This is a genomic window from Pedobacter sp., assembly GCF_045627485.1.
In the GTDB taxonomy this organism is placed as follows: Bacteria; Bacteroidota; Bacteroidia; order Sphingobacteriales; family Sphingobacteriaceae; genus Pedobacter.
Genome location: NZ_JAZQNU010000125.1, coordinates 1 through 42,061 on the forward strand (window position 1 = coordinate 1; position 42,061 = coordinate 42,061).

Annotated in this window: 35 protein-coding genes, 2 tRNA genes and 1 pseudogene; 15 read left to right on the forward strand and 23 right to left on the reverse strand. The window is 41.1% G+C overall.

Translation table 11 applies throughout. From position 1 onward, the window contains the following. Positions 1-751: pseudogene (locus tag ACR2F3_RS09505) on the reverse strand (excinuclease ABC subunit UvrA); the annotation flags it as partial. 120 nt (positions 752-871) lie between these two features. Beyond that, positions 872-1,588: a lytic transglycosylase domain-containing protein gene (locus ACR2F3_RS09510; RefSeq protein WP_432709744.1), complete on the reverse strand. Its 717-nt coding sequence runs from the start codon at positions 1,586-1,588 to the stop codon at positions 872-874. A 270-nt stretch (positions 1,589-1,858) separates the two neighbouring features. Here ACR2F3_RS09510 and ACR2F3_RS09515 point away from each other — a divergent pair, with 270 nt between their 5' ends. Beyond that, positions 1,859-3,193 carry a pseudouridine synthase gene (locus tag ACR2F3_RS09515; protein WP_432709745.1) on the forward strand — a complete coding sequence of 445 codons (1,335 nt, stop codon included), beginning with the start codon at positions 1,859-1,861 and terminating at the stop codon, positions 3,191-3,193. 12 nt (positions 3,194-3,205) lie between these two features. Next, positions 3,206-4,324, forward strand: coding sequence for a lactonase family protein (locus ACR2F3_RS09520; RefSeq protein WP_432709746.1), 1,119 nt, complete (start codon positions 3,206-3,208; stop codon positions 4,322-4,324). A 52-nt stretch (positions 4,325-4,376) separates the two neighbouring features. Here ACR2F3_RS09520 and bshA read toward each other — a convergent pair whose 3' ends face one another. The 3 genes from bshA to tilS all read right to left on the reverse strand — a co-directional run bounded on the left by bshA (position 4,377) and on the right by tilS (position 7,481). Then, on the reverse strand, positions 4,377-5,519 hold the full coding sequence (gene bshA / locus ACR2F3_RS09525) for an N-acetyl-alpha-D-glucosaminyl L-malate synthase BshA (protein ID WP_432709747.1): 1,143 nt from the start codon (positions 5,517-5,519) through the stop codon (positions 4,377-4,379). An 86-nt stretch (positions 5,520-5,605) separates the two neighbouring features. Beyond that, positions 5,606-6,091, reverse strand: coding sequence for a hypothetical protein (locus tag ACR2F3_RS09530; RefSeq protein ID WP_432709748.1), 486 nt, complete (start codon positions 6,089-6,091; stop codon positions 5,606-5,608). Between the two features lie 40 nt (positions 6,092-6,131). Further along, entirely contained in the window at positions 6,132-7,481 is a 1,350-nt protein-coding gene (gene tilS, locus ACR2F3_RS09535) for a tRNA lysidine(34) synthetase TilS (protein ID WP_432709749.1), read from the reverse strand. Positions 7,482-7,532: 51 nt separating this feature from the next. Between tilS and ACR2F3_RS09540 the strand changes: the two genes are divergently transcribed. Further along, positions 7,533-9,587: an OstA-like protein gene (locus ACR2F3_RS09540; RefSeq protein ID WP_432709750.1), complete on the forward strand. Its 2,055-nt coding sequence runs from the start codon at positions 7,533-7,535 to the stop codon at positions 9,585-9,587. Here the strand turns inward: ACR2F3_RS09540 and ACR2F3_RS09545 are convergent. Next, the gene (locus tag ACR2F3_RS09545; RefSeq protein WP_432709751.1) at positions 9,556-10,137 is read right to left on the reverse strand and encodes a non-canonical purine NTP diphosphatase; all 582 of its coding nucleotides are present in this window, start codon (positions 10,135-10,137) and stop codon (positions 9,556-9,558) included. The two genes, ACR2F3_RS09540 and ACR2F3_RS09545, sit on opposite strands and share 32 nt — an antisense overlap. After that, a complete protein-coding gene (locus tag ACR2F3_RS09550; protein ID WP_432709752.1) occupies positions 10,134-10,703 on the reverse strand; it encodes a hypothetical protein in 570 nt (189 codons plus the stop codon). The genes ACR2F3_RS09545 and ACR2F3_RS09550 overlap by 4 nt, the downstream gene beginning before the upstream one ends. Positions 10,704-10,864: 161 nt before the next feature. On the opposite strand from ACR2F3_RS09550, the gene ACR2F3_RS09555 reads away from it, so the two are divergent. After that, positions 10,865-12,226 carry a peptidylprolyl isomerase gene (locus ACR2F3_RS09555; protein ID WP_432709753.1) on the forward strand — a complete coding sequence of 454 codons (1,362 nt, stop codon included), beginning with the start codon at positions 10,865-10,867 and terminating at the stop codon, positions 12,224-12,226. 85 nt (positions 12,227-12,311) lie between these two features. Here the strand turns inward: ACR2F3_RS09555 and ACR2F3_RS09560 are convergent, their stop codons facing one another. The 7 genes from ACR2F3_RS09560 to mutL form a co-directional block, all read right to left on the reverse strand. Beyond that, the gene (locus ACR2F3_RS09560) at positions 12,312-13,187 is read right to left on the reverse strand and encodes a glycerophosphodiester phosphodiesterase family protein (protein ID WP_432709754.1); all 876 of its coding nucleotides are present in this window, start codon (positions 13,185-13,187) and stop codon (positions 12,312-12,314) included. 174 nt (positions 13,188-13,361) lie between these two features. Continuing rightward, positions 13,362-14,222, reverse strand: a complete 861-nt coding sequence (locus tag ACR2F3_RS09565) for a YybH family protein (RefSeq protein ID WP_432709755.1) — start codon at positions 14,220-14,222, stop codon at positions 13,362-13,364. Positions 14,223-14,248: 26 nt separating this feature from the next. Continuing rightward, on the reverse strand, positions 14,249-15,709 hold the full coding sequence (cysS, locus tag ACR2F3_RS09570; protein WP_432709756.1) for a cysteine--tRNA ligase: 1,461 nt from the start codon (positions 15,707-15,709) through the stop codon (positions 14,249-14,251). 53 nt (positions 15,710-15,762) lie between these two features. After that, entirely contained in the window at positions 15,763-16,875 is a 1,113-nt protein-coding gene (locus ACR2F3_RS09575; protein WP_432709757.1) for an endonuclease/exonuclease/phosphatase family protein, read from the reverse strand. Then, on the reverse strand, positions 16,875-17,747 hold the full coding sequence (locus tag ACR2F3_RS09580; RefSeq protein WP_432709758.1) for a rhomboid family intramembrane serine protease: 873 nt from the start codon (positions 17,745-17,747) through the stop codon (positions 16,875-16,877). Before ACR2F3_RS09580 ends, ACR2F3_RS09575 begins: the two co-directional genes overlap by 1 nt. Further along, entirely contained in the window at positions 17,740-18,474 is a 735-nt protein-coding gene (locus ACR2F3_RS09585) for a rhomboid family intramembrane serine protease (RefSeq protein ID WP_432709759.1), read from the reverse strand. The genes ACR2F3_RS09580 and ACR2F3_RS09585 overlap by 8 nt, the downstream gene beginning before the upstream one ends. Before the next feature lie 2 nt (positions 18,475-18,476). Then, positions 18,477-20,327 (reverse strand): DNA mismatch repair endonuclease MutL, encoded by a 1,851-nt coding sequence (mutL, locus tag ACR2F3_RS09590; RefSeq protein WP_432709760.1) that lies wholly within the window; start codon positions 20,325-20,327, stop codon positions 18,477-18,479. 115 nt (positions 20,328-20,442) lie between these two features. Between mutL and ACR2F3_RS09595 the strand changes: the two genes are divergently transcribed. Continuing rightward, positions 20,443-22,077 carry an amidohydrolase gene (locus ACR2F3_RS09595; RefSeq protein ID WP_432709761.1) on the forward strand — a complete coding sequence of 545 codons (1,635 nt, stop codon included), beginning with the start codon at positions 20,443-20,445 and terminating at the stop codon, positions 22,075-22,077. After that, positions 22,049-23,884, forward strand: coding sequence for a serine hydrolase domain-containing protein (locus tag ACR2F3_RS09600; protein ID WP_432709762.1), 1,836 nt, complete (start codon positions 22,049-22,051; stop codon positions 23,882-23,884). Before ACR2F3_RS09595 ends, ACR2F3_RS09600 begins: the two co-directional genes overlap by 29 nt. 469 nt (positions 23,885-24,353) lie before the next feature. Here the strand turns inward: ACR2F3_RS09600 and ACR2F3_RS09605 are convergent, their stop codons facing one another. After that, on the reverse strand, positions 24,354-25,319 hold the full coding sequence (locus tag ACR2F3_RS09605) for an isopenicillin N synthase family dioxygenase (RefSeq protein ID WP_432709778.1): 966 nt from the start codon (positions 25,317-25,319) through the stop codon (positions 24,354-24,356). A 237-nt stretch (positions 25,320-25,556) separates the two neighbouring features. Between ACR2F3_RS09605 and msrA the strand changes: the two genes are divergently transcribed. Further along, positions 25,557-26,162, forward strand: a complete 606-nt coding sequence (msrA, locus tag ACR2F3_RS09610; RefSeq protein ID WP_432709763.1) for a peptide-methionine (S)-S-oxide reductase MsrA — start codon at positions 25,557-25,559, stop codon at positions 26,160-26,162. 76 nt (positions 26,163-26,238) lie between these two features. Here the strand turns inward: msrA and ACR2F3_RS09615 are convergent, their stop codons facing one another. The 3 genes from ACR2F3_RS09615 to ACR2F3_RS09625 all read right to left on the reverse strand — a co-directional run bounded on the left by ACR2F3_RS09615 (position 26,239) and on the right by ACR2F3_RS09625 (position 29,855). Continuing rightward, positions 26,239-27,048, reverse strand: a complete 810-nt coding sequence (locus ACR2F3_RS09615; protein ID WP_432709764.1) for a phosphatidylinositol-specific phospholipase C/glycerophosphodiester phosphodiesterase family protein — start codon at positions 27,046-27,048, stop codon at positions 26,239-26,241. Positions 27,049-27,290: 242 nt separating this feature from the next. Beyond that, positions 27,291-28,622 (reverse strand): SGNH/GDSL hydrolase family protein, encoded by a 1,332-nt coding sequence (locus ACR2F3_RS09620; protein ID WP_432709765.1) that lies wholly within the window; start codon positions 28,620-28,622, stop codon positions 27,291-27,293. Positions 28,623-28,640: 18 nt separating this feature from the next. Next, positions 28,641-29,855 carry an OmpP1/FadL family transporter gene (locus ACR2F3_RS09625; RefSeq protein WP_432709766.1) on the reverse strand — a complete coding sequence of 405 codons (1,215 nt, stop codon included), beginning with the start codon at positions 29,853-29,855 and terminating at the stop codon, positions 28,641-28,643. A gap of 198 nt (positions 29,856-30,053) precedes the next feature. Between ACR2F3_RS09625 and ACR2F3_RS09630 the strand changes: the two genes are divergently transcribed. Then, entirely contained in the window at positions 30,054-30,683 is a 630-nt protein-coding gene (locus tag ACR2F3_RS09630; protein WP_432709767.1) for an NAD(P)H-dependent oxidoreductase, read from the forward strand. 134 nt (positions 30,684-30,817) lie between these two features. Then, positions 30,818-33,535: a carboxypeptidase-like regulatory domain-containing protein gene (locus ACR2F3_RS09635; RefSeq protein WP_432709768.1), complete on the forward strand. Its 2,718-nt coding sequence runs from the start codon at positions 30,818-30,820 to the stop codon at positions 33,533-33,535. A 28-nt stretch (positions 33,536-33,563) separates the two neighbouring features. Here ACR2F3_RS09635 and ACR2F3_RS09640 read toward each other — a convergent pair whose 3' ends face one another. Further along, a complete protein-coding gene (locus tag ACR2F3_RS09640) occupies positions 33,564-35,123 on the reverse strand; it encodes a PspC domain-containing protein (protein WP_432709769.1) in 1,560 nt (519 codons plus the stop codon). Next, the gene (locus ACR2F3_RS09645) at positions 35,120-35,452 is read right to left on the reverse strand and encodes a PadR family transcriptional regulator (protein WP_432709770.1); all 333 of its coding nucleotides are present in this window, start codon (positions 35,450-35,452) and stop codon (positions 35,120-35,122) included. The genes ACR2F3_RS09640 and ACR2F3_RS09645 overlap by 4 nt, the downstream gene beginning before the upstream one ends. Positions 35,453-35,763: 311 nt before the next feature. Between ACR2F3_RS09645 and ACR2F3_RS09650 the strand changes: the two genes are divergently transcribed. After that, positions 35,764-35,952, forward strand: a complete 189-nt coding sequence (locus tag ACR2F3_RS09650) for a hypothetical protein (RefSeq protein ID WP_432709771.1) — start codon at positions 35,764-35,766, stop codon at positions 35,950-35,952. A gap of 299 nt (positions 35,953-36,251) precedes the next feature. Here the strand turns inward: ACR2F3_RS09650 and ACR2F3_RS09655 are convergent, their stop codons facing one another. Then, positions 36,252-37,394, reverse strand: coding sequence for a putative sensor domain DACNV-containing protein (locus ACR2F3_RS09655; protein WP_432709772.1), 1,143 nt, complete (start codon positions 37,392-37,394; stop codon positions 36,252-36,254). Positions 37,395-37,504: 110 nt separating this feature from the next. Here ACR2F3_RS09655 and ACR2F3_RS09660 point away from each other — a divergent pair, with 110 nt between their 5' ends. Together ACR2F3_RS09660 and ACR2F3_RS09665 are read left to right on the forward strand one after the other, a co-directional pair. After that, the gene (locus ACR2F3_RS09660) at positions 37,505-38,167 is read left to right on the forward strand and encodes a metal-dependent transcriptional regulator (RefSeq protein ID WP_432709773.1); all 663 of its coding nucleotides are present in this window, start codon (positions 37,505-37,507) and stop codon (positions 38,165-38,167) included. A gap of 18 nt (positions 38,168-38,185) precedes the next feature. Then, on the forward strand, positions 38,186-39,526 hold the full coding sequence (locus ACR2F3_RS09665; protein WP_432709774.1) for a DUF2130 domain-containing protein: 1,341 nt from the start codon (positions 38,186-38,188) through the stop codon (positions 39,524-39,526). Positions 39,527-39,528: 2 nt separating this feature from the next. Here the strand turns inward: ACR2F3_RS09665 and rlmF are convergent, their stop codons facing one another. Further along, positions 39,529-40,437, reverse strand: a complete 909-nt coding sequence (gene rlmF / locus ACR2F3_RS09670; protein WP_432709775.1) for a 23S rRNA (adenine(1618)-N(6))-methyltransferase RlmF — start codon at positions 40,435-40,437, stop codon at positions 39,529-39,531. Between the two features lie 66 nt (positions 40,438-40,503). On the opposite strand from rlmF, the gene recO reads away from it, so the two are divergent. The 3 genes from recO to ACR2F3_RS09685 all read left to right on the forward strand — a co-directional run bounded on the left by recO (position 40,504) and on the right by ACR2F3_RS09685 (position 41,617). After that, on the forward strand, positions 40,504-41,229 hold the full coding sequence (gene recO / locus ACR2F3_RS09675; RefSeq protein ID WP_432709776.1) for a DNA repair protein RecO: 726 nt from the start codon (positions 40,504-40,506) through the stop codon (positions 41,227-41,229). A 107-nt stretch (positions 41,230-41,336) separates the two neighbouring features. Further along, positions 41,337-41,414, forward strand: a tRNA-Val gene (locus ACR2F3_RS09680). Between the two features lie 75 nt (positions 41,415-41,489). After that, positions 41,490-41,617: transfer RNA gene (locus ACR2F3_RS09685), tRNA-Val, on the forward strand. Positions 41,618-41,773: 156 nt separating this feature from the next. Here the strand turns inward: ACR2F3_RS09685 and ACR2F3_RS09690 are convergent. Further along, positions 41,774-42,061, reverse strand: a 288-nt coding sequence (locus ACR2F3_RS09690) for a hypothetical protein (protein ID WP_432709777.1), incomplete at its 5' end; no start/stop codon positions are given.

Sequence of the window (42,061 nt, forward strand, 5' to 3'; positions counted from 1 at the left end):
CGTTATTGTCCTTATCACTAATTTTAATGATTCCCTTACCTAACCGCATGGCAGTCTGTAAAGACTCCAGCAAACGCTTACGATCGTCTGGTTCAATGATAAGGCGGTCAACCACAATTTCAATATCGTGAATCTTGTAACGGTCTACCTGCATTTTCGGCGAGAGGTCCTGAATAACTCCATCGACACGCACTTTCACATAACCTTGCTTACGGATCTGCTCAAAAAGTTCGCGGTAATGTCCTTTACGACCTTTTACTACCGGAGCAAGAATATTCACCGGCATCATGTCGTATTTACTAAAAATAGTATTCAGGATTTGTTCTTCCGTCATTCGCTGCATCTTTTCTCCGGTATTATAAGAGAAGGCTTCAGCAACACGTGCATAAAGCAGACGCATGAAATCGTAGATTTCGGTGATGGTACCAACAGTAGAACGGGGATTTTTACTTGTAGTCTTTTGCTCAATGGCAATAACAGGGCTTAAACCAGATACCTTATCAACATCTGGTCTTTCCATCCCTCCCATAAACTGGCGGGAGTAAGCGGTAAAGGTTTCCATGTAACGACGTTGTCCTTCGGCATAAATTGTGTCGAAAGCAAGTGATGATTTTCCGCTTCCACTTAATCCGGTAACAACAACGAGTTTGTTCCGTGGGAAAGAAACATCTATATTTTTAAGGTTATGTACCCGGGCACCATATACTTCAACATCTTTTTGCTCGCCCAGGTCAACGGTATTTTTACTCATATTATATATAAAAACGCTATAGACTCTTGAATAGAAGCCAGCAAATTTTCAGCCACAAAATTGCTAAAAATTTTATCAAAAATAAAGCCTTTATCCTTAATTCTATAGCGTTTAAAATACTTACTTTGCGTTCATGGCAAGCAGCTCTCTTGGCGCTGTATAACCATAACGGCTAGGGTTTTCCATTATCTGTTTCATGGAAACCAATTTGTAGACATAACCTGCGGTTTCACGATTAAGTTTCATTTTGAAGTAATCGTTTTCTTTTTGTTTCTTTATTTGCTTGCGCATGTGGTTATCGCCCACATTATAGGCTGCTGCTACTAAAGTCCAGTTACCAAATATGCCATACAACTCTTTAATATATTTGCTGGCTGCGATGGTAGATTTACGTAGGTTATTACGTTCATCGACTTTAGAGTTTACTTTTAGGCCATAACTGCGTGCTGTACCTGGCATGAACTGCCAGTAGCCGGCTGCGCCTTTTGGAGACACACCTCCACGCACGCCTGATTCAACTAGAGGCATGTACTTAAAATCTTCAGGGATTCCATATTGTTCAAGAATAGGTTCGATGATTGGGAACCATTCTGCCGCTATGCGATGTAAGCGATTAGTTTGTTGTTTTGCATAGGAGAAGTTACGTAGCGTACTCTTCATTTTCTTCTCTACCTTGTGGTCATCCTGTGGTAGACTTTCATCTGCAAATGTCAACTGAGCCATTAACGAAACAGGCTCTTTTTCTTTCAACGGGGTAATAGTAACGGGTACTGTTTTCTCTTGTTTTACAAGAACTTTTTCTGCTTGGGGCAGATGGTAAGCAAACACTTTTGCCATAACCAATAATGTTAAAATTATCGTACATGTTATTACGTGTTTCTTTATCATTTTCCTCCTTTTTTTGGTTAACAATATTGAACGGCTGCAAATATACGATTTATTTATCTAATTATCAACCCATTACAAAACAAGGCTCCAAAATCGCCGTTTAAGCATACCTCAGGCACGATTTTTATCGGACCTAAAACAGCCAAATTATCCGTTTAAGAATACGTGATTTTTTTGCTAAATTTGCAGCCCGCATACATATGCGGTTAATAGTGAATCATGATTAAAAATAACAACAGGAACAGTCGGGATGACAAGTCCAAATCGGGCAACAGAAGCAGAAGTGGTACAGAAAGCACCTTCAAAGGAAAGAGCAAATTCGGAGAGAAAGACGAGAAGGACAGCTCAAGAGGATACCAGGGTAAAAGTTCTGGACCAAGAGACTTCAAGCCCCGAGAAGAAGGCGCTTCAAGAGGTTACCAGGGCAAAAGTTCTGGACCAAGAGATTTCAAACCAGGAGAAGAAGGTGCGTCAAGAGGCTACCAGGGCAAAAGCTCAGGACCTAGAGACTTCAAACCAAGAGAAAGCAGAGAAGGTGCCTCAAGAGGTTACCAGGGAAAAAGCAGCGAAGCCAGGGATTTCAAACCGAGAACCCCAAGAACAGGTGATAGCGAAGCTCCTAAGTCAAGAGGTTACATCAAAAAAGACAACTTTGCTGCAGGTGCAGAAAAACCTTTCAGAAAGTTTGATGATAAAAAAAGTACCAGCTCGAGAAGTACAGACAGCAGACCTTTCAGAAAACGTGAAGAGGATGGCGAAAGACCAAAGTTTAACACACGTGGCGACAAAAACACCGTTATTCGCAGCAGAAAACCAGCACCTCCAAAAGAGGATGATGGCCTGATTCGTTTAAACCGTTACATTGCCAACTCAGGAATTTGTTCTCGCCGTAAAGCTGATGAGCTCATTGCTGCAGGTGTTGTAAGTGTAAACAACGTGGTTATCTCAGAACTGGGTCATAAAGTAGATCCGGCAAAAGATAGCGTCCGCTATAATGGCGAATTGTTGAAACGCGAAAAGAGAGTATATGTTCTCTTAAACAAACCTAAAGATTATATTACTACTACAGACGATCCTCAGGAAAGACGCACTGTTATGCAATTGGTTGAAAAAGCCAGCAGAGAGCGCATTTATCCGGTTGGACGTTTAGATAGAAACACCACTGGTTTGTTATTAATGACAAACGATGGTGACCTTGCCGACAAACTTTCGCATCCAAGAAACGGAATTACTAAAATATATCAGGTAGAATTAAACAAAAGTTTAAGCCAGGGTGATCTTAATAAGATCCAATTTGGTTTAGAACTGGAAGATGGCTTGATTAAACCAGATAGCGTATCATACGTTGCAGGTGGAAGCAAAAAAGAAATCGGTATTCAGATTCACAGTGGTAAAAATAGAATTGTTCGTCGTATATTCGAACACCTGGGTTATGATGTAGTGAAGCTGGATCGTGTGGTTTATGGCAACCTAACCAAGAAAGACTTACCTCGTGGCAGATGGCGTTACCTGGAAGAACATGAATTGATACAAATCAAACATTTGATTCATTAACCAATTTCACTAATGAAAAAACTCCTCTCACTTTTATCAGGCCTATTACTAAGTTTATCGATGCAAGCACAAACAGCAAATTACAATTTACTGATCGGGACCTACACAAATACAGGTAAAAGTGAGGGGATCTATACCTACCAGTTTAACAGCACAACCGGTGTTGCCGAACTAAAAAGTGTAACGAAGGACATTATAAACCCAAGTTACCTGGCTGTGAGCCCTGATAACAAGGATGTTTATGCAGTTAGCGAATCCGGGAAATCGAGTGCCGATTCAGCCTTCGGTTATGACGCCGCCACAGGGAAACTGAAGCTGCTCAACAAACAGTCGAGTGAGGGTGCTGACCCTTGTTACGTGACTACGGACAAGCACAATGTGATTATTGGTAATTACTCTGGCGGTAGCCTGGCGGTTTACGGTCGTAAAAAAGACGGCTCCCTGACAGAAGCCAAACAAGTGATTCAACACACCGGTAAAAGTATAGACCCGGAAAAAAGGCAGGAAAGTGCACATGTGCACCAGGTAATCTTAAGTCCGGATAAAAAATACCTGATCAGCAATGACCTTGGGGAAGATCATATCTACATTTACAATTACTTTCCTTTAGCAAAAACGCAGGTTCTGACCATTAAAAATGTGATTAAAGTGCCAGCGGGAAGCGGACCAAGACATTTAACCTTCTCTCCTAACGGCAAGTTTGCCTACCTGGCTCATGAATTTACAGGAAAAATTACAGCCTATACTTATGCAGATGGAACGCTAATCCCCATTCAGGAGGTAGGAACCGTAGCAAGCGATTTTAAAGGCAGAATTGACGCCGCTGATATTCACGTATCACAGGATGGCAAATTCCTTTATCAAAGCAACCGTGGTGATGTAAATGAAATATCTGTATTTAGCATTTTACCTACTGGCAGGCTCGCGGTAGCTTCGAAGACAAGCACTTTAGGTGCGGGTCCGAGAAACTTCGCTATTGACCCTAGCGGTAAGTTTCTGCTGGTGGCTAATCAAAGAACGGATGATGTAATCATTTTTAACAGAAATGATGTTACAGGAGCACTAACCGACTCTGGGAATAGAATTAAAGTAGGGTCACCAGTTTGCCTGGTGTTTACCAGCATTAAGTAATTGACTGAACATAAAAAAGGGCAATCTGTAATGGATTGCCCTTTTTTTATGTTTAATCGGTTAACACCTTTTGTTTCTCAATAATGGCATTATAATAATCCACATAAAGTGGCAGAATTTTCTTCAGGTCGAAGTCTTGTGCTCTTTTAAATGCGTTTTCTTTAAACTGGGCCAATACTTCATCATTCTCCAGGATCAGGATGGCTTTCGCCGCCATATCGTCGATATCGCCCACATTACTCATGTAACCGCAATAACCATCAATATTAAGTTCGGGCAAACCACCAGCATTGGAAGTAATAACTGGCACCTTACAGGCCATAGCCTCCAAAGCGGCAAGACCAAAACTTTCTGATTCAGAAGGCATCAGAAATAAATCAGAAACGGACAGGATCTCTTCTACCGCATCTTGTTTTCCTAAAAACCTTACATGTTCTACGATATTAAGGTTTCTGCACAGCTGTTCATTATAGGCACGTTCAGGTCCGTCGCCAACCATCAGCAACTTTGCCGGCACTCTATCCAGAATCTTGTGGAACATTTTAATTACATCCATCGTACGTTTCACTTTCCGAAAATTAGACGTATGGATAAGAATGCGTTCATTATTTGGTGCAATGGCCTTTTTAAAGTGATCTTTAGGCTTCAGGCTAAACCTATCAAAATCGATAAAGTTGGGGATCACCTTGATCTCACCAGTGATATCAAAATGCTTAAGGGTGTCGTCTTTTAAACTCTGCGAAACCGTTGTGATGCCGTCTGATTTGTTTATTGAAAAAGTAACTACTGGTTTATAGGTAGGATCTTTACCTACCAGGGTAATATCTGTTCCATGCAGGGTAGTTACAAAAGGGATGTTTATGCCATAAGTTGCGAGAATCTGTTTCGCCATAAATGCAGCAGAGGCATGTGGTATGGCATAATGCACATGTAGGATGTCTAATTTCTCAAACCTGATTACATCAACCAGTTTACTGGCTAAAGCCGATTCATAAGGGGCATAATCAAATAAAGGGTAGTTTCTGACCGAAACCTCATGGTAAAACAAATTAGAGGAGAAAAAGTCTAAACGTGCGGGTTGACTATAGGTTATAAAATGAACCTGGTGGCCCTGGTCTGCGAGGGCTTTACCCAGTTCGGTAGCCACTACACCGCTACCGCCAAAAGTTGGGTAACAAACTATACCTATTTTCATCGGATGGAAATTATATTTTTATGTGCTGCAAATAACCGTACAAGAATTGAGCTTTGTGTTAAACAATTGCAATTATTTCCGGCACCTTACTTTTTCCTCATTTCTTCCTGAATAACCAGGTAAAGTTCATTTGGACGCTGTGTACCAATAAAATACTCCATGCCATCGCGGTCGGTTAGCACAATAGCGTCTTTGCCGGATGAATAAAACCTCACACTGCCCTTGCGGTGCAGGTTGTAAACAGGATTATTCAGCATAAAACTACTATAAACATCCTTGCGAACGTTGACTATACTATTCAAATCTATGGTGACCTTTTTGGCCGTCCATAGTCCTTCAATAATAACACTTTTATCCTGAACGGTGATTTTATATTGAATAAGAAACAACAATATGATCGAGATACCAATGATGCCGAAGCCCACGATAAGGAATAAATCCTGTGTGTTATCACGGTCACGTTGATAAACATACGCGGCAAAACAAAATGCCGCCATCACCAACCGGATACAGATTCGAATGTAATCACGGCCGATGTATTGTTTTTCCAGATAGGCGTAGTTGTTTCCCATTGTTTAAAGTCAAGTTCGAAGCACTAATATTATCCTGAAGCTAAGATTGTAAAGCTTGTGCTGATTTCAATTCGAATATAGCTACTTTTTTTGTAGTGCTGGTTACTTTGTATCTATTGTCTGTGCGCATGCCAGCAATCCACACAATTTCACCATTACCATTTTCCAATACGGGTACCTGATCTTTAAGCGGAAGCGGCACCTTGGCATCGATCAGGTAATTGCTTAACTTTTTAAAAGTAGTCATCCCCAGTGGGATGAACCGGTCGCCATCTTTCCTGTAACGTAATACCATCGGAAACACCAGCTTCTCTTCGTCAACATAGGCTTTTTGTGGGTCCCTCTCATATTCCAGCGATGTGGTATGCCGGATATGGAGCTGCTGGTGGCCGAGGTTAATGACACTGTCGTCTGCCTCGATTGTACGCAGCCTTGGCAAACCTGCTGATTCCAATTCCGTGATCAGCAATTTTTCGCGGTCTATGGTTGCCCGGTGACTGTTACTGTAAAAAGAAACACCACTCTGTTTAGTGAGTGATTGCAAAATATCTTTAACCACGGGCTCCTGGAAGTGAAAAGGCTTTAGTAATTCAAACAGCAGCAATTGTTGTGGCTGCAGGCATTTAATATCTTCAAGGGCAATGGTGTAACCTACACCTTGTTTATGGATTATTTTAGTCCGGTAGCTTTCTACGACCTGGTTTAATACCATTTCTGTTTCACGGAAACGCTGCATGTTATGTTCAAAGGTCTGCTCGAGATTTGGGTTAATGGCTTGGAGTGCAGGCACTACCTGTAACCTGATTTTATTTCTGGCATACTTGTCGGAAGCATTGGAACCATCCTCTACATATGCGAGCTGTTCTTTTTCTATAATATCATCAATTTCTGCACGGGAAAGAAACAGCAAAGGCCTGATGAGTCGGCCTCTTTTAGGCAGAATACCATGCAAACCGGCAATGCCTGTACCTCGCACTAAATTAAGCAATATGGTTTCTATCGCGTCGTTCTGGTGGTGGGCGACGGCTATGTGATCGTAGTTTTCCTGATCGCAGAGCGTCTCGAACCAGCTATAACGCAGGGTTCTTGCCGCCATTTGCGTAGACACCTGTTGTTGGGCAGCGTACGCCCGCGTATCGAAACGGGCCACATAAAAAGGAACCTCCATGGCCAATGCCAAGTCTTTTACGAAATTTTCATCTCTTTGCGCCTCTCCTTCCCGAAGGTTAAAATTGCAGTGGGCTATGCCGAACTTCAGACCGGCCTGTTTAAAAAGGTGGACCAACAGGACAGAATCCCTTCCCCCACTTACCGCCAGTAGTACCCGGTCTTCTGCCTGAAGCAGGGAATTCTGGATGATAAATTCCTTAAATTTTTGTAGAGGAAACATCTTTCAAAAATATTTAATTTAAAATGGTAAGCAAAGAACTAACTTTGTAATGTGAAGAAACTACACTTATTCGTCTTTTTGCTCTTCTTAATGCCGCTTTTTAGCCTTGCTCAGGAAAGAACCAAGATCTTCCTTGATCGCTTTGAATGGGGTAAGGTAGATAATAAAACGAAAATTTCTTACCTTCGGAAGCCTGTTTTTCGTCATGAAAACGCTATTCTAACCTGCGATAGTGCAGTGTACTATGAAGATAGAAACGTGTTCGAAGCTTTTAACAATGTGCATATTAACCAGGCCGACACCTTAAACATCTATTCAGACCGCCTGAATTATAATGGCAATACTAAATTAGCCCACTTAACCAGTAATGTAAGAATGTTGGACCAGGGATCGGTGTTAACCACTAATGTGTTGGATTATAACCTGGGTACTCGGATAGGCACTTATGTGAATGGTGGAAAAATTGTAAACAAGGATGTTACGCTGACCAGTAAAAACGGTTATTATTTCGCCAATACACGTGATGCCTTTTTTAGGTATAATGTAGTGGTGGTTACTCCGCAAACTACTATAACATCGGATACGCTGCGTTATAATACCTTAACCAACTGGACCTATTTTTATGGCCCTACCAACATAAAAGGGAAAGAAGACAACCTGTATACCGAAAACGGCGCCTATAATACGAAGACAGAATATGCCTATTTCGGCAAGAAAAACCTGTATACCTCTGGTAGTAAAAGCTTAAAAGGTGACAGCTTATACTATGATGGTGTAGCTGGTTATGGAAAAGCGGTTAGAAACATTGTGTTCCGTGATACCACCGACAAAACATCGATGTATGGGCAGCTAGGTTATTATTATAAGGCCGACCAGCGAACGGTAGTTACCAAAAATGCTTACGTAGGTTTAGGTACAAACGACTCCCTGCTGGTTAACGGCACCAAGCAACCTGACAGCTTATGGTTGGGCGCCGATACGCTCGAAACGAGGATTGTGCTGGAGAAGACGCTAAAACTGTTACCCCTGCCCATCATCACTAAGGATAATGAGGTGGATTCGGAAGATGCAGCGGTGCGTGGCGCCAACGTGCGGGCATCTAACGCAGCGGCCGAAGCAAAACTTACTGATAGTTTAGGCAAGATTGACCCGAAGAAGGTCACCGTAAATAGAGACAGCTTAAATACCGATAGCGGAAAGCAGCAGCTGGCCGCTAAAATACCCCCCACGATTATAAAAGATAGCCTCACCGCTGACACCCTTAAAAAGGTGGTGCAAAATGAGGCTGTTGGTAAAGTAGACAGCCTGCAGAAAAAAATAGCGCCAAAACCCCTGGTAAAGGCCAAAGATTCAGCCCTGGTTAAAACTACGGGCAAAACGACAGCCCAGCTAAAGGATACCGTGATTAATGCCGCTGACACCGTGAAAGCCAGGGTAATTAAAGCATACCATAATGTGAAGGTGTTTAAATCGAATTTACAAGCCAGGGCCGACTCCCTGTTTTATACCAGTGCCGACTCTACTCTGCGGTGGTATGACAACCCAATTTTATGGGCTGAAGGATCACAACAGACCGGTGACACGATCTACCTGCAGCTGCGTAATAAAAAGATTAATTCAGTACAGGTGATACAAAACGCCTTTACGGCCAATGTGTATAAAGATTCGACACGATTTAACCAGATTAAGGGTAAACTGATGACCGGCTTTTTCACAGATGGCAAGCTCAACCGCCTTTACGTTGATGGTAACGCAGAAAGCGTGTATTTTACCAAGACAGATTCAGGTGATTACAAGGAAATGAACCGCACCATTAGCAGCAGGATCAAAATCATCTTTAAAAATGATGAAATTAGTGAAATTGTGCCAATAAAAGATGTTGAGGGGTCCGTAACTCCCATCCAGGATGTAAAAGGAGAAGTGATACTTACTGGTTTTGTCTGGAAGCCTGAATTGAGGCCAAAGTCGAAGTTAGATATCACAAACCCTAAATTACCGGCTAAGCCAAAAGCAGTGACCACAACAGCTGTTAAAACAAGCGGTAGCCCTCCGGTAAAAAAGCCCGCGGTGAAGCCTACTCCGCTGCCGTCTTTAAAAAAGAAATAAGTTTTCTCATAGCCTGTGCACGGTGACTAATTTCGTTTTTCTGCGCCATTGACATCTCTGCAAAAGTTATGTCGTACCCATCAGGTACAAATATAGGGTCATAACCAAAACCTGCTGCTCCTGAAGGTTGCTCAGTGATTGTTCCATTGATTACGCCCTCAAAAAAATAATGTTGATTCTGCTGCACCAGGGATATTAAGGTTTTAAACCGTGCTTTTCTATTTGACTGACCCTCCATATTTTTTAACAGGAGTTCCAGGTTTTCACGGTCGCCTCTTTTCCCGGCATAACGGGCAGAGTATATACCAGGATCATTATTCAAGGCCTGGACCTCCAACCCACTGTCGTCGGCAAAGCAGTCCATATGATAATGTGTTTCAACAAAGCTGGTTTTTAATCTTGCATTTTCAGCAAAGGTATTTCCTGTTTCGGGAATGTCGGTTTCACAACCAATGTCTTTAAGGTTTAAAACCTGATATTGGCCAGCTAAAAGCTGCCTTACTTCTTCAGTTTTATGGGCGTTGTTTGTTGCAAAAACGAGTTCTCTCATGATAGGTTTAGTTGCTGCAGGCTTTTCCACAGCAGTTTTTTACTGTTTAGGTCTTCATCCAGCCCCTTTAGGGTGAGCGAGAATATGGCATTCGCATTTTCCAGGTTTACCAGTACCTGTAAAGGTTGATTGCCAAGGTTTAAGGCAGTAGCAGGCACACCAAAGGAAATTAACAGCTGTGGCTGAAAATGCGATTGTAATTTATCAAAATGAAGATTAGGGTAAGCAGCGTAGTTTACAACAGCAACATCATTGGGGTCAAGCTTAATGGCCTTCACAATATTCCAAAGTAAGGGCACACCGGCACTTATACTTTCGGGATACTCATCGGCATTCACCAGGATTAGAATATGTTTGGCATTCCGACCAACATAACTGATTTCTTCTACCTGCTTTTCTATCGTATCCCCATAATTTGTTTCAATTAAATCACCGCTTGCTTTTTGATCTTTCACGGCTGGAAGCACCTCATTGGGCACCAGGAAGATATCTTCAGTAAAGAACAATTTTAACGCTTCTGTATCCCGGGTAATTTGCTCGGCCATTCCTTTCTTTCTTTGGGGCATGAATATTCTGTTAAAATTAGTTAAATATCTTATTAAAGCACCTTTATTTATTACTTTTATACCCTAAAACCATAGTAGGCAGACGCCGGGTTTAAAGCAAAGGCCTTTAAATCTATTAAATATGATTAGATTTGCAACGCTAATTAACGGAACGAAATAGAATGAAAAAAATGTTATTGTTGGCAGGCAGTTTACTCTGCTTGTTTATGAATGTACAGGCGCAAAAAACTACCATCGATAAAGTTGTGGCCGTATTAGGTAACAATGTTATCCTGTTATCTGATTTAAACCAACAGTACGCTCAATATTTAAACTCTGGAAACCCTAATAACGAATCTGTAAAGTGCTACATCTTACAGCAGATGCTGGTACAAAAACTGTTGAAACAACAAGCAGAAATTGACTCTGTTATTGTTGACGACAACCAGGTTGATGATGAAGTAGACAGAAGAATGCGTACCAGTATCCAACGTGCAGGTGGACAAGACCGCTTGGAGCAATTTCTTAACAAGTCGATTTTGCAATATAAAGATGAAATCAGACCAGATATTAAGGACGCTTTAATTGCCAATAAAATGCAGGGCGAGATTACAGGAAAAGTAACCATTACACCATTAGAGGTTAAGAGATACTTTGAATCGTACCCAAAAGACAGTTTACCGGATATTACTACAGAATTAGAAATTGGTGAGATTGTTTTGCAACCTGAACTAACGAAGGAAGAAAAACAAAAATACTACGATAAGCTTGATGCGATCCGCTTAAGGGTTAAAAGTGGTGAGGACTTTGGCTTTTTAGCTAAAACTTATTCTGAAGATCCTGGATCTTCTCCTGATGGTGGTGATTTAGGCTTTTTCGACCGTACCCAAATGGCGAAAGAATTTACGGCCTGGGCTTTTAAATTAAAAGCAGGTGAAGTATCTCCGGTATTTGAAACAGAGTTTGGTTACCATATACTACAAGTAATTGAACGTCGTGGAGAGCAGGTACATGCACGCCATATTTTGATTCGTCCAATTACGACTCCTCAAAGCATTGAACGCACTAAACTTCATGCGGATAGTATTTACCAGAACATCTTAAACAAAAAGATATCTTTCTCTGCTGCTGCTTCGAAATACTCGAGCAACAAGGAAACAAAATACAATGGTGGGATGATGTTATATGCGGATAACGTTACGGCACGTACCACATTTATTCCTGCAGATAAAGTTGATCCGAAAATATTTATGGTAGTTGACACCATGCAGGTTGGTAATGTATCGCAACCGGTATTAATAACTGAACCTGACGGAAAAGAAGTCTATAAAATACTAATGCTTAAATCAAAAATCCCACCTCACAAGGGGAACCTGGATCAGGATTATGCCAAATTTAAAGAGAAAGCCTTAGAACAGAAAATGGATAGGATCCTTAGCGAATGGTTCCAGAAACGTCGTGAAAGCACTTACATTAAGATCGATCCGGAGTTTAATACCTGCGAAGAATTACAGATTTGGACCAAACCAGAAAATACGAAGTAAGGATTAAACGAATTAGAAATGGCCGTATCTCGATAAGTGATGCGGCCATTTCCGTTTAATAATATTTATAACGGCTTTTCGCTTCTTAGTCTAAATGAAGAAGTAAGTTAGGATAATCTGTAACCACCCCATCAACGCCAAGGGCCAGCAGGTATTTAAGCTCTTTAACAGAATTAACAGTCCAAGGTATAACTTTAACCCCCGCCTCATGTGCACGATCAACCAATCCCTTTCCCACTAAAACATGGTAAGGACTATAATAAGTTGGCGTAAAACCCAGAAGGTTAAGGCTGACTTCGAAATTCTGCTTTTCATCAACCAAAAGCGAGGTTTTAATCTTCGGATACTTCTCATTCAAGTATTGTAAAGGACGCACGTCAAGGGATTGTATAATCACCCTTTTGGAGAGCTTCCTTTCTTCAACAATAGCCATAATTAGCTCAATAGCTACTGCAGCGTCTGGCTGGAAAGTACCATCGCCTTTGCGAATGAAAGCTGTTTCGATGTTATAGATTGGCTTTTTAAGTTTGTTCTGCTTTACATGGGCCTCAACAGCATCAATCACGTCCGTAAGCAATGGTTTGGAAACTTTCATTTTCACTTGACCAGGGAACCGCCTATGCACTTTCATGCCGACATCGTACTTTTTGATCTCGTCATAGTCCATTTTATACATGTTGTATTTTTTCTCATCTTTAAACGTGATGGCTTTACCATCAGGACGAGTGCTGATTTCATGGTTAAAATAAGGTTCATGCGACAAAACAACCTGGCTGTCCTTAGACACCACAACATCCATATCCAGTACGTTAACACCAAGGTCAAGTGCTTTAATCATTGCAGGAATAGTATTTTCCGGCATGATGCCCCTGGCGCCCTGGTGGCCTAACAACATGAATTTCTTTTGCGCCTGTACCTGTAATCCCAGAAAAAATAATGTAATAAGTAAAGTTTGTTTCATTTTATTGTGTTTATAAGTTGGACTCTTAAGTTTGTTCTATGTTTTAAGAGGATACTTAGGTAAACGATGATTGGACTGGCATGTTATAACAAAGGCCCCTTAATTTAGTTAAGAAGCCTTTATCATTATTTTTATAGCAGGGCTTTTCCTCCTGCTTCTTCACCTGTAGCCTTACTAACGCTCGGCAGGTGTGTAGATTTGAAAAATCAGGTTCCAGTTATGATCAGGCTGGCGTTCATAAACAAATACATAGTTAAAGCTTTCTCTTAAGTCGGCTTTATAATCAACCGTAGCCACACCAGTAGTATAGGCAAGATCGCCACCTAAAGCCTTTTCTATTTTGTTGGTTTTCAAGTTCATTTTATTCACCATACTGTTATAGAAGGCAATGATTTTCTCTTTCCCAATAATTGGCTCGTGACCAGGAAAAATTAAACGTGCATCAGGATTGACGAAACCAGCAAAAGCCGCACCTCCGTAAGATTTAAGCGTCGCATTTAAAGTCTTTTCTGTAGTGTTAATGATGTCTTTACCTGCAGCTACCTGTTTTTCTGTATTAAACTTAGGTTTAAAAAAACCTGCAGGTTCGATGTATTGATTTTGCACCTTGTTTAGTGGCTTATTATGCATGGAACCAATGTCTAAAGCCAGCACCCATTTACCATTTAAATCTTTCCATATCGATAGGTATTGCCCATATGATTTTTCCTTGGCATCTAATTCGAAAGAACCTGAAGTAAAACCCCAGTCGCCACTTTTAGAAACCCTGGCATAAGTTGGCGTCCAACTTAAGGTTTTAATGTTTTCCTGGTTAGCATAATAGGTCTTCACATTCTCTGGGTTTGGCCTGAACACCAAAGCATCAGATGCAGCGAAATCCATAAATGCAGACCTCTCGCCATTCTTTGCGGCACGGGCAGCAAATTCTTTATCTGCATTCACCAACGATTTTGTGGTGCCATCAGATTTTTGCGCATAAGCTCCAAGAGAGATGGAAGCCGCGACAACGGTATATAGAAATTTCTTTGTCATCATGATAAAAATGTATGCTAATATAAGATTTATATTTTACTCCAATTAGTGCCTTCTTTACTATCTTTTAGCTGAATACCCATTTGTTGTAATCCTACTCTTATTTTATCAGACGTTGCGTAATCTTTATTTTCTTTAGCGGTTTTACGGATATCTATAACCATTTCTAATACGGCGTTTAATTCGGCATTTGAACTATCTTCGTCTTTTAAACCGAAGATTTCGAATACGAAGTCCTGCATCAACTGTTTTAGCTTCTCCAGCTCATCCTTATCAACGGTGGTCTTCCCATCATAAACGCTATTAATAATTCTGACAGCTTCAAACAATTCGGCAATTACTACCGGACTATTGAAATCGTCATCCATTGCTTTGATACAGTTTTTTGTAATGTCATCAATGCCAATATTTCCAGTAACTGTAGGCACCAGTTTATCCAGCAAGTTTACTGCGTTCATTAAACGCCTGAAACCTTTCTCCGAAGCGTCGAGGGCCTCATTAGAAAAATCAAGTGTACTGCGGTAATGCGCTTGTAGCATAAAAAACTTAACGGTCATCGGGCTGAACCCTTTAACCAGTAAAGGGTGCTTACCTGTGAACAATTCGTGCGGAAGAAAACCATTACCTGCACTCTTCGACATCCTTGCGCCGTTAACCGTAAGCATATTGGTATGCATCCAGTAACGGGCAGGCTGAACGTGATTACATGCTTCAGACTGTGCAATTTCGTTAGTATGGTGTGTTGCTGCCAAGTCCATACCACCGCCATGGATATCAAACTCCTGACCAAGGTATTTGGCACTCATTGCCGAACATTCGATATGCCAGCCAGGGAAACCAACTCCCCAGGGTGATACCCATTTCATCAGGGTTTCAGGCTTGGCTTTTATCCATAAAGCGAAATCCAGACGACCACGTTTTTGGTCCTGACCTCCCAGTTCCCGAGTATTGGCCAACATATCCTCGAGGTTACGGTTGGTTAATATGGTGTAATTATAGGTTTTGCTATACTTATCAACATCGAAATACACAGTTCCATCTGCTTCATATGCATAACCATTCGCTATGATCTCTTTAATCATCTCAATCTGTTCGATGATGTGACCGGTTGCCGTTGGTTCTATGCTTGGTGGAAGGGTGTTAAACAACCGTAGTACCTCATGAAAACCCAAGGTATATTTCTGTACAATTTCCATCGGTTCTAGCTGTTCAAGCTTGGCCCTTTTGGCAAATTTATCATCACCTTCATCACGGTCGCCTTCAAGGTGACCGGCATCAGTGATATTGCGTACATAGCGCACTTTATAACCACTATATTTGAGGTAGCGAAAGATTAAGTCAAAGGAGATAAACGTACGGCAATTGCCAAGATGCACATCACTGTACACTGTTGGACCACACACATACATACCCACATTAGGCGGGTTTATGGGGATAAATACTTCTTTTTTTCGGGTAAGCGTATTATATAATTTAAGGCCTGTTTTCATATATATTGGAACTTGAGCATTGCATCTCCTGTATTTTTACAAAGGTAAAATAATTAAGGATTTAAACTCAAATCACTTCTTACGGGGAAATGATCTGACAAGCGGGCTTGTATGATACGATGATTGATAATTTTAAAATCTTTTGTTGCTGCGATATAGTCAATCTGAAAATTAGGGAATTTACCATTATAGGTTGTACCGAGCCCTGTGCCTTTCTCTACAAACGCATTATTGAGGGACGATGTTAACTGGGTTACCGCATAAGACGCAGGGGTATCATTAAAATCTCCCGCAATGAGATAAGGAATTTCACAGGTGCTCATGTGTGCTTTCATGATATCCACCTGATGACTGCGTTTTAAAAACGCGCTATTCAACATACTTAATATCCTTTTGGAAGGCACAAGATCAGGATCCATCTTTTTGGTCACTTTATCAAGGTATTGATAATCCTGCTTATCAAAAGAAATGGACTGCAGGTGCACATTGTAAACCCTGATGCGTTTTTTGTTAACCTCCACATCAACATAGATACTTTGATTGCCACCCCCGCTACTATCAAATATGATACTTCCTTTTTTCTTTATGGGGTATTTAGAGAATATAGCCAGGCCTGTGCCTTCGTATTCATTTTCAGAATGCGGAAGGTAATAATAGTTTTTGGTATCCATCAACTCCTTCAGGCTGTCGGTTATGGCATAAGCACCTTTTTTACGGGTGTAATACTCCTGGAGGCAAATGATGTCTGGATTTTCGTCTTTAATGACTTGCAGAATTTTCGATTTAACATCCTCTTCTTCCTCTTTATCATATGGCCTGAAACTATGCACATTGTAAGTCATCATGCGCACCAGCGAATCATGGGTTTTAGGGCCTGCACCTTGCTCGCCGAAAAAACTAAAGGTCGCATGTAAAGCCGACCAACCAAACATGATTACTACAAGCGTGGCAATAGCAAAAATCCATCGCCCACGGATGCACCACCAGGCAATCATAATAACATTGAGCAGCAAGATGTATGGATAGGCAAGACCAAAAAAGGGAATCAACCGGTTGTCTCGTGGATCCACATTTCCGGCCAGGTAACCTAATATAAGGAACACGACCAGCATGACGGCAATCAGACGCAGTAAATGATCCGAAAATGTAGGTTTTGTTCTTTTCATTAATGTTTACTAGCCTTGAATAACGTCTCTTTCTCTTCCCTGCTTAACTTATCATATCCAGATTTAGAGATTTTATCGAGGATAGCATCTACTTCAGCCTGAGCTACCGTAGAGGCTTTTGATGAGGCATTGCGTTTATAATTTTCATTTTTATTGACCTTCATTTTAGGAGCCTTCGGAGTCCTTTTGAAGATATTGCTCCAATCACTGCCTTTTCCAAGGGCTTTAATATAAATAAAACCTAGAAAGGCCCCGCCTAAATGGGCAAAACTACCCCCGGCATTAGAGGAAGCTACACCAATAACATCCAATACTACATACGCAATGGCAAGGTACTTCAGCTTTACATCACCCAGAAATAACATCCTGATGGAAAAATCGGGTACCAACGTGGCCGTGGCCACAACAATAGCCATTACCGCAGCTGAAGAGCCGATGATATTAGCCTGCGCCAGGCTTCCCTGAAAAACAGGAAAAATATGATAGGCAAGCATAAAAAATAATGCTCCTGCCACTCCACCGCCCAGGTAAACAAAGTGAAACTGTCGCGGTTTAAGAAAGTCTAAAAATATCTGCCCCAGCCAATACAACCACAGCATATTGAAAAGAAGATGAAATAACCCATCATGAAAAAACTGATAGGTAAGGATCGTATAAAACCGCATAGGCAGTTTAGACAACGATACTGGAAAAGCCACATACTCACGGATGAACGCGTTGAAACCCGCTGTACTGTTACCAGACAAGAAGATGCCGACACCAATAAGTGCCGTCACTATAAATATTAAAGTGTTTACGCCGATGTAAAAGAATACTGGATTCCCAGAGCGCAGCACCTTATACTTTAGATCTTCAAATAGCGTCTTATTCATAATAATCGTAAAAAGTGTTTTTATCTTTCCATAATTTCACCAGAATAAACCCTAATAGCGCACCACCTAGGTGTGCATAATGGGCTACGGAATCCCCTGGAATACTGGCCATTCCAAGAGACAATTCTATAATAATATATACGGGTATAATATATTTAGCCTTTACAGGAACGGGAATAAACATAATATACATCTCCGTATTAGGGAATAACATTCCGAACGCAACAAGTAAGCCAAAGATTGCACCTGATGCACCTACCATCGGCGCAAAATATATACCATGTAAAATGCTTGCCTGAGATTCAGTGAGCACCGCAGGGTTAAACATACCCTGAGCTAGCGATTCCAATGGAATTGTACCATGGTTTACGGGACTCCCTGTAATTTGATAGACTTCAAACGCCTGCACTGCCCATTGTAATGCTAAAGCACCCAAACCGGTAATCAGGTAAAAATTTATAAAACGTTTAGATCCCCACCGACTTTCTAACACCCCACCAAACATGTACAATGCAAACATATTAAACAGAATATGTGTAAAACCGCCATGCATAAACATATAGGTAATGGGTTGCCATATCTTAAAATTGGGAGCATCAAAATAATAAGCACCCAAATAAGTAGCCAGATTGATACCCTTATCTTGAAAAACTAAAGTTGCAACGAAAAGGAGGGTATTAATGATAAGAAAATTTTTAACTACAGGCGGTATATGGATGTTATTCATCTTTATTTTTCGAATTTTTTATCTATTTCTGTTAGTGTGAGGGTCTGGATTACGGGCCTGCCGCTAATGCTAAAGTTAGGTGTTTTACAGGCAAATAACTGCTCAATTAAGGTGTTCATTTCCTCCTGTCCCAAACTTACCCCATTTTTTATCGCACTATTTCTCGCCATGCTGCGCGCTAGGGCATCCCGTTTATCTAATTTAAGTTCTTGCTGTGAGTTCTTAAATCCTTCAATTAAATGTTCGAACAATTGTGTCTCATTTATATTCCCGCTACCTAAGTCAACAGGTATTCCTTCAATCACCAATGTATTCTTTCCAAATTCACGCACTTCAAATCCAAGGCTCTTGATATCTTCCAAAAGACTTTTGGCAAGCTCATAATCATTCGGACTTAAAGTTACTGTTTGTGGGAATAAGCTTTGCTGTGAAGCACCCTTACGATCTTCGAGGTGAACAAGGAACCGTTCATATAAAATACGTTCATGTGCTGCCTGTTGGTCAATCATCATCAAGCCCGATTTTATCTGTGAAACGATATAACGGTTATGTACCTGCATCAATTGTTTCTGCAAGGGTTTAAAGTTATCTTCTTCCCTGGTTGTACCATCCAGGCCTATCGTTCCCTGCTCTACTTTATCGTGTTTAACAATATCGTACAAAGAGCCCCAGTTTTTGTTGCCTGCACTTTTCACATCAAAACCACCAGCATAGGCTGTTGCTCTGTCTGTGCTTTTTTCTCCGGCAAAAGGGTTGAAATTCGGGTTAAAACTTATGGTTGGGGGAACAATATCTTCCGGTGCCTTAGGCGTTATCATACCACTAAAACCTGTCTCTACATCGAAATCAATGGTTGGACTAATGTTGAATTTACCAAGGGAGCGTTTTACAGCCGAATGGATAATGGCATAAATGGACTTCTCCTCCAGGTATTTGATCTCGGTTTTCGTTGGATGCACATTGACATCAATCTTCGCCGGATCGATATCAATGAACAACACATAAAGCGGGAAGTTATCCTCTGGTAACAACTCCTGATAGGCCTTATTAACTGCATGATTAAGGTAGGCATCTCTAATGAACCTGTTATTTACAAAAAAGAATTGTTCACCACGTGTTTTCTTAGCAAACTCGGGCTTACCAATATAGCCTTTGATATTAATAATGGATGTTTCCTCCTCAACTGGAATCAGGCGCTGGTTGTAAGTATTTCCAAACAAGTGAATGATTCTTTGTTTAAGCACAGCAGCTGGTAAGCGATAAATCTCTACGCCATCGTGGTGCAAACTAAAAGTGATTGCTGGATTAGCCATCGATATCCGTTGAAATTCTTCAATGATATGGCGCATTTCCGCAGGATTACTTTTCAAAAAATTGCGACGTGCTGGTGTGTTAAAAAACAGGTTTTTAACGGAGATGCTTGTTCCCTCAGGTGTAGCTACAGGCTCTTGTTTGACAAAGTTAGCGCCTTCAATTTCAATCAGCGTTCCAATCTCATCTTCATAGCGACGGGTTTTCATCTCTACCTGCGCAATGGCAGCAATAGAAGCCATTGCTTCGCCACGGAAGCCCATGGTTCTGATTGCGAACAGGTCTTCTGCTTTTCGCACCTTGGAAGTAGCATGCCTCTCAAAACACATGCGTGCATCGGTTACACTCATCCCACAGCCGTTATCTATCACCTGTATGAGCGTTTTGCCGGCATCTTTTAAGATAAGTTTTATTTTATTCGCCCCTGCGTCTATCGCGTTCTCTAGTAGTTCTTTTACTGCCGATGCAGGTCTTTGGACCACCTCTCCTGCTGCAATTTGATTGGCAACGCTATCGGGTAAAAGTTGTATAATATCTGACATTTATTATCTTCGGTAAAGGTTGCTAATTTAGCTAAAATAAGCCTTAAACTAAGGTGTTTTCTTTAATTTGAATGTAAATTGGGAAGTCGCCGCTTCAATATATACCTTTAAACCCATGAATAAACTTTACGCCAGTCTTGTTGTTGGAACCATGCTGTTAAGCAGCTGCTTCAGTAAAAAAGCAGACCTCCTTGTTTACAACGCCAAAGTGTACACCGTTAATGCCGGCTTTGATACCGTACAGGCCTTTGCTGTAGCAGATGGCAAGATCATTGCCCTTGGATCAAACGAAGAAATTAAAAAAAATTATTCCGCTAAGGAAGAGCTTAATGCCAATGGCAAATCAGTTTTCCCTGGTTTTATTGATGCCCACGCCCATTTTTATGGCTATGGCGAGAGTTTACAGACGGCAAATTTACGGGAGACACAGAGCTGGGAAGAGGTTTGTGAACGTCTAACAGAATTTGCTAAAACGCATCCAGATGGATGGCTTATTGGCGAGGGATGGGACCAAAACGACTGGAAGAATAAAGAATTCCCTGATAAAACACAATTAGACAAATTATTTCCAAATCGCCCAGTACTGCTAAGAAGAATTGATGGACATGCGGCAATCGTTAACCACCAAGCGCTGCAGGCTGCTGGCATTAGCAAAAGTTTTGCATTAACAGGCGGCGAAATTGTGGAGAAGAATGGTAAACCCACAGGACTGCTGATTGATAATGCCGTAGATTTAGTTGCTGGAAAAATCCCACCACCAACAGCAGCACAGGCAGAAAAAATATTATTAGACGCACAGGAGGAATGTTTTGCAGCAGGCTTGACCACCATAGACGATTGTGGCCTTGATGCACATCAGGTGGACCTTATTGCTTCTTTACAGGAAGCCAATAAATTGAAGATGCGTTTGTACATCATGTTGTCAGATAAAAAAGCAAATTATGATTACTTATTTAAGCGTGGTGCCATCAAGACACCGCGGTTAAATGTAAGGTCATTTAAGGTATATGCTGATGGCGCTTTGGGCTCCCGTGGTGCTTGCTTGTTACATCCTTACAGCGATATGCCTAACAAATCTGGCTTTCTATTGAGCGACCTTAAACATTTTGAGGAAGTGGCCGGCAAAATCAATGAACATAATTTCCAGATGTGTACTCATGCCATTGGTGATTCTGCCAATCGCAGCATCCTCAAAATTTATAACAAGGTATTGGGCGGAAAAAATGATAAACGCTGGCGCATCGAACATGCGCAGGTAGTAGCGCCAGAAGATTTCCCCTTGTTTGCTGCAGCTAATATCATCCCTTCGGCACAACCTACACATGCCACATCTGATATGTATTGGGCGGGGGATCGTTTAGGTAAAGCCCGTTTAAAAGGCGCATACGCCTTAAAGCAGTTAATGGATCAAAACGGATGGATACCGCTTGGAACCGACTTCCCGGTAGAAGACATTAATCCGATGTTCACTTTCTATGCGGCAAGCGTTAGAAAGGATACCAAGAACTTTCCAGAAGGCGGCTTCCAAATGGAAAATGCATTAACCAAAGAGCAGACCTTAAGAGGGATGACCATTTGGGCGGCTAAAGCTAACTTCGAGGAACATGAGAAAGGTAGCCTGGAGAAAGGAAAATTCGCTGACTTCATCATTTTAGACAATGACTTTATGACTGCTGCACCAGAAACTATATTAAACACACAAGTACTAAAAACCTATATTAATGGAGAGAAAGTCTATGAAAAGAAATAACCTGATTACCTTAATTGGTATCAGTATGATGACGCTGTCAACCTTCAGCGCATGTGCACAGGATCACAGGACAAATACCCAACGCCTTGCACAAACGAATGCCATTATAAATAATACCGTTTTATTAAATAACCAGGAAAACCTGGTTCCCATCAGCAACTTAAATGAACATCAGATTGCCTCGGTAAGCCTTGGCTTTCAAAACCAATCGACAGTAGATAGTTTATTAAATAAATATACCAAAGTAACCCCATTTTCAGCGAGCAATTATGTGGCAGACACTACCTTGGATGAACTGGAGGATGACCTCAAGTATTTTAACACCATCATCGTCACGATATCAGATTACGATGCTAAAAATGGCAGATACCTTAATTTCATTAACTCTATTGCCAAGTCTAAAAAGGTGATCGTCTCTTTATATGGCCAGGGCACCGCATTGGCTGCTTTCGATAATGTGCAGTCTCCCATTATCTGGTCATCGGCAAACTCTGTTGAAGCGGCAGCTGTTGTTCCCCAAATCATCTTTGGGGGCATTGCCGCCAACCAAAAATTACGAAATAATTTTTCAGGCAAATACATGGCCGGCTCAGGTTTTAACACCGTTGCAAACCGTTTAAAATATACTGTACCGGAAGACGCAGGTGTAAACAGCGACAACCTTAAAGACATTGATAAAATTGTTGAAGAAGCCATCAAGGAAAAAGCTGCCCCAGGTATGGTGGTACTGGTAGCAAAAGACGGAAAGGTAATTTTTAACAAGGCTTATGGTAACCACACTTACGACACCAATGCCTCACAGGTAAAGGTGACTGATATTTTTGACCTTGCGTCAATTACAAAAATAATGGCCACTACGCCTACCGTGATGCGCCTTGTGGAAGAGAAAAAACTCAAATTGGACACTAATGTAGGCGCTTACATCCCAAAAGCACGGACTTCACCCATGAACGCAATTAACGTCAGAGAAGTGATGCTTCACCAGGCAGGGTTTATACCGTTTATACCTTTTCAGAATTTTGTTAAACCAACTGACCACAGCCAAGATTCTACAGCTGCTTTCCCAACCAAGGTAGCAGATGGCTATTATATTAAAAAGGGCTATTTTAATGAAGTAATGTGGCCAAAGATGTTGAATTCCCCTATTAAAACCCGTGGGAAATATGTGTACAGTGACATTAGCATGTATGTAATGAAAGATATTGTAGAACGCATCAGCATGAAGCCACTGAACCAATATGTTGCAGAAAATTTTTACACGCCACTTGGGATGCAAACTGCAGGTTTTTTACCACGCAACCGCTTTTTAGCTTCGCAGATTGTGCCTACAGAAAAGGATACTTATTTTAGAGACACTTTGTTAACAGGTTATGTACATGATCAGGGTGCTGCTCTGGTAGGCGGAGTTTCAGGTCATGCCGGGCTATTTGCCAGCGCGAACGACCTGGCCATCATGTACCAGATGTTATTAAATAAAGGCACCTATGGTGGTCAGCAATACCTCAGCCCGGAAACTGTAAATATGTTTACTGTAAAAAATAGTAACATCAGCAGACGCGGACTTGGTTTTGACCGATGGGACCCGGACACATCAAAAGAATATCCTTCAAAACTAGCTTCTCCACAGACTTACGGTCATACCGGCTATACGGGAACTTGCGTATGGGTAGACCCAAGCAGAGGGTTGGTTTACGTGTTTTTGTCTAACCGCGTACACCCGGGGGTTTCAGAAATGTTGGGGAGATTGAAGGTAAGGGGCCGGATACAGGATGTGATAAATAAAGCCATTGATTTAAAAATTCAATGATCTATTCTAAGGCTGAAAAGTTTTGCGAAGAGCAAAACCCTTCTAGGACTTTTCATAGACATTGAATTTTTTCTGGAAGAGAAAGGAAGTCACTACAGTAATTATTTACATAATGTGGTTAAGAATAAAAATACGATAGCATTAAATATGAAAATCCCAGTTGACAATTCAACTGGGATTTTTTATACCATAATAAGTTCTAAAAACGATATACTTTCTTTGAAAAACCTGGAAAGTGGTTACTTAAGCTTCCTTTTTATTCAACCGTACAGCACTGCCCACCTTTTCATCGGATAAAAATACTTATTCGATGTAAAGCCCTGGAACGTGGTTAAGCTAAGCTTCCTTTTTATTCAACCGTACAGCACTGCCCCACCTTTTCTTCGGATAAAAATACTTATTCGATGAAAAGGCCTAGAAGGGTTTTGCTCTTCGCAAAACTTTTCAGCCTTTGAATCGAAAAGAATTTTTACTTTTTTAACCCTATCTCTCTCAACCTTTCATCTAAATACTCGCCTGCAGTCATATCAGCATAAACTTTCGGATGCGCTGCATCTATACACGACTCCAAACTTGTCAGGTCCATATCCGCTCTAGGATGTAAAAAGAAAGGCACAGAAAACCTTGATGTTTTCATCAGCTCACGAGGGGGATTAACCACCCTGTGAGTGGTAGAACGCAGTTTATTGTTGGTCAACCGTTGCAACATGTCGCCTACATTGACCACAATATCCGAATGATGGGCTTTAATAGGCAACCATTCATTATTGCGTGTTAATACTTCCAGCCCGTCGGCACTCGCGCCAATTAACAATGTAATCAGGTTAATATCTTCATGTGCACCCGCACGTACAGCGTCATCAGGAATTGCCTCTGGGTTTTCAATAGGAAAATAATGTATGCCCCTAAGGATTGAATTTCCATTATGAACATGCTGATCGAAGTAGTCAATTGGCAAACCCAGGTAGGTAGAGATGGCGCGAAGTAAGTGTTTGCCATTATCTTCTAATTTCCGGTAAACCTCCATGGTGACGGCATTAAATTCAGGAATTTCCTCCAGAATCTCGTTTGCAGGATATTTGTCTTTTACAGGATCACCATCCGTAACTTCCTGACCAATCTGCCAGAATTCTTTTAAATCGGCTGTCTTAGCACCTTTTGCTGTTTCTTTTCCCGGACTTGTATAACCTCGCTGTCCAGCTAATTCTGGTTTCTCATATTTAAGCTTGATTTCTTTTGGTAAAGCAAAAGCAGCCTGGATATTCTCATAAAGCTTATCTATCAGTTCCTGACTTACGCCATGATTGGTAATGGTAACAAAACCCGAATCGTTAAAGGCTCTACCCAATTCATCTGAGAACTGTTTACGTTGTTCTTCATTTCCGTTTATATAAGAACCCAGATCTAGACAGGGTATGTAGGGTGTAGACGTCATAATTTCTCTTCTTGTGAATGCCACAAAATTAGGCAACAATTGTTAATAAAAACCTTTTTTTTCACAAATCGAATTATAAAACATTATAATATAATTAATTAAGTTATCCACATCAAACACAGAAATTTACCAAGTAAACTTAATACTAAATCAGGTGAGTGTAATTAAAGCGCTTAACCAACATCTTTAAAAACTAAACAGTTTCCATATTGGTAACTTTAAATAAAAATACTACAGATGAAATATTTATCAATCATAGTACTAATCCTTTTTTCCCTAACTGATGCAGAGGGCCAGCAAAAGCAACTCGAGAAAGCAACATTTGGAAACGGCTGTTTTTGGTGCTCAGAAGCTGTCTTTCAACGTTTAGCTGGGGTAACCAAGGTAAGATCTGGATACGAGGGTGGCTCCATTCCAAACCCTACCTACGATGACGTGAGTAGCGGCCTAACTGGACATGCTGAAGTGATTGAAGTAACTTATGATCCAAAGGTATTAAGCTACGTAGAACTTCTAAACGTATTCTGGAAAACCCATGACCCGACAACCTTAAACCGTCAGGGTGCAGATGTGGGTACGCAATATCGTTCGGTCATCTTTTATCATAATGACAAGCAGAAAGCATTAGCAGAAAAATATAAAAATGAGCTAAACAAAACCAATGCTTTTGGTAAACCTGTGGTAACAGCTATCAATAAGGCGCAAACCTTTTACGTCGCAGAAAAATACCACCAGAATTATTATAACAACAATAAAAACCAACCTTATTGCCGTGCTGTCATCCAGCCAAAACTCGAAAAACTAGAGCAGGTTTTCAAAGACAAACTAAAGCCAGCACACTGATACCATCGGATTTACATAGATCAGACCATGATGCTTCACCATAAACGCTCCTGCAAACGCATCAATTAATCTCTGTTTAATTCTGTTGTGGACGTGAGGCTCCTTGCTGATAGAAATTCTGAAGACGTTCGGGTTGGTCGGTGTTGATCCAGTCTACCCCAAGTTTCTTTAGTTCTAGCCAGGTTTCCGGGCCATCTGCTGTACCCCAAAATCTGAATGGCTTCTGTTGTTTGTGGGCTTTTTCAATAACCGATTTCAGCTTAAGTTTATCTGCGGTTGTTAGAGTTCCTCTGCCATTCCAGGTTGTATACTTTTTAATGTCAGCACTAATCATCACCACGCGCTTCAATTGTAATGGTGTATATTCGATATTCGGCCTCCCATCAAAAGAGATATACTCAGGATAGTTTTTAAATGCCGATGGCAGTGGCATATCACCACTAATGGCAATCGTGATGGCCTTCGGATTTTTGGTCTTATCAAAAATTGTGTTAAACGATTTAAGCTCTTCAATCAGTACTGGTAAAACAAGCTGGTAATCTTTTTTGATGTCAATAACCAACTGCAGTTTCTGAGCAGGGTCCGGGTAAGGAGAATGTCCATTTTTAACATATTTCTCTGCCAGCGGCTCCAGGTAAAGTTTTCTTAAAGTAGCATCTTTAGTAATCTCAGTGCTATCATGTGCAACATAAAGCTGACCATTTTTCAAAAAAACATCGGCCTCAATGGACCCCATACGTGCATGGTACGAATTCAATAATGGAATAGGCTGATGATAGTCGTTATGACTATGACCATTTTTAAAAGACACCCCTATTTGGGCCGACACCTTGCAAAAATGCATGCTGAAGATCAGGGTAGAAAGTAAAAGCGTTTTTTTTAACATCCTGGATTTCATTTGATCATAGATTAATAGAGCCCTACAATTCCAATCTTCATTAAAGGTACAATTTAACAACAAAAGACACGATTCTCTTCATAAGCAAATCAAAAACTTCCTGTTCCTTAAGTTGAATGGTAGAGCCTGGCTTATATCCCCTTTGCAAAAACTTGCGTGAAGATTGGCTTAACAACAAAAAACCCCGGCAACAAAATGTTCCGGGGTTTGTAATATAAAAGAGTTATAAATTAAGGAAATTTAACACCTCCGTATTTTGTTACATCGACAGTTGGTATGCTCGAACCATATTGTCCATTAATGGCTTTAATAAAAGCATTCGCTGTAATCGCGTATCCAAGTGGTGTAAGATGAATACCATCTAATGAAAACATGTTACCCGTAATGAAAGCCGAGGTCACTTCTACACCATTAACCGCCTTACCAATTAAATGGCCACTGGCATCTGTTTTACTGAACTCACCTAACATCTCAAAAGCATCAAATAAAGCCAAGCCTTTTGAGGCAGCAACACTTTTAATGGTGTTGTTATAGGCATTCACAAAATCGTTAACTATAGCCACTTCATCCTTATCTAATACCCATTTGTTTTCAATTGGGTTAAGAGGATGTAAACCATAAGGAATTCCTGATGCGTTAGGAACACCAATCACGTTTGCTGAACTCAATGTTAAGGTAAATAAATCTGCTGCAGTTGCAGTTCTGGTAGCTCCTGCACCTGTTTTGATATACAAAGCGGTAACTGCTGCCCCTGCAGGTGTAGCCTGTACGGCAGCCAATAAACTACCTAAAGTTACAGTAGTAAAATAAGGAATTTTGGTAACATCAGGAATGGTAGCCACCACACCTTTAGCGCCAGTAGATGTTAATTTGTTTACCGTTGCATTATACAACGCACTGAAATCGCCTTTAGGTGTAGGTACATCACCAGCACCACCACTGGTTGCATAGCCTAGAATGTCGTTGTTACCCAACCACAAACTAAAAAATGTAAATGGTTTAGCCGTAACAAAATCAAGGTAAGTTGTATTGTTGGTACCTGCATTTCCAGGAAGCAAACGCTCATAGAAACCATTTAAATTACCATATGGTGCATAATTAACATGCATTAATTTAATTCCTGGAACACCGTAGTTTTCCAGTTCTCCTGCATGTTTAGTGTATAATACCACATTTCCGAAGCCAGGAATTGCCTGCTGACCACGTACAGCGAGTTTAGCCGTTTCTGTAGCCGTAATCGGTGTTCCATTAGGATTAAAACCTGTCAGCTTTAAATAACCTGAACCGTTTGACTGCGCTTCGTTAAAAAGCGGACTGGAGAAATTACCACCACCAATACTTTTTAATTGCTGTGCAATCAACTCCGGGTAAGAATTCTTTTGTCCTTCCAGGTGTAATCCGCCGTCTGCGTAACCTGCAGTAAGCGAGTTACCAATTGCAATATACCTGGTAAAATCTGCTGTTCCTTTAGTTGGAACAATGGTGTCCATTGTTGGCTTACAAGAAGCTAGTCCCAAAATGGCGACAGCCAGCAAACCTTTAGATAAATATTGTGATTTCATGTTGTTCTGGATTGATGATTAGAATTTATAAGATAAACCTATACCTGGAATATAAGCAACTGTTTTAAAATTACCACTTAAGCCTGTTTCAATATTTGTTTCTGTTCTGGATTTAAGGTTTTCATATAAAAATGAAAAGTCTACTCCTAAACGCTCAGTTGGTTTAAATCCAATACCCGCACTTAACAATATACGGTTAGCATCTGGAACTTCGGGAGTTACATAGCCTACACCTACCGGTGTAAAAGCGTAACCTATACCAGCTCTTAAAGCAATCGCATCGGTTGTTTGGTTTTCTACACCCAAACGTAACGTTGCTGCATCATGGTAATTACGTGGAGATCTGGTATTTTCAATACGATCATTGTTATTATATACAAAAGCAAGCTCTTTATATTTGTGCCAGTGCACCCAGTTTACGTCAACTGCAATCGTGGTTTTGGCTGAAGGATAAAACCCCAAACCTAAGGAGGTGGTAGCAGGTAATGGCAAATCGGCATTGAATTTAGTAGGGAAACCACTAGCCAAAGCAGCGGGAACATCAAAAATAGCATCTCCATCTTCAACTGATGCAGTGATCTGAGAACGGTGAGTTACACCAATCGAAACACCAGAAATTGTTTTCACATAGATACCGGCATTCCAACCAAAATTATGTGCATCACCCTGAAGTTTTGCCGTTGCTGTCTGACCGTTGCTTAACGTCAATGGTACCGCACGTCTTAAATCAACTTTACCCATGGAATAAACCAATCCACCACCGATACCCACATGATCAGACACTTTAATACTCACCGTTGGCTGAATGTAAATGGCGTGTAAATCAAGCGATGTTACGGTATATTTTCCAGTCCAGTTTTCATCCCAGTGCATGGCACCACCAAAAGGTGTGTAAGCACCTAAACCGAACCTCACACGTCCGTCAGGGTTTCCAAAAACCGCATAAGCCTGAAAAGGGGTAGGCACTTTGCTTTTATTGTGTTCCACGCGGTTAGAGCCGGTTTCACTAAAAGCTGTTTTTAAGAAGATTGGGCTGACACCTCCCTGAATGCCATTCTTTTTCAAAAAGGACACTGCACCTGGATTAAAAAAAACAGCCGCTTCGTCCATTGCAACACCTGTACCGGCACCTGCCATTCCAATTTGTTTTTGTCCTTGAAGGTTAACCTGGAAGGACTGAGAGAATCCCCATACAGGTATAACCATTAAAAAACTGAGTAAAATCTTTTTCATGATATCTGGTTGTTAAATGTTATGCTAACATAATTAAAAATAACTTATGCATGCATAACAAAGAAACAATTTTTCATTTAAAAGTCAAAAGAGTTATGTAGTTACCGTTAAGTAGATGGCGGTGATAACTTTGCAAGCCACTCGGTAGCGGAAAAAGCCCGATTCTGGACATAACAATAATAACAATTAGAATAATATATGAGTTTGATCCAAGCCTTAAACTGGCGTTATGCAACAAAGAAAATGAACGGTAAAGCCGTTTCACAAGACAAAGTTGACCAAATTATAAAAGCTGCGCACCTTGCGCCTACCTCTTCAGGTTTACAACCATTTAAAATTATCGTGGTTACAAATCCTGATCTCAAAGCTAAAATAGCAGACCTTGCCTATGGCCAGCAACAAGTAATAGATTGTTCACACCTGTTGATATTCGCTGCATGGAACCAATACACTGAAAAAAATATCAGGGAAGTATTTGCATATGCAAATGCCGAACGCGGATTACCATCAACGGCAACTGCTGATTACGAAAACACGTTAATTTCTTCTTTAACCGCAAAAACGGCTGAAGATAATTATCACCATGCAGCTAAACAAGCCTATATAGGTTTTGGAATGGCAATCGCAGAAGCCGCTTTATTACAAATTGACGCCACCCCTATGGAAGGCTTTGATGCTGGTAAGCTTGATGAATTACTTAACTTAAAGGCCTTAAATCTGCGTAGCGCGGTCATGCTTACCTTAGGTTACCGTGATGAAAATGGCGACTGGCTAGTCAACCTTAAGAAGGTCCGCAGTCCACTAACTGAATTCGTTGTAGAGTACTAAACAACGCCAACCAATTTGTAAGCCCTAAGGTGTAGCGCCTGAAATAAATGTCAAAATATGTTAAAGCCTGGTTAAAATGAAGAAGCTAAGGCCTTAAATGAATATATTAGCAAATCAATCGTTAATTTACATTCATGAAGTATTTAAAATTTGTATCTGCTTTGATTATAGTCCTCAGCGGGCTACACCTTACGGCTCTTTCACAGCAAGACACGACAACTTTAAAGAACATTATCAACAAAACCAGTAAAATCCCTGAGTTATATCCTGTTGAAAAAGTGTACTTACATTTCGATAAACCTTACTACAGTGTATCTGATACCATCTGGTTTAAAGCATATTTAACAACTGATCAAAACATGCCATCGCCATTGAGTAAAATCGTATATGTCGATGTGATGAACAGCCAGGATTCCCTAGTGAGTACGCTCAAATATCCCGTTACCAACAGCATGGCTTATGGCAACCTCCCATTAGACCCCCTAAATTTTAAACAGGGCAACTATTATATAAGGGCTTACACCGTATGGATGCTAAATTTCGACCCCGATTATTTCTTTACTAAAACCATCCCTGTAGGCGCTGCCGTTGATAAAGAATTACTTACACACTTCAGCTACCAAACCAGCAATGCCGACAAAGGACAGGTTATCAATGCACGTATACAATATAAAAATGCGGACAAACTACCCTACGCGAACAAAACCGTCAACTGGAAGGTGATATCCTCTTTTGAGGAGGTGAGTAAGGGAAAAGGCACAACAGACCAGAATGGCTTTTTAAATGTGAGCATTACCCCCCGTAAAAACCAGGTCATAAAAAAAGGACAACTTGTTACCGATATTACCATTGCCGACAAAGAGACCCTGAATTCAAGTTTTAAGTTTGAGGCGGTCGATGCGGCTAATGATATTCAATTTTTTCCTGAAGGTGGAGAGCTTATCCTTGGTGTACCCACACAAGTAGCATTTAAAGCGGTTAACGCTAAAGGACTTGGGATAGACTTAACTGGAACCATTACCGATCAAGGTGGCAACACAATTACCTCGTTCAAATCATCACATTTAGGCATGGGTTCATTTTATGTAAACATGGAAGAAGGTAAAACCTATAAAGCCAACCTTAGTTTTAAAGATGGCACTACTAAAACGCTTGATTTACCTAAACCTGTTGCCAGCGGAATTGCCCTTCAGGTGAATAACAGTAATCCTGAAAACATCAATTTAAAAATCGTCGCCAACAATGCCTTTTTTGAACAAAACAAAGAGAAAGGCGTTTATATCGTTGCTCAAAATGCCGGTGTCATTTATTATGCTGCGCAAACAGCTTTAATGAGCCAGGTAACCTCAGCAAAAATCCCTAAAGACAAATTCCCTTCCGGTATTATTCAAATCACTTTATTTTCCGCTGCCGGACAGCCGGTAAGCGAACGCCTGGTATTTATCTTACGTCTGGACGCTATGAACCTGAATATAAAGACCGATCTACCTAGCTATAAACCGCGCCAGAAGGTAAAAATGACAGTAACAGCTAAAAATGCCACAGAGCAACTGGCAGGTCATTTCTCGGTTGCAGTGACCGACGAACAAAAAGTTCCCGCTAATGAGGACGCGCAGCCGACTATTTTGAGTTCCATGCTGTTAAGTTCAGACCTGAAAGGTTACCTGGAAAAGCCTAACTATTATTTTAATAAAACGGATGAAAAGAAATTAGCCGACCTGGACCTGCTTATGCTTACGCAGGGTTATCGTCGTTTCACCTACAGCGATATACTGGCTGATCGTTATCCAAAAATTACCATGCTTCCTGAACAGGGCATGAACATCACTGGGACATTACGTGACCGCACAGGTATGCCGGTTAAAAAAGCAGGTTTACGCCTTACCATTCCTGGAAGAACTTATTCTGCAGAAGCACTTACAAGCCCTTCAGGGGTGTTTGACTTTCAGAACCTCAGCATACCAGACTCCTCACAAGTAGTCATCAGTGCTAAATATGGCTCCGGTGGCAGCAACATGATGATTATGGTAGATCCTGCTCCTTTTCCCGAGGTGACACATAATATAAATAAAGCAGATGAGGTAATGAATATCGACAGCAGTTTGAGTACCTACCTTGATAACAGTAAAAAACAATACAGCCATTTACGTCAACTGAAGGAGGTTAAAATTACTGGTACTGCAATTAAAAAAGTCAGCCATGCTGATTACCCGACTTTATCAGCTTTACCCATGATGGCTGATCATGAACTGGGACCGGAGCGTTTTTCAGGCTGTAACGACTTGCTTACCTGTTTAAGAACCATGGCAACAGGGCTAACTTTTGAAAACAATAACTTTTATGTCAGCCGTGATTTCCTTGCAGGAAAAAGAATACCCGTGCAAATCTTTCTTGCAGGTAGCCCGGTAGACCCCTTCTCTATTAGCAGTGTTAATATTAATGAGATAGAATCTATAGAAATCTTCTTAAGAGACGAGCTTGGTACCGTAAACAGGACTTATGGAACTAATGGAGTCATCTCCATTAACATGAAGAAAGCTGTGGCAGGTAAAAAGATGAGTATGGAAGAATTACGAAAGTTACTACCTAAAGACAACATGGTAACGCTGGAACCAAAAGGATTCAGTAAACAAAGAGAATTTTACTCCCCAAAATATACAACACCTAACAGTACCTCTAAAGATCTACGAACCACCATTTACTGGAACCCTAGGGTGGTTACGGATGAAACCGGAGCAGTAACCTTTGAGTTTTATAATGCAGAAGGTAAAGGAACATATAAAGCCGTAGTAGAAGGCTTAGACAAAAACGGCAACCCAGGCCGTTTTGTCTTCCGCTATACGGTAAAATAATAAAACCGGTACACCGGGGAGCAACACCTTAATGTGCTTCCCCGGTGTTTATTTCATGTGCACATTTCAGGCCCTCGGTGGTCATTACCCATTCGGTATACTCATGGTCTACACCATCTTCACGATTACATCTCCAGGATTCATATTGGGATAAATACCTGTCTAAATCTTCATTAAGTATCAGTTTAGTACCAACCGGTACTTTCACCGTTACTTCTACCTCCTGGTTGCGCCAATTGCTTGGTTTGTTCAGGTGTAATTTCGGACTAAAACGTAGCAGTGAGTCCTGCTGCACGAAATCGTACGCAATATTCTGTGCATTTCTTAATGCCATTTCAAAATTTCTGCCCTGGGCACTGTAGTTTTGAGTGACCGAAACTTTATTACCAAGACTTTTCTCAATATGAATACGCACGTTTCTCGGTTCATCAAAAGCACCATCGTAGTCCTGTATAATCACCCTGCCCTTGTTACGTTCGGACTGAATCTGGTATTTCACACTGTCTTCTTTAGAAAAGAAGCGTGAATTATCCATTTCTAGCGTATATACCGGGTAAGGTGTTAAAGTGGTTTCCTGCGTAAACTCAGCTTCTTCTTTAAAGTCGGCGCTTACTTTGGCCACATAAAAAATTGCTGTACATATACCAAACAACCAGATGATTAACAAGCCAAAAGAAACAGAACGGTGAATCGGCCGGCTGTTAAATGCAGCCCGTAAAGTGAAAAGAATTAAAGCTAGTAATGGTACGGCAATGGTTACAAAGGCAGCACACAAGAGATACGGAAGGTGACTGGCATCCACCATACTGAAAGGAAAGTAATCATTGACGCTTGCGTCAAAAAACCCTAAAAGGGAGGCCAGCAACATGACTACACTCAGCAACATCATTGCTGCGCAAAAGATGATGAATCCAGCAAATAATTTAAAAATAACTCTTCCGGATCCCGCTAAAAACTTTCCCAGCAAATCCACCATCTCCTTAATGAAGCCCCCCGAACGTTTAATCAGCTCATTATTTTCTACTTCTTCCTGGAAATTACGTATAAAACCCTGCAAATTAACCGGCTCACCTTTCATGTACATTTTTTCGGATCGCGTGGTAGCACGCGGAACAATGATCCACATCACCAGGTAGGCCAGGAAACCAGCACCACCGAAGAAAATTAAAATCAGAAAAGTTAACCTGACCCAGCGGTCTTCAATGTTTAAATAATGGCCTAAACCAGCACATACACCGGCTACCATACCATTTTCAGTATCACGGTATAACCTTTTAATAACCGGAGCTTCAACAGGTGCTGCGCCGTCCTCTTCTGCCTCCATATTTTCGAAATCACGAACGGTACCCATCTGAGCAATAATCAGCTCAACATCTTCTATACTGATCGCCTGCTTTTGCTGGGCAAATAATATCTCCCGAAACATTTCAGCTATACGGTTTTCTATATCGGTCACAATTTCAAAGTCGTCTGCACCTTTTGCAAAATGCGACTTGATTTCGTTAAGATAAGCCCTTAACAGTTCGTAGGCATCTTCCTCAATATGAATGATGGAATTACCGATATTTATATTTAGCGTTCTTTTCATTTCTTTGTTTGTTTAGAGGTTTCAATTGCATAGGATAATTCCTGCCAAGTAGTGTCCAGTTGCTGCACAATATTTCTACCTACGTCGGTCAATTCGTAGTATTTTCTAGGCGGTCCTGAGGTAGATTCTACCCAGTTATAACTTAGCAAGCCATTATTTTTTAGCCTGGTTAATAGTGGATAAAGCGTCCCCTCCACCACCAGTAATTTGGCTGATTTTAACTCAGCAATAATATCCGATGCGTATATCTCTCCCCGGGAGATTATCAACAGCACACAGTACTCGAGTATGCCCTTGCGCATTTGTGTTTGCGTATTTTCTGCTATCATATAACAAAGATATATGTTTTATATAGTAATATGCAATACATAGTACTATATAAAACGCTAAATAACGCTATACACTTGATTTACAGGGTTATATTTTAAGTCCAAAGATTAAAACGGTTATAAAAGTAATAAAGCGGAGGATGATTACCTCATTCTTTCGTTTTCGGAAAAATTAAAATCCGTTCACTAATTGTAGGGTAACTTTTCACACTCGCCAAGAAACAAGGTGGTACACAGATACTTCACAAAAAGCAATTTTTAGGTATTTAGTATAAATTAATAGATTTGGCGTGCAGTTTGTAATAAAAAAAATGACACTAATACAAACTACCATGATCATTAAAACCCACCCTATTTCCGCTATTTTTTCCAGGCAGGCTGTGGAGAAGAAAGTTAAAGTATCAAGAAAACTCACGCATCAGGACTGGGTAGTAATCGACCGCATTGTTGTTACCCTCTTGTTCACTTTAGCGATTATCGCGGCGATTGTTTTTTCTTAATAAAAAGAAAAAAGATTGCTCGCATTTCATGTAAACAACCTTCTGTACTACTATTCTTTAATTACCAATAAGGGTTCTGTGTAATTAATAGATTGGTATTGATTTCATTTTGGAATAGTAAAATAAATGTGTTTGTTGGGTATAAAACTGTTTACCAACTTCTTGCCTATATTATAAGAAAATCCAGGTTTTCAAAATGTACGATCGAAAGTCAGCTCAGCACGGCCTAACAGGTAATTCATCTATTATTGAAATATAAAGCAATACTATTCCTCTTGCTTTTAACACACTAATTTTCCTTAAAGCAATAGCGAATCGATGCGATGGGCCTGCAGGCGGTTATTCTTAACCGACCAGGAAAAAATAGTGAAATGACCATCCTGAGAAGCAACCAGCGCCAGCGCGTCCTTTTGATCAAATACAAACTGTGCTGCCGACAGGTGACGGGTGCCACCAACTTTTGTTGCTGGGATGATTTTAGCACCTCCGTCAATCACGGGTTCACTATACGACAGCTCTTCTAAAATCTCTTTGCCTTTCGCCCTTCCTATTTTAACACCAAAAGAAAGCAATTCATATTTATCATTCACTACTGTTGCCCCATCAATAGCTGTGAGGCCAGCCAAATGATCAACTTCACGTTTCAAAGCGGTTTGCCAGAAAATTTGACTCGCTTCTTTCCTTTCCTGCTCCAGTAATTTCGATAAACCACCAAAAGCTGGTTGTACCCCATAGAGTATAGGTTTAACAATAGACTGCAACCAATTGCTATTTGATGACGGAACCACCAGCAATGTGCCCCCACGTTGGTGTGCCCGCATGGAAACTGCCAGCTGAATTAATACATTTACCGAATCGTTCCAATATGAAGGTGCGGTGAGGTCAAGCAATGTTAACAGCATGGTGGGCCAATCGCGTGAACGCGGCGAAGTAGTGTCAACAAATTTTATCTGCTCACCTTTAAGCACTGCTAGATTAGTGTATTTACCAAAACCATAAATCCGGCGATGTTTAATAACCAGTAGACCTGGTTCAGATACATCCAGTATAAAGCAAAAATTAGGGATGATAATCGTAGTACCCCAAACGTAAAGTTCGTCATTTTTGTGCCATACACCAATATGTACCCCCGCACGTTCCACGCCTGGCGCTATTTTAGTGAGTACCGCAGGATTTAAGGGTAACGTATGTTTAAGCAACAGGGGATTTCCCGCCTGCTCTGGCGGTACAAATGCAATGGATATTTTGGTGTTGTGACCTTCCTCTTTACGCAGACTTGCCCAGAAGGTAGCATCTAGAATATGCTCCACATAACGGGCTTCGGGTAAAGGTGCCAGATCCTCTTCCCCACTTTCTTTTGCAGCACGTAAATGTTGTGCAAAAATCGCTTCCAATTGTGGTGCAACAATTCTCGCTGCCTGATAGGTGGACTGGTAATTCATGGAATAAAGTTAGCATATTTCCAATATATTTATGGTTGCCCATTTTATTATGGCGCAGCAGTGGCGATTGAAGCAGGTGCCAATCCATAGAATTGACTTATATTTGTTTGATGTTATCGTATACCGAAGAGAATTACCTGAAGGCCCTCCTTAGGGTAGGCAACCAAAATGAAGGAAAGGCCGAAGCAGGCACTAATGAGCTGGCGGCAGAAGTTGGTGTTAAACCGGCTACGGCAACCGATATGTTCAAAAAATTAAAAGAAAAAAAATTAGTAGATTACCAAAAATACGGGAAAATATCGCTCACTGACACGGGGCGTAAGCTTGCGGTTAATATAATTAGGAAACACCGCCTTTGGGAAACATTTTTATACCAAAAGCTTGATTTTAGCTGGGATGAGGTGCACGAAGTGGCCGAACAACTGGAACACATCCAATCAGAGAAACTCATCAATAAGCTTGACGAATTTCTGGATTACCCGGCTTTCGATCCACATGGCGACCCCATACCGAAGGCCAACGGCGAAATCCTTTTGATGGACAGAATTGTGCTTTCAGAACTAAAACCCGGACAAAAAGCCATAGTAGTTGCAGTGAGAGATACCTCTATTGTGTTTTTGCAGTATTTAAAAAAGCTGGGTATAAACATTGGCACCCCAATTAAAGTGATAGAAACGGTTCCCTTTGATGGCTCCATGGTGGTTTCCATCGATAATCAGGAACCACGCAGCGTGTCTGTTCAATTTGCAGACGGCCTGTATGTGCGTAAATAAATAAAAAGAGTTTTTATTATGTCAACAGAGATTAAATGTCCTAACTGTAACCATAGCTTTCCAATTGAGGAAGTGATGGCGGAAGAATATAAACGGGACCTCCGCGAAAAAATGGTCTCTTTTACCAAGCAAAAGGAAGAAGAGTTTAAACTAAAACAACAGGAGTTTACCCAGCAGCAGAAACAACTGGCCGAAGCCATGGAGCAAAAGCAAAAGGATTTTTTACAGCAACAACAGAAGCTGGAACAATCTTTTGCGCTGAAACAACAGGAACAGGCACAGCTTTATGAACAAAAACTGGCTACCGAAAAAAAGCAAATCCAGCAAAGCATGGAGGAAAGTCTGCGGAAAAGTATTGCCACAGATTTCGAGAACAAGCTCCTGATGTTAGATCAGGCAAATAAAGAGCAGGAAGAGAAATTAAAGCAGGCCCGGGCAAAGGAAATGTCGTTTTTACTCAAGGAAAAGGAAATCCTGGAGAAAGAAGCCGAGCTGGAGCTAAAAATGCAGCGCATGTTGCAGGAGCAACGTGCGGAACTGGTAGAACAGATTAGAAAACAGGAACACGAAAAAAGCAACATCAAGGAAACCGAGCACCAACTGCGTGTAAAGGAACTGGAAAAACAGCTTGAAGACCAGAAAAAACTGGCTGAAGAGATGAAGCGTAAGGCCGAACAAGGCTCTATGCAATTGCAGGGCGAAGTACAGGAACTGATTCTGGAAGAACTGTTGCGTAATGCCTTCCCTTTCGACCTGGTTACTGAAGTGGGTAAAGGAGTACGTGGCGCAGATTGTGTGCATCATGTACGCAACCAATTTGGCCAGGAATGTGGCCGCATCATTTACGAAAGTAAAAGAACCAAAGAATTTTCACCAGAATGGATTGAAAAACTAAAAAAAGACATGCGTGGAATGGGTGTTGACGTTGCAGTTATTGTAACTCAATGTTATCCTAAAGGCATGGACTGCTTCGGAGAGAAGGATGGCGTATGGATCTGTTCTTTTGATGAGGTTAAAGCTGTTTCTTACATCCTGCGTGACGGTATCGTAAAGCTGTTCAGTGCATCGAAATCACAGGAAAACCGTGGCGATAAAATGCACATGTTATACGACTACCTGACTAGCAGCGAGTTTTCTGAGCAATGGAAAGCCATACGCGAAGGTTTTATGAGCATGAAGTTATCCATTCAAAAAGAAAGAGATGCCATGGAAAGGTTATGGAAATCGCGTGAAAAGCAACTGGAAAAAGTGATGCTCAATGCCGCACACATCCGCGGATCAATAGAAGGTATTTCCGGCACAGAAAGTATCCGCTTTAATCTTACTGAAGACGACGATGAACCTCTATTGTTAGGCTAAGCCTATCGCTGAAAAGACCAGGCCACGAAACGACTTGTTTTCTGACCCTGTGCCATTTCAACCGTTTTAACGCGTACAGCGCCAACTTTATCCGTCATGTAATACACATCGGGAACGTTGGCGCTTTTTGATACCAGGGTCGTGAACCATTGCACCTGGTCGCCAAATGCCACACTCTCCTTTATCATAGTTTGTATAAATGTGATTTCGCCACCTTTACACCACAACTCTACAGGCTGCCCCCCAAAATTAAGCACCTTACTGCCTTTTCCCAGGTTATGCATTTTACGTTGTGAACCCGCAGCAGCGGCTTCAGCAGAAGAGTGAAAAGGAGGATTACATAAAGTAAGGTCAAACTTTTCTCCCGGCTTGATGATACCTTCCAATACCTTTTCCAGATCTGGTTGTAAGCGCACACTAACGGTATCACCTAAACTAGGATTAGCCGCAATAATGTTTTTTGCAGCTTCTACAGCACGTTTATCAACATCAGAACCCACGAAGGTCCAGCCGTATTCCTGGTGACCAATTATCGGATACACACAATTTGCACCAACACCAACATCGAGCACTTTTACACCCTTACCCGTCGGCACTTTACCGTCATTGCCCCCAGCCAAAAGATCGGCCAGGTAATGAATATAGTCGGCACGGCCCGGAATCGGCGGACACAGGTAATTCTCCGGAATATCCCATTGTGCAATGTCGTAATATTGCTTTAGCAAGGCTTTATTAAGCATTTTAACCGCAGCAGGGTTGGCAAAATCGATAGATTCTTCTCCATAAGGAGTTACGATAATAAAGTCGCGCAAGGCAGGACTGCTTTTTACTAAAAGCGCAAAATCATACCTGGAACGGTGCTTATTACGAGGGTGCAACAGTTTCTTTTCTTCTTTTGCCGGTGTAGCCATGGATTGTATAATTGGTGTGCTTATCTTTACTTCACAAAAGTAGACCTAAAAAATCAAACCTCCGCTATGCTCCATAAAACCAGGGGAATTATTTTAAAAACCACCTTATACAGCGAGAGTAGTGTAGTGGTGCAGATTTTTACGGAAAAATTTGGCATACAATCTTACCTGATTAACGGAGTTAAAAAACCAAAGGCAAAGATCAGGATGAACATGCTGCAGCCTTTACACCTGGCAGACCTGGTGGTTTACCACAAAATAAATTCCGGCTTGCAAAGGGTGTCGGAATTACGGCCCTCTCCCGTTTTCCGCAGCATTCCCTATGACATTATCAAAAGTTCCATTGTTATGTTTTTGAACGAAGTACTTTACAAAAGCATCCGCCAGCAACATACCGATGAAACGCTGTTTAGTTTTATCTTCAATGCCATTAGCTGGTTTGATGAAACAGCTACGGCTACACCAAGTTTTCACCTTGCCTTTTTATTAAAATTATCAAGGTTTTTGGGATTTGCACCAAGTATGGAAAGCAAAAGTGACCTTAGTTTTTTCGATTTACAGGAGGGAGAATTTAAATCGCGCCCTCCTTTGCACCCTAACTACATCGAAAAAACAGAGGCGGCCTTCTTCATTTTACTCTACACTACGCCTTTTGAGCAATTAGGTGAAATAAAATTCAATAATGCCACCAGAAAACTGATACTTGATAAAATATTGATTTTCTACACGTTACATACAGCATCTTTTGGAGAAATAAAATCTCATCAAATTTTAGAAGATGTATTGTCGTAATTTCTTCAAAAAGTTTTGGAGTTTTGACTTAGAGGTGTATATTTGCACTCCCTCAACAAGGGAAGCGCTTAGGTCGCTAACTTCGGTTAAACCTAAAAGAACCTCAAGGGAGATTAGCTCAGCTGGTTCAGAGCACCTGCCTTACAAGCAGGGGGTCACTGGTTCGAACCCAGTATCTCCCACCAAACTTTCAGGATCGAAAGTTCAGTAAACTCAATAGCTTGCCCAACTATTGTTAATTAAAGGGCAGAACCCAAGGGAGATTAGCTCAGCTGGTTCAGAGCACCTGCCTTACAAGCAGCAACGAGGAAGAAGATTATTACGGCAGCGATAATCAAAAGCACAGCAGAGATTGCGATTATCAGCGCAGTCCTGCCCTCACGCTTTTTCTGTGCGCTGCTTTTTTTCTTGTGATTTATATATTTTTTACGGTTATTACTTCTGCCCATAATTGCGCCTCAAATAAAAATAAAATAGGAGCGACCGAAGTCACTCCTATTTTATATTCAAATTAATGATAAGTCAACTAATCGTCCACAAATGATTAGTTTTCTTCTCTTTTGCGATAAGTAGCTGCAAATGCTACCATACTGCTGATTGCCACAAAGGCGAGAATTGCGATAGGACGGTTGTCACCGGTCTTTGCAGGATCTTTAGGATCCTTATCTTCCTCTTTGGGCTTATCAGGAGTATCACTGTCTGCATCAGCATCGGCGTCTGCATCAGCGTCGGCGTCTGCATCTGCGTCTGCATCAGCGTCGGCGTCTGCATCTGCGTCTGCATCAGCGTCGGCGTCTGCATCTGCGTCTGCATCGGCATCAGCGTCAGCGTC

Coding starts and splice junctions, on each gene's coding strand:
- ACR2F3_RS09510 (WP_432709744.1), bottom strand. CDS start 1,588: ATGGCAAAAGTGTTTGCTTACCATCTGCCCCAAGCAGAAAAAGTTCTT.
- ACR2F3_RS09515 (WP_432709745.1), top strand. CDS start 1,859: ATGATTAAAAATAACAACAGGAACAGTCGGGATGACAAGTCCAAATCG.
- ACR2F3_RS09520 (WP_432709746.1), top strand. CDS start 3,206: ATGAAAAAACTCCTCTCACTTTTATCAGGCCTATTACTAAGTTTATCG.
- bshA (WP_432709747.1), bottom strand. CDS start 5,519: ATGAAAATAGGTATAGTTTGTTACCCAACTTTTGGCGGTAGCGGTGTA.
- ACR2F3_RS09530 (WP_432709748.1), bottom strand. CDS start 6,091: ATGGGAAACAACTACGCCTATCTGGAAAAACAATACATCGGCCGTGAT.
- tilS (WP_432709749.1), bottom strand. CDS start 7,481: ATGTTTCCTCTACAAAAATTTAAGGAATTTATCATCCAGAATTCCCTG.
- ACR2F3_RS09545 (WP_432709751.1), bottom strand. CDS start 10,137: ATGAGAGAACTCGTTTTTGCAACAAACAACGCCCATAAAACTGAAGAA.
- ACR2F3_RS09550 (WP_432709752.1), bottom strand. CDS start 10,703: ATGCCCCAAAGAAAGAAAGGAATGGCCGAGCAAATTACCCGGGATACA.
- ACR2F3_RS09555 (WP_432709753.1), top strand. CDS start 10,865: ATGAAAAAAATGTTATTGTTGGCAGGCAGTTTACTCTGCTTGTTTATG.
- ACR2F3_RS09560 (WP_432709754.1), bottom strand. CDS start 13,187: ATGAAACAAACTTTACTTATTACATTATTTTTTCTGGGATTACAGGTA.
- ACR2F3_RS09565 (WP_432709755.1), bottom strand. CDS start 14,222: ATGATGACAAAGAAATTTCTATATACCGTTGTCGCGGCTTCCATCTCT.
- cysS (WP_432709756.1), bottom strand. CDS start 15,709: ATGAAAACAGGCCTTAAATTATATAATACGCTTACCCGAAAAAAAGAA.
- ACR2F3_RS09575 (WP_432709757.1), bottom strand. CDS start 16,875: ATGAAAAGAACAAAACCTACATTTTCGGATCATTTACTGCGTCTGATT.
- ACR2F3_RS09580 (WP_432709758.1), bottom strand. CDS start 17,747: ATGAATAAGACGCTATTTGAAGATCTAAAGTATAAGGTGCTGCGCTCT.
- ACR2F3_RS09585 (WP_432709759.1), bottom strand. CDS start 18,474: ATGAATAACATCCATATACCGCCTGTAGTTAAAAATTTTCTTATCATT.
- mutL (WP_432709760.1), bottom strand. CDS start 20,327: ATGTCAGATATTATACAACTTTTACCCGATAGCGTTGCCAATCAAATT.
- ACR2F3_RS09595 (WP_432709761.1), top strand. CDS start 20,443: ATGAATAAACTTTACGCCAGTCTTGTTGTTGGAACCATGCTGTTAAGC.
- ACR2F3_RS09600 (WP_432709762.1), top strand. CDS start 22,049: ATGGAGAGAAAGTCTATGAAAAGAAATAACCTGATTACCTTAATTGGT.
- ACR2F3_RS09605 (WP_432709778.1), bottom strand. CDS start 25,319: ATGACGTCTACACCCTACATACCCTGTCTAGATCTGGGTTCTTATATA.
- msrA (WP_432709763.1), top strand. CDS start 25,557: ATGAAATATTTATCAATCATAGTACTAATCCTTTTTTCCCTAACTGAT.
- ACR2F3_RS09615 (WP_432709764.1), bottom strand. CDS start 27,048: ATGTTAAAAAAAACGCTTTTACTTTCTACCCTGATCTTCAGCATGCAT.
- ACR2F3_RS09620 (WP_432709765.1), bottom strand. CDS start 28,622: ATGAAATCACAATATTTATCTAAAGGTTTGCTGGCTGTCGCCATTTTG.
- ACR2F3_RS09625 (WP_432709766.1), bottom strand. CDS start 29,855: ATGAAAAAGATTTTACTCAGTTTTTTAATGGTTATACCTGTATGGGGA.
- ACR2F3_RS09630 (WP_432709767.1), top strand. CDS start 30,054: ATGAGTTTGATCCAAGCCTTAAACTGGCGTTATGCAACAAAGAAAATG.
- ACR2F3_RS09635 (WP_432709768.1), top strand. CDS start 30,818: ATGAAGTATTTAAAATTTGTATCTGCTTTGATTATAGTCCTCAGCGGG.
- ACR2F3_RS09640 (WP_432709769.1), bottom strand. CDS start 35,123: ATGAAAAGAACGCTAAATATAAATATCGGTAATTCCATCATTCATATT.
- ACR2F3_RS09645 (WP_432709770.1), bottom strand. CDS start 35,452: ATGATAGCAGAAAATACGCAAACACAAATGCGCAAGGGCATACTCGAG.
- ACR2F3_RS09650 (WP_432709771.1), top strand. CDS start 35,764: ATGACACTAATACAAACTACCATGATCATTAAAACCCACCCTATTTCC.
- ACR2F3_RS09655 (WP_432709772.1), bottom strand. CDS start 37,394: ATGAATTACCAGTCCACCTATCAGGCAGCGAGAATTGTTGCACCACAA.
- ACR2F3_RS09660 (WP_432709773.1), top strand. CDS start 37,505: ATGTTATCGTATACCGAAGAGAATTACCTGAAGGCCCTCCTTAGGGTA.
- ACR2F3_RS09665 (WP_432709774.1), top strand. CDS start 38,186: ATGTCAACAGAGATTAAATGTCCTAACTGTAACCATAGCTTTCCAATT.
- rlmF (WP_432709775.1), bottom strand. CDS start 40,437: ATGGCTACACCGGCAAAAGAAGAAAAGAAACTGTTGCACCCTCGTAAT.
- recO (WP_432709776.1), top strand. CDS start 40,504: ATGCTCCATAAAACCAGGGGAATTATTTTAAAAACCACCTTATACAGC.